This window comes from Streptosporangium sp. NPDC048886, from assembly GCF_055586905.1.
Genome location: NZ_JBVJHH010000015.1, coordinates 169,116 through 210,401 on the forward strand (window position 1 = coordinate 169,116; position 41,286 = coordinate 210,401).

The 41,286-nt window shown below is 71.5% G+C and carries 39 protein-coding genes and 1 pseudogene (1 of these 40 cut by a window edge); 26 read left to right on the forward strand and 14 right to left on the reverse strand.

Features of this window, described 5'->3' with window-relative positions; translation table 11 throughout:
• From ACZ6R6_RS20580 to ACZ6R6_RS20590, 3 genes are all read left to right on the forward strand, one after another.
• Positions 1-859, forward strand: the 3' portion of a protein-coding gene (locus ACZ6R6_RS20580; RefSeq protein WP_470095476.1) for an MDR family MFS transporter. The gene continues 605 nt to the left of window position 1, outside the view; the window shows 859 of its 1,464 coding nt (coding positions 606-1,464); its start codon lies beyond the left edge, outside the window; it ends in the stop codon at positions 857-859.
• A 41-nt stretch (positions 860-900) separates the two neighbouring features.
• Positions 901-1,878 carry a malate dehydrogenase gene (locus ACZ6R6_RS20585; protein ID WP_451931757.1) on the forward strand — a complete coding sequence of 326 codons (978 nt, stop codon included), beginning with the start codon at positions 901-903 and terminating at the stop codon, positions 1,876-1,878.
• 338 nt (positions 1,879-2,216) lie between these two features.
• Complete coding sequence (locus ACZ6R6_RS20590) at positions 2,217-3,035, forward strand: COG1361 family protein (RefSeq protein ID WP_470095478.1); 819 nt, start codon at positions 2,217-2,219, stop codon at positions 3,033-3,035.
• 105 nt (positions 3,036-3,140) lie between these two features.
• Here the strand turns inward: ACZ6R6_RS20590 and galE are convergent, their stop codons facing one another.
• Complete coding sequence (gene galE / locus ACZ6R6_RS20595; protein WP_470095480.1) at positions 3,141-4,100, reverse strand: UDP-glucose 4-epimerase GalE; 960 nt, start codon at positions 4,098-4,100, stop codon at positions 3,141-3,143.
• Between the two features lie 122 nt (positions 4,101-4,222).
• Here galE and ACZ6R6_RS20600 point away from each other — a divergent pair, with 122 nt between their 5' ends.
• From ACZ6R6_RS20600 to ACZ6R6_RS20610, 3 genes are all read left to right on the forward strand, one after another.
• Positions 4,223-5,650, forward strand: coding sequence for a hemolysin family protein (locus ACZ6R6_RS20600; protein ID WP_470095482.1), 1,428 nt, complete (start codon positions 4,223-4,225; stop codon positions 5,648-5,650).
• Between the two features lie 122 nt (positions 5,651-5,772).
• On the forward strand, positions 5,773-6,777 hold the full coding sequence (gene trpS, locus ACZ6R6_RS20605) for a tryptophan--tRNA ligase (RefSeq protein ID WP_306859322.1): 1,005 nt from the start codon (positions 5,773-5,775) through the stop codon (positions 6,775-6,777).
• Between the two features lie 107 nt (positions 6,778-6,884).
• Positions 6,885-7,817 carry a YihY/virulence factor BrkB family protein gene (locus tag ACZ6R6_RS20610; protein ID WP_470095484.1) on the forward strand — a complete coding sequence of 311 codons (933 nt, stop codon included), beginning with the start codon at positions 6,885-6,887 and terminating at the stop codon, positions 7,815-7,817.
• Between the two features lie 222 nt (positions 7,818-8,039).
• Here ACZ6R6_RS20610 and ACZ6R6_RS20615 read toward each other — a convergent pair whose 3' ends face one another.
• Complete coding sequence (locus ACZ6R6_RS20615; RefSeq protein WP_470095486.1) at positions 8,040-9,143, reverse strand: D-alanyl-D-alanine carboxypeptidase family protein; 1,104 nt, start codon at positions 9,141-9,143, stop codon at positions 8,040-8,042.
• Between the two features lie 94 nt (positions 9,144-9,237).
• Between ACZ6R6_RS20615 and ACZ6R6_RS20620 the strand changes: the two genes are divergently transcribed.
• A complete protein-coding gene (locus ACZ6R6_RS20620) occupies positions 9,238-9,456 on the forward strand; it encodes an SCO4848 family membrane protein (protein ID WP_470095488.1) in 219 nt (72 codons plus the stop codon).
• On the opposite strand, the gene ACZ6R6_RS20625 is transcribed toward ACZ6R6_RS20620, so the two are convergent.
• Positions 9,415-10,830, reverse strand: coding sequence for a peptide ligase PGM1-related protein (locus ACZ6R6_RS20625; protein ID WP_470095490.1), 1,416 nt, complete (start codon positions 10,828-10,830; stop codon positions 9,415-9,417). The genes ACZ6R6_RS20620 and ACZ6R6_RS20625 overlap by 42 nt on opposite strands.
• A 481-nt stretch (positions 10,831-11,311) precedes the next feature.
• On the opposite strand from ACZ6R6_RS20625, the gene ACZ6R6_RS20630 reads away from it, so the two are divergent.
• From ACZ6R6_RS20630 to ACZ6R6_RS20660, 7 genes are all read left to right on the forward strand, one after another.
• Positions 11,312-12,550, forward strand: coding sequence for a M20 family metallopeptidase (locus ACZ6R6_RS20630; RefSeq protein WP_470095492.1), 1,239 nt, complete (start codon positions 11,312-11,314; stop codon positions 12,548-12,550).
• Positions 12,551-13,644: 1,094 nt separating this feature from the next.
• Entirely contained in the window at positions 13,645-14,724 is a 1,080-nt protein-coding gene (locus tag ACZ6R6_RS20635; RefSeq protein WP_470095494.1) for a BMP family lipoprotein, read from the forward strand.
• Positions 14,725-14,826: 102 nt separating this feature from the next.
• Positions 14,827-16,350 carry an ABC transporter ATP-binding protein gene (locus tag ACZ6R6_RS20640; RefSeq protein WP_470095548.1) on the forward strand — a complete coding sequence of 508 codons (1,524 nt, stop codon included), beginning with the start codon at positions 14,827-14,829 and terminating at the stop codon, positions 16,348-16,350.
• Positions 16,351-16,423: 73 nt separating this feature from the next.
• Positions 16,424-17,575, forward strand: a complete 1,152-nt coding sequence (locus ACZ6R6_RS20645) for an ABC transporter permease (RefSeq protein WP_470095496.1) — start codon at positions 16,424-16,426, stop codon at positions 17,573-17,575.
• A complete protein-coding gene (locus ACZ6R6_RS20650; RefSeq protein WP_470095498.1) occupies positions 17,572-18,849 on the forward strand; it encodes an ABC transporter permease in 1,278 nt (425 codons plus the stop codon). Before ACZ6R6_RS20645 ends, ACZ6R6_RS20650 begins: the two co-directional genes overlap by 4 nt.
• Before the next feature lie 60 nt (positions 18,850-18,909).
• Positions 18,910-19,305 carry a cytidine deaminase gene (locus tag ACZ6R6_RS20655; RefSeq protein WP_470095500.1) on the forward strand — a complete coding sequence of 132 codons (396 nt, stop codon included), beginning with the start codon at positions 18,910-18,912 and terminating at the stop codon, positions 19,303-19,305.
• 2 nt (positions 19,306-19,307) lie between these two features.
• Positions 19,308-20,588 carry a thymidine phosphorylase gene (locus ACZ6R6_RS20660; RefSeq protein WP_470095502.1) on the forward strand — a complete coding sequence of 427 codons (1,281 nt, stop codon included), beginning with the start codon at positions 19,308-19,310 and terminating at the stop codon, positions 20,586-20,588.
• 217 nt (positions 20,589-20,805) lie between these two features.
• Here the strand turns inward: ACZ6R6_RS20660 and ACZ6R6_RS20665 are convergent, their stop codons facing one another.
• On the reverse strand, positions 20,806-21,225 hold the full coding sequence (locus ACZ6R6_RS20665) for a MarR family winged helix-turn-helix transcriptional regulator (RefSeq protein ID WP_470095504.1): 420 nt from the start codon (positions 21,223-21,225) through the stop codon (positions 20,806-20,808).
• Positions 21,226-21,312: 87 nt separating this feature from the next.
• Between ACZ6R6_RS20665 and ACZ6R6_RS20670 the strand changes: the two genes are divergently transcribed.
• The 6 genes from ACZ6R6_RS20670 (at position 21,313) to ACZ6R6_RS20695 (ending at position 26,639) form a co-directional block, all read left to right on the forward strand.
• Positions 21,313-22,734: an MFS transporter gene (locus ACZ6R6_RS20670; protein WP_470095506.1), complete on the forward strand. Its 1,422-nt coding sequence runs from the start codon at positions 21,313-21,315 to the stop codon at positions 22,732-22,734.
• Between the two features lie 225 nt (positions 22,735-22,959).
• Positions 22,960-23,580 carry an AMIN-like domain-containing (lipo)protein gene (locus ACZ6R6_RS20675; RefSeq protein WP_470095508.1) on the forward strand — a complete coding sequence of 207 codons (621 nt, stop codon included), beginning with the start codon at positions 22,960-22,962 and terminating at the stop codon, positions 23,578-23,580.
• An 80-nt stretch (positions 23,581-23,660) separates the two neighbouring features.
• The gene (locus tag ACZ6R6_RS20680) at positions 23,661-24,014 is read left to right on the forward strand and encodes a cupin domain-containing protein (RefSeq protein WP_306859296.1); all 354 of its coding nucleotides are present in this window, start codon (positions 23,661-23,663) and stop codon (positions 24,012-24,014) included.
• A gap of 177 nt (positions 24,015-24,191) precedes the next feature.
• Positions 24,192-25,271, forward strand: coding sequence for an adenosine deaminase (locus ACZ6R6_RS20685; RefSeq protein ID WP_470095510.1), 1,080 nt, complete (start codon positions 24,192-24,194; stop codon positions 25,269-25,271).
• Positions 25,272-25,299: 28 nt separating this feature from the next.
• Positions 25,300-25,965, forward strand: coding sequence for a PH domain-containing protein (locus ACZ6R6_RS20690; protein WP_470095512.1), 666 nt, complete (start codon positions 25,300-25,302; stop codon positions 25,963-25,965).
• A gap of 506 nt (positions 25,966-26,471) precedes the next feature.
• Positions 26,472-26,639 (forward strand): hypothetical protein, encoded by a 168-nt coding sequence (locus ACZ6R6_RS20695; protein ID WP_470095514.1) that lies wholly within the window; start codon positions 26,472-26,474, stop codon positions 26,637-26,639.
• A gap of 57 nt (positions 26,640-26,696) precedes the next feature.
• On the opposite strand, the gene ACZ6R6_RS20700 is transcribed toward ACZ6R6_RS20695, so the two are convergent.
• The 3 genes from ACZ6R6_RS20700 to ACZ6R6_RS20710 form a co-directional block, all read right to left on the reverse strand.
• Complete coding sequence (locus tag ACZ6R6_RS20700) at positions 26,697-28,340, reverse strand: phospho-sugar mutase (protein ID WP_470095516.1); 1,644 nt, start codon at positions 28,338-28,340, stop codon at positions 26,697-26,699.
• A gap of 88 nt (positions 28,341-28,428) precedes the next feature.
• A complete protein-coding gene (locus tag ACZ6R6_RS20705; protein ID WP_470095518.1) occupies positions 28,429-29,232 on the reverse strand; it encodes a purine-nucleoside phosphorylase in 804 nt (267 codons plus the stop codon).
• A gap of 192 nt (positions 29,233-29,424) precedes the next feature.
• On the reverse strand, positions 29,425-29,877 hold the full coding sequence (locus ACZ6R6_RS20710; RefSeq protein ID WP_470095520.1) for a gamma-glutamylcyclotransferase family protein: 453 nt from the start codon (positions 29,875-29,877) through the stop codon (positions 29,425-29,427).
• Between the two features lie 144 nt (positions 29,878-30,021).
• On the opposite strand from ACZ6R6_RS20710, the gene ACZ6R6_RS20715 reads away from it, so the two are divergent.
• Positions 30,022-31,416, forward strand: coding sequence for an NAD(P)H-quinone dehydrogenase (locus ACZ6R6_RS20715; protein WP_470095522.1), 1,395 nt, complete (start codon positions 30,022-30,024; stop codon positions 31,414-31,416).
• Here ACZ6R6_RS20715 and ACZ6R6_RS20720 read toward each other — a convergent pair.
• Positions 31,403-32,611: a pentapeptide repeat-containing protein gene (locus ACZ6R6_RS20720; protein ID WP_470095524.1), complete on the reverse strand. Its 1,209-nt coding sequence runs from the start codon at positions 32,609-32,611 to the stop codon at positions 31,403-31,405. The genes ACZ6R6_RS20715 and ACZ6R6_RS20720 overlap by 14 nt on opposite strands.
• Positions 32,612-32,651: 40 nt before the next feature.
• Complete coding sequence (locus tag ACZ6R6_RS20725; protein WP_470095526.1) at positions 32,652-33,068, reverse strand: hypothetical protein; 417 nt, start codon at positions 33,066-33,068, stop codon at positions 32,652-32,654.
• Between the two features lie 185 nt (positions 33,069-33,253).
• Between ACZ6R6_RS20725 and ACZ6R6_RS20730 the strand changes: the two are divergent.
• Positions 33,254-33,358 (forward strand): annotated as a pseudogene (locus ACZ6R6_RS20730) (zinc finger domain-containing protein); the annotation flags it as partial.
• A 51-nt stretch (positions 33,359-33,409) separates the two neighbouring features.
• On the opposite strand, the gene ACZ6R6_RS20735 reads toward ACZ6R6_RS20730, so the two are convergent.
• Positions 33,410-34,477 (reverse strand): alkene reductase, encoded by a 1,068-nt coding sequence (locus ACZ6R6_RS20735; protein WP_470095528.1) that lies wholly within the window; start codon positions 34,475-34,477, stop codon positions 33,410-33,412.
• 66 nt (positions 34,478-34,543) lie between these two features.
• On the opposite strand from ACZ6R6_RS20735, the gene ACZ6R6_RS20740 reads away from it, so the two are divergent.
• Positions 34,544-36,751 (forward strand): helix-turn-helix transcriptional regulator, encoded by a 2,208-nt coding sequence (locus tag ACZ6R6_RS20740; protein ID WP_470095530.1) that lies wholly within the window; start codon positions 34,544-34,546, stop codon positions 36,749-36,751.
• A 31-nt stretch (positions 36,752-36,782) separates the two neighbouring features.
• On the opposite strand, the gene ACZ6R6_RS20745 is transcribed toward ACZ6R6_RS20740, so the two are convergent.
• Positions 36,783-37,178 (reverse strand): Tn3 family transposase, encoded by a 396-nt coding sequence (locus tag ACZ6R6_RS20745; protein ID WP_470095532.1) that lies wholly within the window; start codon positions 37,176-37,178, stop codon positions 36,783-36,785.
• A 139-nt stretch (positions 37,179-37,317) separates the two neighbouring features.
• Here ACZ6R6_RS20745 and ACZ6R6_RS20750 point away from each other — a divergent pair, with 139 nt between their 5' ends.
• Together ACZ6R6_RS20750 and ACZ6R6_RS20755 are read left to right on the forward strand one after the other, a co-directional pair.
• Positions 37,318-37,764 (forward strand): Hsp20/alpha crystallin family protein, encoded by a 447-nt coding sequence (locus ACZ6R6_RS20750; protein WP_470095534.1) that lies wholly within the window; start codon positions 37,318-37,320, stop codon positions 37,762-37,764.
• 90 nt (positions 37,765-37,854) lie between these two features.
• On the forward strand, positions 37,855-38,166 hold the full coding sequence (locus ACZ6R6_RS20755; RefSeq protein WP_306859273.1) for a MerR family transcriptional regulator: 312 nt from the start codon (positions 37,855-37,857) through the stop codon (positions 38,164-38,166).
• 112 nt (positions 38,167-38,278) lie between these two features.
• Here ACZ6R6_RS20755 and ACZ6R6_RS20760 read toward each other — a convergent pair whose 3' ends face one another.
• Complete coding sequence (locus ACZ6R6_RS20760; RefSeq protein WP_470095536.1) at positions 38,279-38,605, reverse strand: hypothetical protein; 327 nt, start codon at positions 38,603-38,605, stop codon at positions 38,279-38,281.
• Positions 38,606-38,838: 233 nt separating this feature from the next.
• Between ACZ6R6_RS20760 and ACZ6R6_RS20765 the strand changes: the two genes are divergently transcribed.
• Positions 38,839-39,396: a substrate-binding domain-containing protein gene (locus tag ACZ6R6_RS20765; protein ID WP_470095538.1), complete on the forward strand. Its 558-nt coding sequence runs from the start codon at positions 38,839-38,841 to the stop codon at positions 39,394-39,396.
• 66 nt (positions 39,397-39,462) lie between these two features.
• On the opposite strand, the gene ACZ6R6_RS20770 is transcribed toward ACZ6R6_RS20765, so the two are convergent.
• Positions 39,463-40,821, reverse strand: coding sequence for a hypothetical protein (locus ACZ6R6_RS20770; protein WP_470095540.1), 1,359 nt, complete (start codon positions 40,819-40,821; stop codon positions 39,463-39,465).
• Between the two features lie 225 nt (positions 40,822-41,046).
• Positions 41,047-41,286, reverse strand: a 240-nt coding sequence (locus ACZ6R6_RS20775) for an acyl-CoA carboxylase biotin carboxyl carrier protein subunit (RefSeq protein ID WP_470095542.1), incomplete at its 5' end; no start/stop codon positions are given.

A 41,286-nucleotide genomic window follows, 5' to 3' on the forward strand; every position in this document is an offset into this window, starting at 1 on the left:
CGGCACCCGCCCCGACTACCTCGGCATCGCCGTCTTCAGCGGGGCGATCGGCGCGCTGCTCGTCGGCCTGACCGAGAAGGGCCTGGACGGCCACACCTGGACCAGCGGGCCCGTGCTGTGGCCCATCGTGGCCGCGGCCGTGCTGCTGGCGCTGTTCGTCCTCGTCGAGCGCGGGGCGGCGGAGCCGATCATCCCCCTGGAGCTGTTCCGCAACCGGACCTACACGCTGGCCAACGCGGTCTCCTTCTGCACCGCGTTCTGCCTCTACGCCGGGGTGGTGTTCCTGCCCCGCTACTTCCAGGAGGCCGTCGGGCTCAGCGCCACGGACTCGGGTCTGCGCATCTACCCGCTCATGCTCGGGATGGTGGCCGGCAGCGGGATCGCCGGGGCCCTGATGTCCAGGACCCAGCGCTACAAGCCGTGGCTGATCGCCGGGGCGCTGCTCATGGCGGTCGGGGCGCTGCTCTGCGCCGGGATCACGGTCGGGACCCCGGGCCTGGCCCTAGCCGGGTGGATGGCGCTGCTCGGCCTCGGCATGGGGCCGATGCTGTCCGGCCTGACCGTGGCGGTGCAATACTCGGTCCCGCCGCGGTTCACCGGCACCGCCAGCGCGAACCTGACCTTCTTCCGGCAGATCGGCGGCTCGGTCGCCCTGGCCCTCGCCGGTACCTTCTACGCCTCCGTCGTCGCGCAGGAGGCGCCCGTCCACGGGCTGCCGGCCGCCCATGCCGCCGCCACCGCGAGCGTCATCCCCTGGCTCGCCGTCGGCGGGGCGCTCGTCGCCCTCCTGGCGCTGATCGCGCTGCCGGGAGGCCGGATCAAGGCACTCGCCGCAGGACCGGCGACACTGGACGGGTAACATCCGAGCGTCACAGTTCATCCTTCGAGTGGGGGAAGGTCATGGCCCAGACTCCCGTAAAGGTCACCGTCACCGGCGCCGCCGGTCAGATCGGCTACGCGCTGCTGTTCCGCATCGCGTCGGGCCAGTTGCTGGGCGCCGACGTCCCGGTCAAGCTGAGCCTGCTGGAGATCCCGCAGGCGGTCAAGGCCGCCGAGGGCACCGCGATGGAGCTCGACGACTGCGCGTTCCCGCTGCTGAGCGGTATCGAGGTCACCGACGACGCCGGCAAGGCGTTCGACGGCGCCAACGTCGCGCTGCTGGTGGGCGCCCGCCCGCGCACGGCCGGCATGGAGCGCGGCGATCTGCTCCAGGCCAACGGCGGCATCTTCGGCCCGCAGGGCAAGGCCATCAACGACAACGCGGCCGACGACATCCGCGTCCTGGTCGTGGGCAACCCGGCCAACACCAACGCGCTGATCGCCCAGCAGCACGCCCCGGACGTCCCGGCGGAGCGCTTCACCGCGATGACCCGCCTGGACCACAACCGCGCGCTCTCCCAGCTCGCCGCCAAGCTCCAGGTCCCGGTCACCGAGATCAAGAAGATGACCATCTGGGGCAACCACTCCGCCACCCAGTACCCCGACCTGTTCCACGCCGAGGTCGGTGGCAAGATCGCCGCCGAGCAGGTGGACGAGGCCTGGCTGCGCGACACCTTCATCCCGACCGTCGCCAAGCGCGGCGCCGCGATCATCGAGGCCCGGGGCGCGTCCTCGGCCGCCTCCGCCGCCAACGCCGCGATCGACCACGTCTTCGACTGGGTCAACGGCGCCGAGTGGACCTCCGCCGCGATCCCCTCCGACGGCTCGTACGGCGTGCCCGAGGGCCTCATCTCCTCCTTCCCCGTCGTCTCGCGCGGCGGCAAGTGGGAGATCATCCAGGGTCTGGAGATCGACGCCTTCTCCCGCGAGCGCATCGACGCCTCAGTGCGTGAGCTCGAAGAGGAGCGCGCCGCCGTCCGCGAGCTCGGTCTCATCTGATCCCGGCCTCGTGTGAGCCCGGCCCCGGCTGAGCTCGATCCTGTCCGAGCCCGGCCCCGGCCGGGCTCACGACGGCTCCTCCGCGTTCAAGGGAAGGGGCCCCGGTCCGCCGGGGCCCCTTCCGTGTCTCCGGGGCCCGGTCCATGAGACTCGACGTCCCCGAGATCCCGCCTCCCCGCGGGCTGGAGTCCCCGCCGTCCTGTCTCCCGTGGGTCAGCGTCCCGGTGGCCGGGGCGCCCGCCGTGGCGGAGCGCGCGGCGATTTGGCGGCGTGTCGAACATGCCGTCCGGCGGCCCCCCGGCGTTAAATGATCATTGAGGGTCGGGGGATCGGTGTTCATGGCGCATGGTGCGGCGCGGGTCGTCGTTGGAATAGTCAGTCTTGCTCTCGTCGGAGTGCCCGGAGCGGTGCTGGCCGAGCCGGGGAGAAACAGTCCGGGCGGAGCCGATCTGTCCGTACGGCTGGAGAACTCGCCGAGGATCGCGCAGCCGGGGCAGCCGCTCCTCTACCGGGCGGAGGTGCGCAACATCGGGCCCGAGGACGCGGTGCTGCCCCTGCTCACCGTCCGGGTGCCCGAGGGGGTGGAGATCCTCCGCGTCGACGTCGCCGAGTGCCGTCCGGGCGTGACGGCCAACGAGGTGGTCTGCGCCTCCCCGCAGGACGTCATGGCCGGCGGCAGTGGCGGGGTGACGATCAGCGGCCTGGTCCGCCCGGGCGCGCGCGGCCCGCTGGAGGCGACCGCGACGCTCTCCTCGGAGATCGTGGACGGCAACGAGGAGAACAACTCCGCCCGGACGCTGACCCCGGTGGACGAGGGGGCCGACCTGGCGGTCCGGCTGTCGCGCAAGGCGCGGGCCGGCCGGCTGGTCATGATGGGCGCGGTCGTCCGCAACCGGGGGCCCCGGGTCGTCCGCGACGCCGCGCTCTTCTTCCACACCAGGAGCGCGCGTTTCCTGTCGGCGCGGGGTGCGCGGTGCCGGTCGTTCCCCGGGCTCGTCGGCTGCAGGCTGGGCGCGGTCGGCTCCGGTAAGCGGGTCAGTCTCCGGCTGGCCTTCCGCGCCCAGCGGCGCGCGCTGCGGGCCAAGGCGACCGTCTACTCCACTCACGTGGGCGACCGCCGCCCCGCCAACAACATGGCCCGCATCAACCTGCGCTAAGCCCTGTCCCCGGCCCTCCCGCCTGTCGCGGCCCCAGGTCTCCCGCCTGACGGGCCTACCCGGGCGGCGCCCGGCCGTGGACGGCCGGGCGCCCGCCGCGGTCGGTCAGCGGGGCAGCGCGGCCCAGGCGTCGGCGACGATGTCACGGACGGACGGGTGCTCCGGCTTCCACCCGAGTTCGCGCTGGATCCGCTCCGAGGAGGCCACCAGCACCGCGGGGTCCCCGGCCCGGCGCTCGCGCACGACCGCCGGGATCTCGTGCCCGGTGACCTCGCGGCAGACCGACAGGACCTCCTGCACCGAGAAGCCCGTGCCGCTGCCCAGGTTGTAGATCTTGTGCTCGCCCGCCGAGCAGGCCTCAAGCGCCAGCAGATGGGCCCGGGCCAGGTCGCCCACGTGGATGTAGTCGCGGACGCATGTCCCGTCGGGAGTGGGGTAGTCCGTGCCGAACACGCTGACCGACTCGCGCAGGCCGAGCGCGACGGCGAGGACGTTAGGGATCAGGTGGGTCTCCACGGAGTGCCGTTCGCGGTAGACCCGGCCGTCGCCGCCGGTGTGGGCGCCGCCCACGTTGAAGTAGCGCAGGCTCACCGCGGCCAGGCCGTACAGCCCGGCGAAGGTGGTCAGCGCGGTGTCGACGGCGAGCTTGGACGCGCCGTAGGGGTTGGTCGGCCGGGTGGGGTCGGTCTCCGCGATCGGGGAGCGCTCCGGCTCGCCGTAGGTGGCGGCGGTGGAGGAGAACACGATCCTGCCGACCCCGGCGGTCCGCATGGCGTCGAGCAGGGCCAAGGTGCCGCCGAGGTTGTGCGCCCAGTAAAGGCCGGGCTTCTCCACCGACTCGCCGACCAGGGACTTCGCCGCGAAGTGGAGCACGCCGTCCATCCCGGGCAGCACGTCCGCGGCCTCGGTGATCGACCCCTCCACGAAGCGCGCGCCCGGCGGCACCGCGTCGGCGTGGCCGGTGGACAGGTCGTCCAGCACGGTGACCTGGTGGCCCGCCTCGACGAGTTGCGCCGAGACGACGCTGCCTATGTATCCGGCGCCTCCGGTGACCAGCAGCTTCACAGAGCCTCCTGTTTGATGGTGTCTGAATGTGTTTATTTTTGTAAGGCTACTGCCAGCATATGCTGGCTCATCAAATATCGGCCACAGTCGGAACGGGCGACGGCCATGACGGAGACAGTCTCGTGAACAGCGTCCTGGCGAACATCGCCTTGGTCATGCTTTTCGTATTGATCGGGGGGTTCTTCGCCGCCGCCGAGATGGCCATGGTCTCCCTCAGGGAGAGTCAGGTCCGCAGGATCGGCACCCGGGGCCGCAGGGGAGCGCGGGCGGCCAAGCTCGCCCGTGACCCCAACCGCTTCCTGTCGGCGGTGCAGATCGGCGTCACCGTGGCGACCATGCTGTCGGCGGCGTTCGGCGCCGACACCCTCGCCCAGGACCTGATCCCGGTCGTGGACGGATGGGGTGTGCCCGACGCCGTCGCGGCCCCTCTCTCCCTGGTGCTGGTGACGCTGGCCATCTCCTACCTCTCGCTGGTGCTGGGCGAGCTCGCGCCCAAGCGGATCGCCCGGCAGCGCGCCGAGGGGATCTCGCTGCTGGTCGCGCCGTTCCTGGACCGGATGGCCGCGCTGTCGCGGCCGGTCATCTGGGCCCTGTCCAAGTCCACCGACGGCGTGGTCAAGCTGCTCGGCGGCAATCCCGAGGCCGACCGCGAGGAGATCTCCACCGAGGAGCTGCGCGACATGGTGGTCGGCCACCACGAGCTCGCCGCGGACGAGCGGAACCTGATCGCGGAGGTCTTCGCCGCGGGCAAGCGGCAGCTCCGCGAGGTGATGCTGCCGCGCACCGAGGTGGAGTTCATGGCGGCCGACACCCCGCTGGCCGAGGCCGCCGTCCTGGCCGCCGCCATGCCGCATTCCCGCTTCCCGATCTACCGCGACTCCTACGACGACATCGTGGGCTTCATCCACATCAGGGACCTGCTCGACCCGGTGCTGACCGGGTCCATCGAGCCGATCAGCGAGCTGGTGCCGATCCGCCCGGTCAAGCTGGTCCCCACCAGCAAACGGGTGCTGCCCACGCTGTCGGAGATGCGCGGCGAGGGGCACCACCTGGCGATCGTGGTCGACGAGTACGGCGGCACCGCCGGCATCGTCACCCTTGAGGACCTGGTCGAGGAGCTCATCGGCGACATCCGCGACGAGCACGACGTCGAGGACGAGCAGGTCGTGCTGCCCGCTGGAGAGGTGGAGCTCGACGGGCTGGCCAACCTCGACGAGGTCGCGACCGAGACCGGGATCCGGCTGGCCGACGGCCCCTACGAGACCCTGGGCGGGTTCGTCATGGCGGCCCTGGGGCATCTGCCGACGCTGGGGGAGCGAGTGGAGATCCCGGGTTTCGAGATGTCGGTCACGGACATGGACGGCCGCCGGGTCTCCCGGGTCCGCATCAAGCGCCGCACCCCTCCGCCGGAGGCGCCCGCCGCTCCCGGCCCGGACACGCCCGCCCCTCCCGGCCCTGGGACGCCCGCCCCTCCCGGTCCGGGGCCGTCCAGCGCCCCCGATTCCGGGTCGTCGGCCGCCCCCGGCCCGGGGACCCCCACCGCTCCCTGAGACCCCGGGGACGCCCACCGCTCCTGAGAGTGGGGCCCGTCGGCCGCCTCCGCACCGGAGACGCCGGCTGCTTTCGAGTCGGAGTCACCGATCACTCCCGACACCTGACACAATTACGTGCTATGGCCAGTCCCCGTGTCCTCTCCGGAATCCAGCCCACTGCCGACTCCTTCCACCTGGGCAACTACCTCGGTGCCGTGCGGCAGTACGTCGCGATGCAGGACGGCTATGACGCGTTCTACTGCGTCGTCGACCTGCACGCGATCACGGTGGACTACCAGCCCGAGACGCTGCGCAGGCGTTCCAGGGTCGCCGCCGCCCAGCTGTTCGCCGCCGGCCTGGACCCGGAGCGCTCCACGGTCTTCGTGCAGAGCCACGTCCGCGAGCACAGCGAGCTGGCCTGGGTGCTGATCTGCCTCACCGGCATGGGCGAGGCCGGCCGGATGACCCAGTTCAAGGACAAGTCGGCGAAGACCGGTGAGAGCTCGGCCAGCGTCGGCCTGTTCACCTACCCGATCCTGCAGGCCGCCGACATCTTGCTCTACCAGGCCGACCAGGTCCCGGTCGGGGCCGACCAGAAGCAGCACCTGGAGCTCACCCGCGACCTCGCGCAGCGCTTCAACCACCGCTTCGGCGAGACCTTCACGCTGCCCAAGCCGCACATCGTCGAAGGCGTCGAGAAGATCACCGACCTGCAGGACCCCACGGCCAAGATGTCCAAGTCGTCGTCCTCGCCCGGCGGCATCCTGGACCTGCTGGAGCAGCCGGGGCCGCTCCGCAAGAAGATCATGCGCGCGGTCACCGACACGGGCTCCGAGGTCCTCGCCGACGACGAGAACAAGCCCGGCATCACCAACCTCCTGCGCATCCAGTCCGCGCTGACCGGCACGCCGATCCCCGAGCTGGAGGCCCGTTACGCCGGGCAGGGCTACGGCACCTTCAAGAAGGACGTGGCCGAGGCCGTCGTGGAGACCTTCACGCCGATCCGGGAGCGGACCGAGAAGCTGCTGGCCGACGAGGCCGAGCTCGACAAGATGCTCGCCGCCGGCGCCGCGCGGGCCCGCGCCGTGGCCGCCGAGACCATGACCAGGGTCCGCGACCGGGCGGGATTCCTGCCCACCCGCTGACCCGCTGACAGCTCGATCCCCCGACACCCAGCGGCCCGCCGGGCGACCGCCCGCGGGAGGTGCCCGGCCCCGCGCACGGCGGGGCGGTAATTGGGTAGGTGACGCGGGTGACGAGCGTGCAGGAACGGATCGAAGTGTTCCGTGAGTGGGGCCGGTCGAGGATCGGCTCCACCCGGATCCGGTGGCCCTGGTTCGATCATCTGATCAGGACCGTGCAGCGATACCAGATCCAGTCCGGTGACCGGCTGGCCGGGGCGGTGACCTACTTCGCGTTCCTGTCGTTCTTCCCGATCATCGCGCTGGCCTTCGCGGTCTTCGGCTACTTCCTGTCCGTCCGGCCGGACGCCGTCAGGACCCTCCAGCGGGCCATCGACCAGTATCTCCCCGGCCTCGCCGACCAGCTCCCGATCCAGCAGATCGCCGACTCGCGGGCCAGCGCCGGGATCATCGGCCTGCTCGGCCTGCTCTACGCCGGGCTCGGCGCCGTCGACGCCCTGCGCGGCGCGCTCCGCGAGGTCTCCATGACCGCCGAGGCGCCGCTCAACTACTTCCTGGCCAAGCTCCGCGACCTGGCCGCCCTGGTCCTGGTCGGCGTCACGATGATCGCCTCGGTGCTGGTCGGCGGCTTCGCCACCCAGGCCGGCGGGACCGTGGCCGGATGGCTGGGCCTGTCGCAGTCGGTGATCGGCAGCAATTCGATCGGGCTCGTCGGCCTGGTGGTCAGCGTCCTGGCGGACACCGTGCTGTTCGTGATCATCCTGCGCTGGATGGGCCGGTCGAGGCAGCCGCTCCGGGTCGTGCTGCGGGGTGCGTTGCTGGGCGCGCTCGGCTTCGGCATCCTCAAGCAGCTCGCCGCGTTGATCCTGGCCAGGACGTTGAACAACCCCATCTACGGGGTGTTCGCGGTGATGGTCGGGCTGTTGGTCTGGATCAACCTGTCGGTCCGGGTGATCCTCTACGCGGCCGCCTGGACGGAGACCTCCTCGCTCGGCCCGCCCCCCGAGCCCACCCCGATCCCCGCCGCGGGCGTCCCTCTCTAACCTTTAGCCGCTCCAGCGGACCCGACCGCCCCTTTTGTGGCCGTAAGCCTGTCCGTGCTCATAAGGGACATTTGGCGGCCCGGTGGGCCCGTCCGCGGCCCCTCACCCGTCTACGGCCCCTCACCCGGCCGGGTTCCTCACCCGGCCGGATCCTCAATCCGGCCGGGCCCCTCACCCGGCCGTGCCGCTTGGACGTGCCGCCTGGACGTGCCGGGCCCGCGCCTAGCGGGACCGCCTGCGCATGCCGTACACCAGCCAGATCCCGCCGCCGAGCAGGCCCGCGCCGAGCACGTAGAGGCCCACCGGGATGGCCGCGGGGGAGCCGTCCCCGGAGGCCGGGGCGGCTCCTGTGCTGCCGGGGCGGGGCGCCGGTGACGGCGGCGTCGCGGGCGGGGTGGTCGGGCCGGTCGGCATGGGGGCGGCCGCGGGGAGCGGGTCCACCAGCCGGCCGACCGGGGTGATCTTTCCGCGGGTGGCGAAGCCCCAGTCGAGCAGGTCGGCGACCTCGTCCCAGAAGTAACCGTCGTGCCGCATGATCGACACGATGACGGTGTGCCCGTTCCGTTTGGCCGCGCCGACGAAGCTGCCCATGGCCTTGGACGTCCAGCCGTTCTTGACGCCGATCATGCCCTTGTAGCGCCAGAGCAGCTTGTTGTGGTTGCCGATCTCGTAGTAGCCCTTGGGCGCGGGAAACTTATCGGTCTTCGTGCTGATATAGCGCCGGAAGTCGGCATTGGCCAGTCCGGCCCGCGCGATCAGCGCCAGGTCGTAGGCCGAGCTGCTCTGGCCGGGCTTGTCCAGCCCGCTCGGCGTCTTGGCCACCGTGTCGAGGGCCTGCAGCCGCTTGGCCTCGGCGTTCATGTCCTTCAGCGTCTCGGCCAGGCCGCCGTTGGCCTCGGCCAGCGCCATCGCGCAGTCGTTGCCCGAGACCAGCATCAACGCCTTGAAGAGGTCCTCGACGGTGTAGATCGGTTTGGAGACCAGGCCGACGGCGCTGCCCTCCTCGTTCACGGCGCGGTTGCTCGGCCTGACCTTCCGGCTCTTGTCGAGCTTCGGGATGAGGGTGAGCGCGGTCAGGGCCTTGAGCGTGCTCGCCGGCAGGTATCGCCCGTGCGGATCCTTGGCGGCGAGGACCTCCCCGGTGTCGGCGTCGGCGATCACGTAGGCCTTCGCGGCCGTCTTCGGCGGCGCCTTCACCCCTGTGGGGGCGATGATGCCCCGCTCGCCGAGCTCGTTCCCGCCGACGGGCGCTTTCTCGGCATATGCGGGAACGCCCAGGAAGGCGGTCGCCGCGAGCAGCACCCCGACGGGCGCGACGTGTTTCATCCCCATAGTGATCTCAGGGTAGCTTCGTGCCGATTCACATGCCGTGCCCCACACGCTGACCAGGGGACACATCAGGTAACGGAATACTGATGTCATGCAAATGTCGCGAAAGATCGCCGTATTCCTGCTCGCCGTCGCCGCTTTCATGGTCTTCGAGTGGATCAATCTCGGCTTCAACCTCGCGGGCGGACACCCGACGGCCTTCTACGTGGTCCACGGCATCCTGATCGCCGTGAACATCGTCCTGGCGATCGTGCTCGGCGTGATCGGCCTACGCGGACTGGCGAAGCGCCCGCAGGGTCCTTCGGTGTAGCTCGGCGGCCTCCTCGGCCGAGTCGCCGATGCTGGTGAAACCGAGTTTGCCGAACTCCGGGACCGCGCCGAGCAGGTGCAGCACGTTGCCCGTGCGGGTCTCGCGGTCGAAGCCGAGGCCCTTGTCGTGGACCAGCTTGACGACCTCCGCGGGGGTGCGGCCCCGCAGGCAGGGGGCGGTGCAGTTGTCGGTGGCCACGTAGCACTTGGGCTGGTCGCCGTACATGAGCGTGCCGGTGCCGGGATCGTAGGCGGCGCCGGTGGTGAGCAGCGCGGCGCCGAACGGGTGCGTGGTGCCGCCGATGCGCAGGTTGACCTCGCACAGCAGGGCCCGGTAGCCGGCGTCGGTCTTGACGGCGAAGAAGTCCATGCCGAACAGGCCGACCACGCCCCGTCCGGCGAGGACGCGGGCGATCCGCTCGGCGCACTCGCCCACCTGGGCACGGTAGTCCGGATGGGCGGGGAAGGCGCAGCCCTGGTAGACGTCGCCGTTCGGGCCGCCGAGGAGCTGCTCGTGCGTGGCGACCACGTCGTAGGCGCCGCCGGGGGTGATCCTGGCCAGGGCGCTGGGGGAGCGCAGCGGCCGGCCCTCGACGAACTCCTCGATCACCGCGCCCCGTTCGGCGATCTTCTCGGCGAACGTCGTCCAGGTCTCACCCGCCGCCGAGAAGCTCGTGTGACAGGCGGTGAGCGGCCGCTCGTCCTTGATCACGATGGCGTTGCCCAGCCCGGAGTAGCTGTTGTTGAGCTTGACCATCAACTTCGTCGTGGGGCTCAGCGCGCGGGCGGCGTGCTCCACCTCGGTCAGCGACCGCAGGTCGGCGAAGCCCCGCGCCATCGGCACCTCCGCCTCCTCGCCGACCATGCGCCCGCCGCTCTTGGAGCCCAGGTGGGCCAGCGAGGTGGCCGGGCCGTAGATCGGCAGGCCGAGGACCTCGGCGAGCCGTTCCTCGTGCTCGCTGACCACGAACGGCACCATCCAGGCGTCCGCCGTGCCGCCGAGCGCCGCCCGGATCCGCCCGACGACGTCCGGACGGCGTAGCACCGACACGGTGAGCGGCTGCGTGCGCGGATCATCCAAACTGATCATTTGCAGGCGGGTGCGGGCCTCGTCGGGGTCGTCGAGGAAGCTCAGGTAGTAGTCCACGATCGCGGTGTCCACCGGCGCCGAGGACAGGTAGACGACTCCGACGCCCGGCTGCCTGAGGGTGAGCAGGAGAAACAGCAGCCGCTCCTCGTAGCAGAGGGCGCCGGTGATCCTGCGCAGCTCGTCCTGGGGGAGTGAGAGTGACGGGATGACCACCAGGGTCCCCTCGTTCGGTTCGAAGATGCTTAACCCGGCGTGCTTCTTTCCGAACGGGATTTTAGTGATCATATGCGGAGTGAAGCACGCATTCTTCCGGTTTGCATCACTCTCTCGGGTTCGATGACTGGCACCTGAGGTGACGTAAATTGCCAGGTCGTCAATGTTTCAACGGAGCCACGGACGGTCACCTCGGGGGCCGCACCACCCGGTACGGCTACCGCCCCTAGCCAATCCGGGTCATCGGCTCTGGTCCGGGTGGGTCACGAGGCACAGGAGTAGTGGATGGGACGGCAAAACATTTGGTCTAGATGTCGGCGGGCGGCCACGGAGGAGAGATAAAGTCGATGTCATCGTCAGCGCGCCGGTGGTCTCACCCTGGTCCGCCGCTCCCGCGCCGGCGATCCGTCAGTCGCGCCGGCACGGCCCACGGCACCCACTCCGGCCCACCGGTGCGACGATCAATTTTCGGGCTGTCTCATGGATCGCGTGATTCTGGGCAGTGGCACGGTGCGTCGAGATCAGGCTGCTGGCGCGGATGGGATGGTGACCAATGCGGGGGCGTAATTTTCGGGGAGAACTCGACACGTTCCTCGCCGGGCATGAGCAGGACCTGATCGGCTTCCGCCGCGACCTGCACATGCATCCCGAGCTCGCGTTCGCCGAATACCGCACGACGCAGCGCGTCGCCGACCGCCTGACCGCGGCCGGTCTCATGCCCTCGGTCCTGCCGCGCGGCACCGGTCTGATCTGCGAGGTCGGCAGCGGCGACGGGCCGACCGTGGCGCTGCGGGCCGACATCGACGCGCTGCCCGTGCCGGACGAGAAGGACGTGCCCTACAGCTCCACCGTCCCCGGCGTGTGCCACGCCTGCGGCCACGACGTGCACACCACGATCCTGCTCGGCACCGCGCTCTTCCTCGCCCAGCAGGCGGAGGCCGGGCTGCTGCCCGGCCGGGTCCGGCTGATCTTCCAGCCCGCCGAGGAGCTTCCCGGCGGGGCGCTGGAGGTCATGGCCTCGGGCGGGATCAGCGGTGTCGACCGGATCTTCGGCCTGCACTGCGACCCCCGGGTGGAGGTCGGCAAGGTCGGCCTCAAGGCCGGGCCGATCACCTCCGCCTGCGACAAGGTCACGATCCGGGTGAGCGGCCCCGGCGGGCACACCGCCCGGCCGCACCTCACCGCCGACCTGGTCTTCGCCCTCGCCAAGATCCTCACGGAGCTGCCCGCCGGACTGTCGCGCCGGGTCGACCCGCGCTCGTCGCTGAGCCTCGTCTGGGGCCGGGTCGAGGCGGGCTCGGTGGCCAACGCGATCCCGGACGACGGAGTCGCCGAGGGCACCGTGCGCTGCCTGGACGAGGACGCCTGGCACGCGGCCCCGGAGCTGATCAAGGGGCTGCTCGACTCGGTCGCGGGCGCCTACGGGGTCGAGGCCCGGATGGACTACGCCCGCGGTGTGCCGCCCGTCGTCAACGACAAGGTCAGCGTGCAGATGCTGACCGAGGCCGCGATGGGCGTGCTCGGGGAGGGCTCCGCCGTGCCGACGCAGCAGAGCCTGGGCGGCGAGGACTTCGGCTGGTATCTGGAGTCCGTCCCGGGGGCATACGCCCGGCTGGGCACCCGCAAGCCGGGCTCGGACCACCTGGCCGACATCCACCAGGGCACCTTCGACGTGGACGAGACGTGCATCGGCACCGGCGTGCGGTTCCTGGCGGCGACCGCGCTGACCGCGCTCTGGGAGGGGCGGCGCCCCACCTCGGCCGAACCGGTCGCGGGCATCGCGATGTCCTGAAGGGCCGGGGGCCGTCCGGCTCCCCCCGGAGGGCGGGGAGCCGGACGGCACGGCGGCCGGGGGACCAGCCGTCAAGGATCGGAGTCCGGCGAATGTCGTCGCCGATAATCGTGGACGTCGTCCGCGGCCCTGCCCGGCCGCTCCATTTCACTCGACGTCGACTTCACTCGACGTCGACGGCCGGACCCGATCCGGACCCGATCCGGGCTGACGGATGTCGCCGGCGCGGGATGCGTCACGTTGTTCTCCGCGTTTTCCGCGCACCGCCGGACGGGCTCACCGAACGGAATTCGCCGGCGCCTTCGCAAATGCTCTGATGCTTGCATTGTGGTGGTCGGGTCGGTGAGGGGCGGACGCACCCGGGACCTGCTCCGCTGACGGCCGGGCGGGCGCCCTGGCCACCGGCTGTCAGCTCACGTGGCACGGTTCCCCCTGATGGAGGCGGGTTCCGGCTGATCTTCCGAGGCGCGCCGCATCGCGCCGCGGTCGCCTCGGCCCTCCGATCCGGGGTGGGCCGAGCTCCGGCCGGGCGGCGACCGGGCGGAGGTTTCGCTCCTTCCCCGGCCGCGGACGCGAATGTTCCCCGGCCACGGACGTCAATGCGCGCCATGGCGTAACCGGCGGTCAATTCGGCGGGCGCCGGGTGTTTCCTCCAGGAGGCACGGCCGACGGGAGGCGGCAGATGTCTTCCATGGTTTGATCAGACGCCCAAGGCGGTCGCGGTCGCTTTTCTCCACCGGGTCTGATTTTCTCTACCGGGTCCGCTTTCTTTTCTCCGCCGGATCCGCGTCCTGCGACGCTGAGCTCTCTGCGGTCGCGGTCATCACTCTTTCCGGCCACGGCCGCCGACGGGTCGGCGCGGGCAGGGCCGCAGAGAAGATCGTTCGTGATCGGCCGCCATATCGTGACGCCGGACGGTGCTACCGGCGGGTAGGATCGGCCGCCTTCCTGTGTCACAAGGCGGCGTGAGCTGCATAACGGACCTATTTCGGACCCGTGCGCTGGTTTGGTCAACCCTGGTCGACCAACTATCTTCCGTGCAGGGTTGCCGTGCGTCTCTTCGCGCGTGCACTGAGACGCGAAGGGGGTCCATCTTGCTTCAGAACCGATTCGGCAAGCTGGCAGCTACCGTACTGACGGGCAGCATGCTCATGGGGGCTGCCGCGTGTGGTGGAGGCGACGGCTCGACCACGTCGGCCAAGCCGAGCGACGGGGGCGCCAGCTCGGCTCCGGCCGCGACGGGTGCGAAGGTCGGTCTCGCCTATGACATCGGCGGCCGTGGCGACCAGTCGTTCAACGACGCCGCCGCCGCCGGTCTGGACAAGGCCAAGACCGAGCTCGGCCTGGCCGAGGCCAAGGAGATCGAGGCCAGCAACGGCGAGACCGAGGCGGCCAAGGAGGAGCGGCTGCGCCTGCTCGCCTCCGGCGGCTTCAACCCGATCGTCGCGATCGGCTTCGCCTACTCCGGCCCGGTGAAGAAGGTCGCCGCCGAGTTCCCGGACGTCAAGTTCGCGATCGTCGACGACGCCGCCGCGACGGGTCCCAACATCTCCAACCTCCTGTTCGCCGAGCACGAGGGCTCCTTCATCATCGGCGCCGCCGCGGCGCTGAAGTCGAAGAAGAACCACGTGGGCTTCGTCGGCGGCGTCCAGGTGCCGCTGATCCAGAAGTTCGAGGCCGGCTTCGCCGCGGGCGCCAAGGCGGTCAAGTCCGACGTCAAGGTCGACGTCAAATACCTGACCCAGCCGCCGGACTTCGCCGGCTTCAACGACCCGGCCAAGGGCAAGACGGCGGCCGAGGGCATGTTCGACGCGGGCGCCGACGTGGTCTACCACGCCGCGGGCGGTTCCGGCAGCGGCGTGTTCGAGGCGGCCAAGGCCGCCAAGGGCCTGGCCATCGGCGTCGACTCCGACCAGGCCAAGACCGCGGCCGCCGAGCTGCAGGGCGTCATCATGACCTCCATGATCAAGAAGGTCGACGTCGCCGTCTTCGACTTCCTGAAGAGCTTCAGCGGCGGCACGGTGAAGAGCGGCACCACGATCTACGACCTCAAGGCCGGCGGCGTCGACTACTCCACCACCGGTGGCCAGGTCGACGACATCAAGACCAAGCTCGACGAGTACAAGCAGAAGATCATTTCCGGCGAGATCACCGTGCCGGAGAAGACCTCCTGACCTGGTAGTAATGAAGGGCCCGGCGGATGATTCCCCGGGCCCTTCGGTCAGTCTCAACCATCCCGTTCCGCAAACAGGGCCACCCGTGCGGAGGAGGCCGTCATCAGCACCCCGACCCCGGCCGTCGAACTCGCGGGGATCACAAAACGATTCCCCGGCGTCGTGGCCAACCGCGACATCTCCCTATCTGTGCAGCAGGGCCACGTGCATGCCGTCGTCGGAGAGAACGGCGCGGGCAAGTCCACCCTCATGAAGATCTTGTACGGCATGCAGCGCCCCGACGAGGGCGAGATCCGCGTCAACGGGACGGTCACGAGCTTCCGTTCCCCGGCCGACGCGATCGCGGTGGGCGTCGGCATGGTCCACCAGCACTTCATGCTGGCCGACAACCTGACCGTGCTGGAGAACGTGATCCTCGGCAACGAGCCCCGCACCGGTGGGGTCGCGATCGACTTCCGCGCCGCCCGCACGAAGATCAGGAAGATCTCCGACTCCTACGGCCTCGGCATCGACCCCGACGTCATGGTGGAGGACCTGGGCGTCGGCGCCCGGCAGCGGGTGGAGATCCTCAAGGTCCTCTACCGCGGCGCCCGGATCCTCATCCTGGACGAGCCGACCGCCGTGCTCGTGCCGCAGGAGGTGGACGAGCTCTTCGACAACCTGCGTGAGCTGGTCCGCGAGGGCCTCACGATCATCTTCATCTCGCACAAGCTGGACGAGGTGCTCTCGGTCGCCGACGCCATCACCGTCATCCGGCGCGGCACCACCGTCGCCAGCGTGTCGCCCAAGGGCGTGACCGCCAGGCAGCTGGCCGAGCTCATGGTCGGCAGCGAGCTGCCCAGCCCGGAGACCCGTGACTCCACCGTCACCGACGTGGTCGCGCTCTCGGTACGCAACCTGAGCGTCCACTCGGCCGAGGAGCGCTGTCTCATCGACGAGGTCAGCTTCGACATCCGCAAGGGCGAGGTGCTCGGCATCGCCGGCGTCGAGGGCAACGGCCAGGCCGAGCTCGTCGAGGCCATCATGGGCATGCGCGCCGCGGAGGGGGAGATCCGCCTCAGCGAGGAGGACATCTCCGCCTGGCCGACGCTGCGCCGCCGCGAGGCCGGCATCGGTTACATCCCCGAGGACCGGCACCGGCACGGCCTGCTTCTGGAGGCCCCGCTCTGGGAGAACCGGATCCTCGGTCACCAGACACGGCGCCCCAACGTCCGGGGCCCCTGGATCGACCGCGGCGGCGCCCGCAAGGACACCCAGCGCATCGTCGAGGAGTACGACGTCCGCACCCCGGGCATCGACGTGGACGCCGCCGCCCTGTCCGGCGGCAACCAGCAGAAGCTGATCGTCGGCCGGGAGATGAGCGGCGACCCGGTGTTCCTGATCGCCTCCCACCCGACGCGCGGTGTGGACGTCGGCGCCCAGGCCGCGATCTGGGACCACCTGCGGGCCGCGCGCGCCGCGGGCCTGGCCGTGCTGCTGATCTCGGCGGACCTGGACGAGCTCATCGGCCTGTCGGACACGCTGAAGGTGATCCTGCGCGGCCGCATCGTCGCGGACGTGGATCCGCGGACGGTGACGCCCGAGCAGCTCGGGTCGGCCATGACCGGTGCTGGAGAGGCGGCATGAACATCCACGCAGCGCACCGAACGAGTGCGTTCCCCGAGGCGCGGCGCCCCCGCACGGCAGCCGGGGGGGTCGCATGAGCCCCGCGGAGTCGAGCTTCGCCGACCGGCTGCTCGGCCGGGTCCGGCTCGGCGGCCTGCTCTCGCTCGCCGCGCCGATCCTCGCCATCGTGTTCGCCGGCCTGATCACCTCGATCGTCCTGCTGGTCACCGGTGACCCGCCCCTGGAGACGCTGGGCGTCATGGTCGACTACGGCGTGCAGCCGCGCTCGATCGTGCTGACCCTGAACTCCGCGACGACCTACTACCTGTCGGCGCTGGCGGTGGCGATCGGGTTCCGGATGAACCTGTTCAACATCGGCGTCGACGGCCAATACCGCCTGGCGGCGCTGGTCGCGGCGGCCGTGGGCGGCGCGGTGGCGCTGCCCGCCCCGCTGCACGTCGCCCTCATCATCTTCGTCGCCATGGTGGTCGGCGCGGGCTGGGCGTCGATCGCCGGCCTGCTGCGGGTCAGGCGGGGCGTCAGCGAGGTCATCTCCACGATCATGCTGAACGCCATCGCCACCGCGCTCGGCGCCTGGCTGCTCAACAAGGACCGTCTCGCGGTCGAGGTGTCGGGCAGCAACAACATCGGTACCAAGCCGATCGCCCCGTCCGGTCAGGTGCCCGGCCTGGAGATCATCCCCGGCACCCAGAGCAAGGTGTTCGGCCTGATCATCCTGGCGATCGTCATGGGAATCCTCTATCACGTGCTGCTCAACCGCACCCGCTTCGGCTTCGACCTGCGCGCCACCGGCCGCTCGGAGTCGGCCGCGGTGGCCAGCGGCGTCAACGTCAAGAAGATGATCCTGCTGGCGATGATCCTGTCCGGTGCGGTGGCCGGCCTGGTCGGTATGCCCCAGCTGCTCGGCGCGTCCTACAGCTACAGCCTGGACTTCCCCACGGGGCTCGGTTTCACCGGTATCGCGATCGCGCTGCTCGGCCGGAACAACCCCGTCGGCATCGCCTTCGGCGCGCTGCTGTGGGCCTTCCTCGACACCTCGTCGAGCATCCTGCAGCTGCACGAGATCTCCCCGGAGATCGTCACCATCATGCAGGGCACGATCGTGCTCTCGGTCATCATCGCCTACGAGCTGGTCCACCGTTACCAGATCACCGCCGGCCAGCGCCGGGTGAGCAAGGAACTGGCGAGTGGCACCCCGGCCCAGGCTGAAGGAGCGTCGGCATGAGCGGAGGCGCCGTGACCCTGGCGGAGGCTCCGCTGGAGGAGCCGAAGAAGCCCGTCAAGTTCAGACTCACCTGGCAGGTTCTCCTGCTCGCCTTCGGCGGGCTGGTCGTCCTGCTGTCGTTCACCCGCGCCGTCACCGGTGCTGTCGACCTCACCTCTGCGGGGGCGATCAACGCGGCCGTCGCGCTGGCCGTGCCGATCGGCCTGGCCGGCCTCGGCGGTCTGTGGTCCGAGCGGGCCGGCGTGGTCAACATCGGTCTCGAAGGCATGATGATCCTGGGCACCTGGGCCGGCGCCTGGGGGGCGATCCACTTCGCCAACCCCTGGGCCGGCGTCGTCGCCGGCGCGATCGGCGGAGCCATCGGCGGCCTGCTGCACGCGATCGCCACCGTGACGTTCGGGGTCGACCACATCATCTCCGGCGTCGCGATCAACATCCTGGGCCTGGGCGTCACCCAGTTCCTGTCCAAGGTGACGTTCGCCGAGATGCCGGGCGGCGGCGACTCCCAGTCGCCCCCCGTGCCCAAGCCGGGCACCGTGAGCCTGCCGTGGGTCGGCGACCCGCTGGCCACGCTGGAGACCAAGCAGTGGTTCCTGCTGTCCGACGTCGCGGGCATCCTGCGGGGCCTGACCACCAACGTCTCGCTGTTCACCCTCCTGTCGATCCTGCTGGTCCCGCTGACGTTCTACGTGCTGTGGCGCACGGCGTTCGGCCTGCGGCTGCGCTCCTGCGGCGAGCGGCCGGTGGCGGCGGAGTCGCTGGGCGTCAACGTCTACCTCTACAAGTACGTCGCGGTGGTCGTCTCCGGCGCCCTGGCGGGTCTCGGCGGCGCGTTCCTGTCGCTGGTGGCCGCCAGCGCCTACCGCGAGGGGCAGACCGGCGGCCGCGGCTTCATCGGCCTCGCCGCCATGATCTTCGGTAACTGGCGTCCGGGCGGCCTGGCGGCCGGCGCGACGCTGTTCGGCTACACCGACGCGCTCCAGCTGCGCCGCGGCGGCGAGTCGGTGCACGCGCTGCTGCTGGTGGTGGCCATCCTGATCGCCGGCGTGGCGGTCTACCAGCTCGTCCGGCAGAACCGCGCCAGGGCGGCCCTGATCACCGGGGTCGCGGCGATCGCGGTGTTCGTCGTGTTCGCCGTGACCGACACCATCCCGCCCCAGTTCACCTCGGTCACCCCGCACATCACCACGCTGCTGGTGCTGTCGCTGGCGGCCCAGCGGCTGCGGCCGCCCGCCGCGGACGGCGTGCCGTACCGCAGGGGGCAGGCGAAGTGACCACATCGGGCAAGACGAAGGGCGCGTCGTCCGCGACGCGCCCGTGAGCGGAACGAGCAGATGAACATCGACTGGGCCGCCCTGCGGGCGGAGGCCGTGCGGGCCATGGCGAACGCCTACGCCCCCTATTCCAAGTTCCCGGTGGGCGCCGCGGCGCTGGTGGACGACGGACGGATCGTGTCCGGCTGCAACGTGGAGAACGCCTCCTACGGCGTCGGGCTGTGCGCGGAGTGCGGGCTGGTGTCGGCGCTCCAGGCCACCGGCGGCGGCCGGCTGACCGCCTTCACCTGCGTGGACGGGCACGAGGAGCTGCTCATGCCGTGCGGGCGGTGCCGTCAGCTGCTGTACGAGTTCGGCGGCGACGCGCTGCTGGTGGAGACCGTGGACGGGCCCAAGCCGATGGCGGAGATCCTGCCGTACGCCTTCGGGCCCGATGACCTGAGCCGGGGGGCCTGAGCATGGACGCGATCGACGTCATCGTCACCAAGCGGGACGGCCGGGAGCTGTCGGCCGGGCAGATCGACTGGGTGATCGACGCCTACACCAGGGGGGCCGTCGCCGACGAGCAGATGTCCGCCCTCGCGATGGCGATCCTGCTCAACGGCATGACCCGGCGGGAGATCGCCGAGTGGACCCAGGCCATGATCCGGTCCGGGGCCCGGATGGACTGGTCGGCGCTGCCCGGCCGGACCACCGACAAGCACTCCACCGGCGGCGTCGGCGACAAGATCACGTTGCCGCTGGCCCCGCTGGTCGCCGCGTGCGGCGGCTACGTGCCCCAGCTGTCCGGCCGGGGGCTCGGCCACACCGGCGGCACCCTCGACAAGCTGGAGTCGATCCCGGGCTGGCAGGCGTCCCTGTCCAACGAGGGGATGCTCGACGTGCTGGGCAAGGCCGGCGCGGTCATCTGCGCGGCCGGCGACGGGCTGGCCCCGGCCGACAAGAAGCTCTACGCGCTGCGCGACGTCACCGGCACCGTCGAGTCGATCCCGCTGATCGCCTCCTCGATCATGTCGAAGAAGATCGCGGAGGGCACCGGGGCGCTGGTGCTGGATGTCAAGGTCGGCTCCGGCGCCTTCATGAAGACCGTCGACCAGGCCCGTGAGCTGGCCACGACCATGGTCGAGCTGGGCACCGACGCCGGGGTCAACACCGTCGCGCTGCTGACCGCCATGGACCGGCCGCTGGGGCGGGCCGTGGGCAACGCCCTGGAGGTCACCGAGTCGGTCGAGGTGCTCGCCGGCGGCGGGCCGGCCGACGTGGTCGAGCTGACGGTGCGGCTGGCGCGGGAGATGCTGCAGGCCGCCGGCCTGTCCGGGGGCAAGGACCCGGAGCAGGCGCTGAAGGACGGTTCGGCGATGGACGTCTGGCGCCGGATGATCAGTGCCCAGGGCGGCGACCCGGACGCCCTGCTGCCCAGGGCCGCCGAGACGCTGGAGGTCACCGCGCCCTCGTCCGGCGTGCTGACCAGGCTCGACGCGTACGGCGTGGGCCTGGCCGCCTGGCGGCTCGGCGCGGGCCGGGAGCGCAAGGAGGACCCGGTGTCCTTCGGCGCGGGCATCATGCTGCACGCCAGGCCGGGTGACCTGGTCCGTCAGGGGCAGCCGCTGATGACCCTGCACGCCGACGAGACGTCCCGCTTCGAGCGGGCGCTCGCCGCGCTGGAGGGCGCCTACACGGTCGGCGAGACCGCCGACCCCGGCCTGCTCCCGCTGGTCATCGACCGCATCACCGCCTGAGCGTCGCCCCACGCCCGTCCGCCGCTCCCCCTCCGGCCCGGCCCGGAGGGGGCGGGCGCCGTCCGATGGTCCGGCCCGGGCCGGTCGGGGCCGGGCTCCCTGGCGTGGGTCCGACTTGGACCGGCTGGGTGTCCGGTGCGGGGCCGGCCTGGACCGGCTGCGCGCCGTCTGGTGCTCCGGCCCGGGCCGTCCGGGTCGCACGGACCGGCCGGGCCGCTCAGGCCCGTGTCTCGGCGGGCCTGGAGCACGAGGGCCGGTCCGGCCGGCCGGAGGTGAAGATGTCCGTCAGCACGGCGCGGTGGGTGGGCAGCGCCGCCGCATGACGGGCGCGGCCCTCGTCGGTGATGAGGACGAAGACGCCCCGCCGATCGGCCTCGCACATCCCCCGGTGCACCAGCCCTGACTTCTCCAGGCGGGCGATCAGCCGCGAGCACGCGCTCTGGCTCAGGTGGACCGCGTCGGCCACCTCCTGGACCCGGTATTTCTCCTGGCCGCCCTCGACCATCCGCTCCAGGACCTCGAACTCGCTCATGCCGAGCTGGTGTCTCTCGGAGAGCTCGCGTTCCAGTGCGCAGGCGGTCGCGGCGTGCTTGGCCAGCATCTCTCGCCACGCGCGGACCGCGTACTCCTCGCTCATGCCGCGGATCTTATCATGCACAGGCATTAAGTGCACGTGAATTAAATTCGGTTGCATTAGATGCATCTGCATGTATTGTTGCCCACCATGAATCCCTCCCACGACGGGCGCTGGGACGCGCGCCTCTGGGCCGCGCTCACAGTGCTCTGCGCTGTTGTCTTCCTCGACGCACTCGACGTCTCGATGGTGGGCGTCGCCCTGCCGTCCATCCAGGCCGACCTCGGCCTGTCCACCTCCTCCCTGCAGTGGGTGGTCAGTGGCTACGTGCTCGGATACGGCGGTCTGCTCCTGCTCGGGGGCCGCACCGCCGACCTGCTCGGGCGGCGCAGGGTCTTCCTGGCCGCACTGGCGGTCTTCGCCGTGGCCTCTCTGCTCGGCGGCCTGGTCAGCGACGGCACGCTGCTGATCGCCGCCCGCTTCATCAAGGGGATCAGCGCCGCGTTCACCGCTCCCGCCGCGCTGTCCATCATCACCACCACCTTCGCCGAGGGCCCGGCCCGCAACAGGGCCCTCAGCATCTTCACCGCCTCCGGCGCCAGCGGCTTCTCCCTGGGCCTGGTCATCTCGGGATTCCTGACCGAGCTCGGTTGGCGCTGGACCTTCCTCATGCCGGTCCCCGTCGCGATCATCGCGCTGGCCGCGGCCCTGCGGTTCCTGCCCAAGCACCACGAGGAGAGGGCCGAGGGCGGCTACGACCTCATCGGCGCGGTGACCATCACCGCCTCGATGCTGCTGCTGGTGTTCGCCGTGGTCGAGGCCCCCGAAGTGGGCTGGGGCTCGGTCCGCACGATCGCCACCCTGGTGGCCGCCGCGGTCCTGCTGGCGGTGTTCGTGCTGGCCGAGCAGCGGGTCAAGCACCCGCTGGTACGGCTCGGCATCCTGCGCTCGGGCCCGATCGTCCGGGCCAACCTCGGCCTGGTGATCCTGTTCGGCTCCTACGTCGGCTTCCAGTTCGTGGCCATGCAGTACTTCCAGAACTTCCTGCACTGGTCGGCCCTGGAGACCGCCCTGGCGTTCCTGCCCGCCGGGCTGCTGGTGGCCGTGACGTCCACCAAGATGGGCGGCCTGGCCGACCGGTTCGGCACCGCCCGGCTGATCGTGATCGGCTCGGCCGCGCTGGCCGCCGGCTACGCCTTCTTCCTGCGGGTGGACGGCGACCCCAGCCTGGCCACGCTCATCATCCCCGGCATGGTCCTGCTGGGCATCGCCTTCGCCCTGTCCTTCCCGTCGCTGAACATCCAGGCCACCAACGGCGTCGCGGACGACGAGCAGGGACTGGCCTCCGGCCTGCTCAACACCTCGGGACAGGTCGGCGGCGCGGTCGTGCTGGCCATCGTGACGGCGGTGCTCACCTCCAACACGAGCGCCGACCCGCTCGACGGCTTCCACGCCGCGATCACGGTCTCCGGGATCCTCGGGCTGGTCGGCCTGGTGATCGCCCTCACCGGCCTGCGCCGCCCCCGTACGGCCGTCGCCGTCGAGGACGAGAAGGTGCTGGAGACGGTCTGACGACACTCGCGTGCCGTACGGGGGGACACGGGCCCCGCGCGGCACGACGGCCGGCCGCCGCGGGGATCCGGGTCCCGCGGCGGCCTCGTCGTGTGCCGCCCTCCCGGCTCCCGGCCGGATCCTGGCTCCTGCCCCGGCACGCTGCAGCGATCCGGATCCGGTCGATCTCGGCCATCGGGTGAACCACTCCCGGGTGCGGGGCATCTAACGACCCAGGAGGCCATCATGAAGCGCACCCACCTCGTCCTCGCCCTTGTCCCGCTCGTCCTGTCCGCCGCCGGATGCGGTGGCTCCGTCGCGTCGGAGGATCTCTCCTCCGGATCCTCGGCCGCCCCCGCGTCCTCGGCCGCGCCGACCCCGCCCACGTCGTCGCCGGGATCCCCGTCCTCCGCCCCGGGGCGGGCGGAGCCGAAGCCTCCGACGAGCACCAAGGAGGTCGAGGTCAAGCGGGCCGTCGACGGGACGCCGACCGTCACCGGCGTGCGCTTCGCCGGGCACGGCGGATTCGACCGCGTGGTGATCGACCTGAAGGGGGCCGTGCCGGGATACAGCGTGCGGTGGGTCCCCGAGCTCGTCCAGGACGGGTCCGGCGAGCCGATCGACGTCAAGGGCGGCGCCTACCTCCAGGTGTCGATGAGCCCGGCCAGCGCGCACAACCGCTCGGGCAGCCCGAGCTGGGCAGGCGGGCCGATCTTCCAGGCCGGGCTGGGCAACGTGCGGCAGGTGGCCAAGACCGGTGACTTCGAGGCCGTGGTGGGGGTGGGCATCGTCCTGGACCACCGGGCGGCCTTCCGGGTGACGGAGCACAAGAACCCGAGCCGGCTGGTCGTCGACGTCGCCCACTGAGCCCGAGTGCGCTGAACCCGAGGGCACTGAGTCCGAGCGCATGAGCCCGAGCCCGCCGAGACCGATGACAGACTGGTCCGATGGTACGCAAAATCGACAGCGCGACGCGGATCCCGGTCCCGGGCGGCAAGACGATCGACGAATACGTCGGCAGGGTCAACAGCGGTGACAGCGGCATCTCGATCGCGCACATGAGGGCCCCCGCCGGGTGGGACGAGCCGGCCCAGACGCCGGAGTTCGGCGAATACACGCTGGTGCTCAAGGGCACGGTGGTCGTGGAGCACGCGGAGGGCACGACCGAGGTCAACGCCGGGCAGGCGTTCGTGAGCGAGCCGGGCGAGAAGATCCGCTACAGCTGCGGCCCCGAGGGCGCCGAATACGTCGCCGTCTGCCTGCCCGCTTTCTCCCCCGAGTCCGTCAACCGCGAGGAGTGACGCGCGGCGGCCGCTCGGTCCGCGCCGCGGTCGCGGGCGGCCCTCCTCCGCCGCGGCGGCCGTGGGCGCCGGGCGGGGCGGCGCCGGGCGCCCCGCGGCCGGCTCACGGTCACGCACGACCGTGACAGCGCCGGCCGTACACCCGGTGATACGGCGGCCCGACGGTAAGGTGATGAGATGAGTCAGCTACCCGCTCTTGAGGAGATCCGCCGGGCCCCCAAGGTGTTGCTCCACGATCACCTCGACGGTGGCCTGCGGCCTGGGACCATCGTCGAACTGGCCCGCGAGACGGGCTACGACAGACTTCCCTCGACCGACGTCGACGGCCTGCGGGCCTGGTTCCGGGAGGCGTCCGACTCCGGCTCGCTGGAGCGCTATCTCGAGACCTTCGAGCACACGGTCGGCGTCATGCAGACACGGGAGTCGCTCGTCCGGGTCGCCGCCGAGTGCGCCGAGGACCTGGCCGGCGACGGCGTGGTCTACGCCGAAGTGCGTTACGCGCCCGAACAGCACACCTCCGCGGGCCTCAGCCTCGAAGAGGTGATCGAGGCCGTGCAGGAGGGTTTCCGGGCCGGTTCGCAGGGGCGCGGCATCCGGGTGGGCACGCTGCTCACCGCGATGCGCCACCAGGCCAGGTCCATGGAGATCGCCGAGCTCGCGGTCCGCTACCGCGACGTCGGCGTGGTGGGCTTCGACATCGCCGGCGCCGAGGCGGGCTACCCTCCCACCCGGCACCTCGACGCCTTCGAATACCTCCAGCGCGAGAACGCCCACTTCACCATCCACGCCGGCGAGGCGTTCGGCCTGCCGTCGATCTGGCAGGCGATCCAGTGGTGCGGCGCCGACCGGCTCGGCCACGGGGTCCGGATCATCGACGACATCACGGTGACCGGCGACGGCGAGGCCAAGCTCGGCCGGCTGGCGGCCTACGTCCGCGACAAGCGGATCCCGCTGGAGATGTGCCCGACCTCCAATCTGCAGACCGGCGCCGCGACCTCCATCGCCGAGCACCCGATCGGCCTGCTCCGCCGGCTGAACTTCCGGGTCACGGTCAACACCGACAACCGGCTGATGAGCGGCACCTCCGTCTCCGAGGAGTTCGCCAAGCTGGCCGAGGCGTTCGGCTACGGCTGGGACGACCTGCAGTGGTTCACGATCAACGCCATGAAGTCGGCGTTCCTGCCGTTCGACGAGCGGCTGGCCCTCATCAACGGCGTCATCAAGCCCGGATTCGCGCGGCTCAAGTGGCAGGCGTGAGCGGGCCGGCACGAGTGGAGCGAACTCGATGAAGCAGGTGTTCCGGTCGAGGGCCGCGCTGATCCTCGGCTGGATCTGGATGGCGTTCGCCGCGGGCAACGCGGTGGACCTGACCGTCCGCTACAGCGGGCCGTCCTCGCTGGTCGCCGCCGCGGTGCTGGGGGTGCTGACCGCGCTGGTCTTCATCACCTGCCTGCGCCCGGCGGTCGTCCTGGCCGAGGACGGCGTGCTGGTCCGCAACCCGCTCAGGAACACCTTCGTGCCGTGGGAGGGGGTGGAGGAGGTCACGGTCTCCCACGCGATCAAGATCACATCCGGCGACGGGAGCGTCCGCTGCTGGACGCCGCAGACCTCGGCCCGCGAGCGGGCGGCGGCCGTACGGCGCGGCAACCCCGCCGGCGCCGGTGGCCGCTACCGGACCGAGCCGGCGCGCTCGAAGGGGGAGCAGGCCGCGGCCGAGGCACTGGCGGGCAAGACCCACGCCGACTGGGTGGCCGAGCAGATCACCGAGCGCGCCGGGACCGCCAGGCGGGCGACCGCCGGATCCGCCGGGCGGCAGGCCGCGGAGGCCGGCGGTGCCGCCGGATCCGCCGAGCCGGCGGCCGGGCCGATGAAGGTCACCTGGGCTCCGAGCGCCCTGGGCGCCCTGCTGGCCGCGGTCGCCCTGGTGGTCGTGGCCGCCGTCGTCTCCTGACCGGGCCGGCGGGACGCTACCGTCGCCTCACCGGACCGGCCTGACGGTCACCTGCCTCCGGGGCCCACGGCGCGGAGGCGACGTGGTGACCTGTCCGGCCCGCCGTTCCCGCGGCGGCCGGGAGGCGGACCGGATCCGCCGATGGTCACCGAGCGCCGCTCCGCCGCCGGGCGTCCCCGGCCGTCCGCCAACATTTGCGTGATCGTTGACATGTCACTCGGATGCCGGGCTTGAGCTCCCGCGTCCGCACCCAGCCCCGCGGGCGAGACGGAATGCCCGGCTACCGGGGCGGTCCGGCGCTGCCGCGCTGAACGCCGGACGCCGTCGGGTCGGCACCCGCCGCGAGGGCCCGAGCCGTCCATGAGCGGCCGCGGTGTGCTCCATCAGTGGTCAGATGTGTAGTTTGGGGCGGATTGTGGGAAGATCGCGTCCGCCCGACGGACCGCACGGTTCCGTCGAAACGGAGAGTTTGACGGAGCCGCACGGTTACGTCGAAAGGGAGAATCGTGAATCGCAGGACCCTCGACCTTGCCGTTCCCATGGTCTTCGCCGCCGCGATGGTGCTGGCCGCCGTCTTCGGCGCCGGAGGGACGGCTGTCCGGGCGGTGGCTCTGGTGGGCGGCATGGCGGTGGCGATCTACTACGCCGCGCTCCGCAAGAACATCAAGCAGTGACGCGCCCGACGGTGCGCTGCGGCCGTCCCCGCCGGGGCTCCGGCGGGGACTAGGGGACTACAGGCCGAGGACGCCGGAGAGGCCGGCCTTCAGCGCGTCGAGGTCCCGTACGGCCTGCGCGCGGGCGTCGGCGACCTCCCCCGTGACGGGGACGACGACCTCCAGATAGCACTTGAGCTTGGGCTCGGTGCCCGACGGGCGGACGACGACACGGGCGCCGCCGGACAGGCGGTAGCGCAGGCCGTCGGTGGGCGGCAGGCCCGCGGAGCCCTCGCTCAGGTCGTCGGCCGACTCGACCGCGCGGCCCCCGAGCTCGGCCGGCGGGGTGGCGCGCAGGCGGGCCATCGCGTCGGTGATCAGTGACAGGTCCGCCACCCGGACCGAGAGCTGTGCGGTGGCGTGCAGGCCGTGCCGGCGCGCCTGGTCGTCGAGGAGGTCGAGCAGGGTGCGGCCGTCGAGCTTGGCCCGGGCGGCCAGGCCGGCGACGGTCAGCGCCGCGCCGATGCCGTCCTTGTCGTGGACGGGCAGGCCCGAGCCGGAGCCGACGCTGTATCCCAGGGCCTCCTCGTAGCCGAAGACCAGCCCGTCTCCGGCCTTCATGATCCACTTGAAGCCGGTGAGGGTCTCGGCGTAGCGCACGCCGTACGCGGAGGCGATCTTGCCGAGCAGGGAGGAGGAGACGATGGTGGTGGCCACCAGGCGCCCGGCGCCGGAGGTCTGCCTGATCACGTGCTCGCCGAGGAGGGCGCCCACCTCGTCGCCGGTCAGCATCCGGTAGCCGCCGTCCGGCAGGGGCACGCCCACCGCGCAGCGGTCCGCGTCGGGGTCGTTGGCCAGCACGAGGTCCGCGCCGGTGCTCCGGGCGAGCTCCAGCGCGAGGTCCATCGCACCCGGCTCCTCCGGGTTGGGGAAGGCGACGGTGGGGAAGTCCGGATCGGGGGCGGCCTGTGCCTCGACGGTCGCGGGGACGTCGAAGCCCGCGGCCCGGAAGGCCCCGGCCAGCGTGGTGCCGCCCACGCCGTGCAGCGGTGTGTAGGCCACCCGCAGGTCACGGGCGTCGCCGAGCGGGAGCGCGGTCACCGCCTCCAGGTAGGCGGCCACGACGTCGTCGCCCAGCGTGGCCCAGGCGGGGTCGGCGGGGGAGCCGAGGGGCAGGGCGGAGACCGGGCCGACGGCGTCGATGGCGGCGGAGATCTCCGAGTCGACCGGCGGCACGATCTGGGAGCCGTCGCCCCAGTAGACCTTGTAGCCGTTGTCCCGGGGCGGGTTGTGGCTGGCGGTGACGGTCACGCCCGCGTCGGCGCCGAGGTGGCGGACGGCGAAGGCCAGCACCGGGGTGGGCAGCGGCCGGGGCAGGACCGAGGCGCGCAGCCCGGCGCCGGTGAGCACGGCGGCGGTGTCGTGGGCGAAGACGTCGGAGTTGTGCCGGGCGTCGTAGCCGATCACGACGTGCCGCCCGGGGCCGAGGACCCGGGCGAGGCCGGCGGCGGCGCGCATGACGGTGACCCGGTTCATCCGGTTGGGGCCCGCGCCCAGCTCGCCGCGGAGCCCGGCGGTGCCGAACTCCAGCTTGGTCCCGAACCGCTCGCGCAACGCGCCCGCGTCGCCGCCCTCCAGCAGCGCGGTGAGCTCGGCCCGGGTCTCCGGGTCCGGGTCCTGGGCCAGCCAGGACTGCGCAAGCCGTACGAGATCGCTGCTCATCGTCACCTCATGCTCCGGGCGGTCGCCCGCCCGCCCATCGGCCGGTCACCGGCCGCCGCCACGGCCCGCCGGGCCGCGCGGTTGTCCCCTACAGCTTGTCGACGACCTTGGACAGCAGGCCGCCCATGCGCGCGGCGGTGGCGCGGCCGACCTCCAGCACTTCCTCGTGGTTCAGCGGCTCGCCCACCAGCCCGGCGCCCGGGTTGGTGACCAGGGAGATGCCGAGCACGTCGGCGCCGCCCTCGCGGGCCGCGACGGCCTCCAGCACGGTGGACATGCCGACCATGTCGCCGCCGAGGATCCGGCACATGCGGACCTCGGCCGGCGTCTCGTAGGTCGGGCCGCGGAAGGCCACGTAGACGCCCTCGGCCATCGACGGCTCGATCTCGCGGACCAGGTCGCGCAGTCGCCGGGAGTAGACCTCGGTGAGGTCGACGAAGGTGGCCCCGGTGATCGGGTTGGCGCCGGTCAGGTTGATGTGGTCGCTGATCAGCACCGCCTCGCCGACCTCCTGGGTCTCCGGGCGCAGGCCGCCGGCGGCGTTGGTCAGCACGACCGTGCCGACGCCGGCCTTGATCGCGGTCCGCACCCCGTGCACGACCGGGTCCACGCCGCGTCCCTCGTAGAGGTGGGTGCGGCCCAGGAAGATCAGTGCGGTCTTGCCCGACCCGGTCCGCACCGCGCGGATCCTGCCCGCGTGGCCGGCCACGGCGGGCGGTGCGAAACCGGGCAGGTCGGTCACCGGGATCTCGGCGATCGTCTCGCCGATCGCGTCGGCGGCCGGCACCCAGCCCGAACCCATCACGAGCGCGACGTCGAACGACTCGACTCCCACAGCGCTCTTCAGCGCGGTCGCGGCTCCGGCGGCGAGTGCATAAGGGTCATTGCTCACGTTGCAGAGCGTACTCGCCGTTCTTCCCGGATCGGGCCGCACGACATCCCGGCCGGGCACGGGGGAGCGTGCCGGGCCCGGCACGGACGCCGCGCGCGGGCCGGGCGGGGCGGGACGCGCGGGCCGGGAGAGGGCGCGCGGGAGCCGGGCGGGGCGCCGGGGCACCCGCGCCGGCGGGACCGGCGGCCTCCGTCAGCTCCCGAGGGACTTGCAGGGACGGCTGCGCAGGTCCTTGACGTAGTCGTCGGGGGCGCCGGCGTGCTCGGCCGCCTCGGCGAGGATGCCGAGGTAGCGCGCGGAGGGCAGGCCGCCCTCGTAGCCGTCGAGCACGTAGAACCAGGCGACGACCTCGCCCTCCAGGGTCTGCACGCGGAGCCTGACCTTGTGGTAGAGGCCGCGGGCCGCGCCCTCCCACTGGTCGAGGGAGGTCTCGTCCCATTCGGGCACGTCATAGAGGACGACGAAGACCTGCTCGTCGGGATCCTCGACGATGGAGGCGAGCGCCCCCTCCCAGCCGAGGTCGTTCCCGCCGAACGTCAGGCGCCAGCCCTGAAGCCAGCCCGACCCCCGCATGGGAGAGTGCGGGGCCCGCTGGGCCATCTGCTTCGGGTCCATGTTGCTGCCGTAGGCGGCGTAGACAGGCACGGCATCAAACATTAATCGAAGATCGGCCAGACGCCCGCTCCGCCTCGGCGTCCCGTCGATTTCTTCTGTGCCCGCAGGGGTTCACGCGGTTTCGGAGGGGGACCCAATGGATGGTTGGTCCAGGGATGCGGGAGAATGGGGTACGTGACGAGGATCGTGATCATCGGTGGCGGGCCTGGCGGATACGAGGCGGCGCTGGTGGCCGCGCAACTTGGCGCACAGGTGACCGTGGTCGAACAGGACGGTCCCGGCGGAGCCTGCGTGCTGACGGACTGCGTGCCGTCCAAGACGCTGATCGCCACCTCCGTGCGCAAGCAGGCGCTGCTCGACGCCAGCATGCTCGGCGTGCACTTCACCGGCGGTCCCGACGGCGACGTCGGCGGCGTCATCGCCGACATGCCGCTGGTGAACAAGCGGGTGAAGGAGCTGGCCCAGGCGCAGTCCGCCGACATCGCCGCGCGGCTGGCCGCCGAGGGGGTCGAGGTGGTCCGGGGCGCCGGGCGGCTGGTCGACCCGCAGGTGGTCAGGGCCGGTGACCGGACGATCCGGGCCGACGTGGTCATCGTGGCGACCGGCGCGACCCCGCGCATCCTGCCCAGCTCCGAGCCGGACGGGGAGCGCATCCTCACCTGGCGTCAGATGTACGACCTGGAGGAGCTGCCCGAGCACCTCATCGTGGTCGGCTCCGGCGTCACCGGCGCGGAGTTCGCGGGCGCCTACCGCTCCCTGGGCTCGGAGGTCACGCTCGTGTCCTCGCGCGACCGGATGATGCCCAACGAGGACGCCGACGCCGCCGAGGTCCTCGAAGAGGTCTACCGCCGCCGTGGGATGAACGTCATGGGCCGCTCCCGGGCCGAGTCGGTCAAGCGCACCGCCGACGGCGTGGTCGTCACGCTGGAGGACGGCAGGACCGCCGAGGGCACCCACTGCCTGATGACGGTCGGCATGATCCCCAACACCGCCGGGATCGGCCTCCAGGAGGCCGGGGTCACCCTCGACCGGGGCGGCTTCATCCAGGTGGACAAGGTCTCGCGCACCTCCGCGCCCGGCGTCTACGCGGCCGGTGACTGCACCGGCGTGCTGATGCTCGCCTCGGTCGCCGCCATGCAGGGCCGGATCGCGGTCTGGCACGCGCTCGGCGAGGCCGTGCAGCCGCTCCGCCTGGCCACCGTGGCCTCCAACATCTTCACCGACCCCGAGATCGCCGCCGTGGGCGTCGCCCAGAAGGCGATCGAGGCCGGCGAGATCGAGGCCAACGTGGTCAAGCTGCCGCTGGCCACCAACGCCCGCGCCAAGATGCAGGGCTTCAACGACGGCTTCGTGAAGCTGTTCTGCCGCCCGCACACCGGCATCATCCTCGGCGGCGTCGTGGTCGCCCCCGGTGCGTCCGAGCTGATCCTGGCGGTCTCGGTGGCCGTCCAGCAGCGGCTCACCGTGGACCAGCTCGCCCACACCTTCGCGGTCTATCCCGCGCTGTCGGGCTCCATCACCGAGGCGGCCCGCCGCCTGATGCAGCCGACGACCCCTAGCGGGATCTGACCCGGAGCCGTCCCAGGGCGTTCCTGCCGTCCTGTACGGCGGCCGCCACGGAGTGCAGCTCCTCCTCCCGCCGGGCCACGCCCAGCGCCCTCTTGGCCGCCTCGTAGGCGTCCAGCGCGTGCCGCCAGTCCTGCTCGCCGCTGACCGCGCCGCGCCCGCTGACCTGGAACTCGTAGTCGAGCTGGTCGATCTCCTCGCCCAGCCGGGTGACGTCCTCCTCGGCGCCGCGCAGCAGGAGCGCGAGCCGGGCGCCGCGCCTGCTCCGCCGCTGGGCGCTGACCCCCCAGATCACCACCGTGACGGCCAGGCCGAGGGCGCTGATCACCACCATGACGAGCCCGACGGACGGGACGCCCCCGGCCCGCCCGGTGTCCGGCGTCGCGGCCGTGTCGTCCTGAGCGCTCTCGTCCTGGGCGCCGTCGGTGTCGGGGGAGATCGGGCCGACCGGCAGGCTGATGCCCGTCGGGGTGCCCCTGGCGCCGGTCAGGTCCGCGTCGTCGGCCTGGATGAAGGATGCCCCCTCCACCAGCGCGCCGGTGAAGTCGGCCCCGTCCAGCTCGGCCTGGACGAACACGGCCTCGCTCACGTCGGCGTCCTTGAACGTCGCGTTACGCAGGTTGGCCTGGCTCATCTTGGCCTCGTGGAGCTTGGCCCGGGTGAAGTCGGCCTTGCGTGCCTTGATCTGGCCCGGGGTGCTCTCGTTGAGGTCGGCGTCGATCAGCTTGGCGTTGGTGAAGTCGACCTGGGTCAGCTCGGCCCGGGTCAGCGCCACCCCGGTCAGGTCGGCGTGCGGGAACTCCGCCTGCCCGGCCTCGGCGTCGACCATGATCGCGCCGCGCAGGTCGGCGTGGTCGGCGTGCATCTGGCCGAGGTCGGCCTCGGTGAGATCGGCGCCGCGCAGGTCGGCGTATTTCAGCGTGGCCTGGGTGAGATCGGCCTGCTTGAGGACGGCGCCGCGCAGGATCGCCCCGGTCAGGTCCTTCTGGGTGAGGTCCACGCCGTTCAGCTTGGCCTTGGTCAGGTCCGCGCAGCGCAGGCTGTAGGGGAGCGAGGCGCCTTTGGTGAAATCCCTGCCGCGCAGGTTGGGGCCCTGGCCGGGCCTGCAGGGCCCGGCCTCCGCCTGGGCCGGGGAGATCAGGGTCCCTGACAGCGCGAAGATCGCGACAGTGAGTGCCAGAGGAACGGAACGACGCACGAGAGCCTCCTCGGAAAGCAGTCCCGATCGTGTCAGTGGATCATTGCACCCCGCTAGACATCCGCTTGCACCTTATGCACAGCGTAACCGCCTGGTGACAGGCGCGGTTCGGCGGTGTCCCGCCGGCCGCCGTGGTCGATCGCGAACAGCCGGTCGCCCCGCCGTACGAGCTCCACGGGGGCGGGCTCCAGGCCCAGCAGGCGGGCTCAGGCGTCGTCGGCGAGCCGGGTGGACGCGACAGGCTCAGCCTGGTGATCTCCCCGGGCCGTTTGGCGACCATCCGGGGCCCGGTGTAGGTCACCACCGCCTGCTCCGTCAGCAGCGAGGGTTTCCCGCCGGTCCAGTGCCGGGCGAGGTCCGCGCCGAACGCGGTCTCGGCCGGCGGATCGGCGGCCGGGTAGTGGTCGACGCCGACCAGGTCCACCTCCCCGACCCGGCGCCGCTGGTCGACCGGCACCCGACTGCAATGACGGATTGTGATTTCAGGGGTCGCCTGGGTCCGTTCCATAAGTGGTCGCATGTGAACAGTCGCCGGGGCCAAGGGCGCCCTGGGGGTTTGCTGTCGCATAGATCGGTGCAAAACGCTGGGCGACTGAAACGCGCCCATGAAACGACCTCGGGGTGAGCGACGACTTCACGCGCGTGGAGACCCACGCCTGTCCCATGTCCGCCTGCGCCGCCCCGGCCGGCTCTCCATGTCGCACCGGCCGGGGCAAGGTGGCCATCCAGTACTACACCGCCCGGACCCGCTGGGGATCGTCCAGCTCATCGCCCACGGCTCTGGCACGCTCGGTCACGTCAGCCTGCCAGGGGCGGGTAGTCGGTGTAGCCGTGGTGGTCGCCGCCGTAGAAGGTCTGCGGGTCCGGCTCGTTGTATGGGCCGCGGGCCCGGATCCTGGCGGGCAGGTCGGGGTTGGCCAGCCAGAGCCCGCCGAGGGCGACGACGTCGGCCACGGGCAGCGCGGCCTCGGCCTCCTCGGCGGAGGCGAACATCCCGGCGACGGGCGATTTGCCGGTGTGCGGGTTGAGTACGAGCGTGCCCGGCCATGCCGCCCGCAACTGCTCGGTCAGGGAACGGTCGCCGATCTCCAGCAGGTGGACGTAGGCCAGGTCGGGGCGCAGGGCGCGGAGCAGCGCGGTGTACAGCCCCGCCGGGTCGCTCTCCTCGATGCCGTTGTAGGGGTTCCCCGGCGAAAGGCGGATACCGGTCCGTTCGGGGCCGATGGCCTCGGCCACCGCCTGGGCGACGTCGAGGGCGAAGCGGGCAGGCTCGCCGTACTCATCGTCACGCAGGTTGACGTTGTCGGACAGAAACTGGTGGATCAGGTACCCGTTGGCGGCGTGCAACTCGATCCCGTCAAATCCGGCGGCCATCGCGTTGCGCGCGGCGGACGCGAAGTCGGCGATCGTCTCAGCGATCTCCTCCAAGGTCAGCGCGTGCGGCGTGGGATGGTCGAGCTGCTCCCCGGCGTGGCCGACCATCTGGCCGCCGGACGGCACGGCGGAGGGCGCCACGGGCAGTCGCCCGTCGGGATAGAGGCTGGGGTGGGCCATCCGGCCGCTGTGCCAGAGCTGGGCGAAGATGCGTCCGCCTCGCTCGTGCACGGCATCGGTCACCTTCCGCCATGACTCCACCTGCTCGTCGCTGTGCAGTCCGGGGGTGTTGATCGACCCCTGGCCGACGACCGACGGCTGAATGCCCTCGGTGATGATCAGACCTGCGCTCGCCCGCTGGGCGTAGTACTCCACCATCAGGTCCGAGGCCAGGCCGTCATAGGAGCGGCTGCGGGTCATGGGCGACATGGCCAGCCGGTTGGGCAGGTCGAGCTTGCCCACGGTCACGCTGTCGAAAAGGCTCTTCGTCATGGCGCCGACGCTAGAGACAGGACCACTGGGGCCGATTCCGTAGCACCACTGGATAGCGTTACCGGTGTGCATGATCTGCAAAGGGCGGAGATATCAGCCGCCACAGCACGTACGGCCAACGGCACCAGCACCGCCCTCGTCGTGCATGGTGAGGCCGGCATCGGCAAGACCACGCTGGTGGAGGGCGTCCCGGCAACGCTGCGTGTCGCCGGCATCGAGGCCGAGGCGGACTTGCCGTACGCGGCCATGGACCGACTGCTGCGCCCCTTGGCCGCGCGGGTCGAGACGCTCCCGGCCGCACAGGCTCAGGCACTGCGCGGACTCGTGACCCGCCCTGAACAGAACCCGTACATGGTCGGCCTCTCCCTTCTCGTGCTGCTGTCGGACCTGGCACCCGCGACGGTCGTGATTGACGATGCGCACTGGCTTGACCGGCAGACGTCCGAGGCGCTGCTGTTCACCGCCAGACGGCTGGACACCGATGGCGTCGCGATGATCTTCATGGCGGAGGACGGGTTCTCCGCGCCGGGTCTGCGCTCACTCACCCTGGAGCGGTTGCCGGACGCGGCTGGTCTGCTCGACGGCATCGAGCTGAATCCTCAGGTGCGGGCCAGGATCGTTCGGGAGGCGGCAGGGAACCCGCTGGCGCTGCTGGAGTTCGCCCGCGCGCTCACCTCCGAGCAGCGCCTTGGCCAGGTCATGCCCGTGTCCGTGTTGCCTACGGGCAACGCCGTGCTGGCCCGGTTCGGGCACCGCATAGCCACGTCCGTGGCCTACGAGAGCCGTCCGCTCCTGACCCTGGCGGCCGCCGAGCCAGACGGCGACCTGGCGACCGTCATGGCGGCCGCGACGGCGCTCGGCCTGGCCGAGCGCGACCTGGCCGCGGCGGAGGGAGTACTGCGCGTGAGCGGGATGCGGCTCGCCTTTCGCCATCCCCTGGAGCGCAGCGCCGCCTACTACCTGGTCCCGCTGACCGACCGGCTGCGCGTCCACCGCGCGCTGGCCGAGGCGACGGCCGATCCGATCCGCCGCCTCGGCCACCTCGCCGCGGCCACCCTCACCCCCGACGAACAGATCGCGGCCGAACTGGAAGATCTCGCCCGACGCTCCGATCCGGCACTTGCGGCCTGCGTGCTCGACCACGCGGCGCAGCTCAGCCCGGTCCCGGCCGAGCGCACCCGGCGCAGCAGCGAGGCGGCCAGGAATCTGCTGCACACCGACGACCACGAGCGCGCACTGTCCCGCCTGGCCCGGCACGCCGGCGTCCACGACGCCCTGCTCGCCGGGGACGACCAGGCCGCCCTGGCCCTGGCGGCCAAGCAGATCGCCCACCTACGCAAGCGTGGCACGCCGGGCGAGCTGCCCGAGCTCCTGGGCCTGCTCGCGCGGGCCCAGGTCGCGGCCGGCCAGTACGGCGAGGCCCGGGCGTCCCTTGCGGAGGCCGCGCAGATCGCCGGTGCCGTGGGCGGGGAAGAACCGTCCACCGAGCCGCTGGCAGAGATCGCCGCCATCCAGGGTGACGCGACCGGTCTGCCGGGGCTGCTGGCGCTGGGCCAAGGCCGCTACGAGGAGGCGCTTCGGCATCTCCAGGTCGCCTGGCGGAAACGGCCGACGGCCATGACGGTCGCGGCTGATCTGGTGGAAGCCGCCGTCCGTGCGGGCAGGCCGGAACTCGCCGCCGAACCGCTGGATCGGCTCACCGCCTGGGCTCGATCCGGTGGCCAGGCCTGGGCTCAAGCCGTCGCGCTGCGTACACGCGCCTTGGTCGCTTCCGAGGAAGAGGCAGGCGAACTGCTGGCGCGAGCCGTCCACCTGCACGAGGGAGCGGGCCGCCCCTTCGAGCGAGCACGGACCGCGCTGCTGTTCGGCCAGTGGCTGCGCAGAGCGCGACGCAAGGCCGAGTCCAGGCACCCGCTGCGATTGGCCACCGAGCTGTTCGAACGCCTCGGCGCCAGGCCCTGGGCGGACCGTGCCCGCGGTGAGCTGAGCGCGTCAGGCGCGGCGTCCGCGACCGCTGCGCCACCCGGCAAGGATCCGCTCGACGGCCTGACCCCGCAGGAACGCCGGATCATCCAACTGGCCGCTGCGGGCGTCAGCAACCGCGAGATCGCCGCGCAGCTCTTCCTCAGCCCCCGCACGGTGGAATACCACCTCTACCGCGCCTACCCCAAGCTCGGCGTGAGCTCCCGCCACGACCTCCACAAGGCCCTGGCCGCTGTCACCTCGCGGTCGAATGGACCCCGATCTTCGGAGGGCTCGCCGACCCCGTGGTAGTGCCGATACGGCCGTGGACCGACCCCGTGCGTTACGGGGCGCTGGGCCGCCCGAGCGGAACGCCGTCCAGCTCCAGGTGGCGACTCATGTCGAGCTCGAAGCGGCCATACAGGTTCAGATGGGACCAGAACAGGGCGGTCAGCCCGCGCCGGTCGGCCGGGCTCAGCCGTTTTCGCCAGGCCGGATCGCGCAGCACGATCTGGATCAGGTGCGTGTCGAGGTAGGTGATGGCGGCGGCGATGAGGTGCAGCGCCAGCGTGGAGACCTCAACGTTCTCGCGATCGTCGCCGGTCAGGTCGCCGGCGTCGACGGGACCAAGATCCGCGGCGACGCGGTCGGCGCCTCGGCCGGCGAGTGGATCGCCTTCGAGGACGTGGATCCCGGCCGGGTGCGGCCCGCGCCCCGTCCGGTGCGGCGCGGGCCGCACCGGCCACCCCAGGGGGCCGACGCGGATTTCCGCTGAAGGTACTTGCGCTCACTGCTGTCGGTAACTTATAACTTCAGTAAGAGCTTTTCGAGAAGGCAGGCTTGAGGATACCTGCCTGGTCCAATGGAGGTGGTTACCGATGCTGCTGACGTCGATCGACCCGTTCGTCCAGGAGTTCGACCGTCAGTTCGACCGGCTCGCGCGGCAGGCTCTCGGCTGGGGCGAGAGCGACACGCGCGGGGCCATGCCGCTGGACGGCGTCCGCCGCAAGGATGACGTTCTGCTCAAGTTCGACCTGCCCGGCATCGACCCCGACTCCATCGAGGTGACCGTCGACCGCGGCGTGCTCTCCGTGAGCGCCCGCCGCGAGGAGGAGCACGGGCAGGACGACCGGCTGTTCGTGCGCGAGCGTCCGATGGGCACCTTCACCCGCCGGGTCTACCTCTCCGAGCACCTCGACAGCGAGAAGGTCGACGCCGCCTACTCCAACGGCGTCCTGGCCGTGCGCATCCCGGTGATCGAGAGGGCGAAGCCTCGCAAGGTCGAGATCCACAAGACCGACGAGGTCAAGTCGATCAAGGCCTGAACGCCCATGATCTGAACAGCGAACCTCGACAGGGTGGGCGCCGGGTCCCGGCGCCCACCCTGCGGCGTTCACGCCACCGCGGAAAGAGTGATGATGGTCAGGCTCCCCTTCGACGACGAACACGCCCCGCTCTACTCGGTCGGCCAGGTGGCCGACATGCTCCACGTCGAACAGGCCTTCCTGCGCCGTCTCGACGAGCACGACGTGGTACGGCCCGCCCGCTCCAGCGGCGGCCAGCGCCGCTACACCCGTCACGAGATCGGGGACCTCCAGAACGCCATCCAGCTCGTCGGCGAGGGCATGACTCTCGCCGCCGTCCGCCGCATCTTCGAGCTGCAGCACCAGGTCAGGGAGCTCCAGGAGGAGCTGGCCAGGGAGCGGGCCGCCCGCCGGGAGGGCTAAGGCCGGGTGGCGCTCCAGACTTGTCCTGGCCGCCCTCTTGCCGCCATTCTTGGTGGTGCCGGTGCCGGCGGGTGAGGTCAGGTCACCCGCCGGCCCGGTGTCTACGGAGTCCTCAAGCACGGCCGTTGTCCCGCAGGACCTTCAGGTGGAAGTCCCGGGCCCCGTCGCCGCCGTCCCGCCGCCACTCGGTGACGATCTGCTCGGCGTCGCCGACCGGGCGCCGGCCGCGCATGATGTCGGTGAACTTGTCCTCGGTGGGGATCTGCAGACCGGAGTACTTCGACGGCCGCCGGATCCGGATCCCGTCGAAGGGGGTCTTCTCGATGTACTGGAAGGTGGCGTGCTGCCACTCGACGTCGGCCTTGACCGCGTCGGGGTAGACCCGGTCCACGTCGGCAGGGGACAGGTCCGGGGTGGAATTAGTTCGTCTGCTGGCCAAACAAGTCAGTCCAGGGTGACCCCGGCCACAAGGGACCGCCGACCGCCGACCGCCGATCGCCGATCGCGGGCCGGCGGCCGGTTGCCACAGATCGGTGAACGATGGGGCATGATGGGGCCGGCCTGGCCGCGCGGGAACGGGACTGACCTTGATCGCATCTACGACGGACCCGCAGCCGGCGGACTTCGCCGACGTCCGGGCCACCAACCTCGCCGTCGTGCTGAGGTTCGTGCGTGAACACGCGCCCTGCTCGCGGGCGGACATCGCGGCCTCCATTCGCCCGGGCCGGCGCGCTCTGCGTGGAGCGCCTGGCCGGACGCGGGCACCGGGAGGTCGCGCTGCTCGGCGCCCCCTCGGTGGTCTACGACCGGGGCACCGGCTTCGCCCGCCGCACCAGGGAGGGGTTCACCGAGGCCGTGGCCGAGCACGGCCTGACCGGGGTGGCCCTGCCGTGCGAGGACACCTTCGACCAGGTGTCGGCCGCGGTGGGCGAGCTGCTGGAGACACGGCCCGGCCTGTCCGGGCTGGTCGTGCACAACGAGGCCGCGGTCGACCACGTGCTCGGCGCGCTGCGCCAGTACGGCAGGCGGGTGCCCGGGGAGATCGCGGTGGTGGCGATCTGCCCCGACGACATCGCCGAGCGCTCCGGCCCGGCGCTCACCTCGGTGCTGATCCCGGCCGAGGAGGTCGGCCGCCAGGCGGTGCGGCTGCTGATGGACAAGCTCGCGGGCCGCGCCGTACCCGACGGCACGCTGCTGGAGCCCCGGCTGACCGTCCGTGACAGCACCTGAACGGCTCCTGACATGATGACGGGCGCGCCCCCTGGGGGACGCGCCCGTCTCGGCTGTCAGCGGTGACTACCAGTCGCCGCCGCCGAAGTCACCACCGCCGAAGTCGCCGCCGCCGCCGAAGTCACCCCAGCCGCCGCCGCCGAAGTCGCCGCCGCCGCCGCCGAAGTCACCTCCGCTCTCGGCCGCGCCGTCCGCGTAGCCGGCGCCGTAGCCGCCCATGCCCCAGCCGCCGCCCATCATGCTGCCGAGCATGGTGCCGACGAGCATGCCGGTCATGACGTCGCCGAAGCCGCCGTAGTAGCCGTAGGCGTAGGGCTGGTAGGCCGGGCCCGCGTCGTAGTAGGGGCGGCGCTGGCCGTTGACCATGACCTCGCGCGTCTGCGGCTCGAAGCCGCGCTCGATCGCCTCCGCGTCGCCCGCGCAGGCGGGCACGTCGCGCACCGCGCCGCCGGGGGGCGCCCAGCGGACGTCACGGACCGAGGGGCCGTGCTGCGGGTTGAAGAAGCAGGGCGAGCGCCGCTCGGGGAGCGGCTGGTGGTTGACGCGGGCCTTCACGCAGGCGAGGGCGTAGCGGCCCTCCTCCAGCGCGGTGGTCACGCCGCGCAGCTCGTCGGGGCGCTTGACCGCCGTGAGCTCCACCTTGGCCCGCTCGTAGGAGTCGAGCGCGCGCTGCCAGTCCTGCTGGTGCGCGGCGCCGTCGCCGAGCAGCTTGACGTCGGTGTCGAGGTCGGTGATCTCCTCACCGAACTTGGTGACGTCCTCGTCGACGGTCTGCTTGACCGCGGCCAGCTCGGCGGCCTCGCGGGCCTCGCGCTGCTGCTTCTTCTTGCGGGAGTAGAAGAAGATGCCCGCGCCGCCGGCCAGGGCCAGCACCAGGATGCCGACCAGCACGCCCGCGCTGGAGCCGCCGCCGGAGGAGGAGCCGGAGCTGGAGCCGACGCCCGCGCCGGTGGCCGCGTCGTCCGCCAGCTTGACGAAGTTGATCACGTTGTCCGTCGGGCTGGCGGTGGTCTTGGCCCGGCCCAGGAGCTCGTCGACGTCGACACCCTTGATGTTGGAGGTGCCGAACGGGGTCTTGCCGCTCATCAGCAGGACGGTGGACTTGCCGCCGATGTCCTTGCGGACCGAGGTCAGCATGGTCCTGGCCTGCGACTGGCTGGTGATCGAGCCCTGCGGCAGCAGCGCCACGTAGACCGAGGAGGTCTGCTCGGCGGCGCTGCTGATGGCGTCGGCGGCGTTGGCCGGCACTTCCGCGGCGGGGTCGATGTAGGTGTGATCTCCGTCCTTCAACCCTGCGGAGACCGTGCTGGGGTCGGGCGCCGCGGCGTTGGCCGCCGGCGCGATCATGAAGATGGCCAGCAGTCCGGCGAATAGCGCGACGATCGCGACACCGAGACGACCTGGCGCGGATTTAGTGGTGATCACGGCAGAAAGCCTCCTTCGCCCTGAAAGACGAATGAGTGGACGTCAGAGTTCCCTACCGCTTGACCGTATCCCCTCCCGGGCCACGTGTCGCAACGAGATCGTCATCAGGCCGGTCGTGGTGCGCCCGCACACCTGCTGTACGTGCTGTCAACAGCGGTTGTTCACCCCGGGCGGAACGTCTGTGGATCTTCCGATCAGCGTGGAGGGGCCGTTGGGGTGGGGTGGTCAGGTGTCCTTGATGTCGCAGAGGGCGGCGCCGGCGGTGACGCTGTCGCCCACCCCGGCCCGTAGCCCGGTCACGGTGCCCGCCTTGTGCGCGGTCAGCGGCTGTTCCATCTTCATCGCCTCCAGCACCACGATCACGTCCCCCGCGGCCACCACGTCGCCGTCGGCGGCCACGACCTTCACGATCGTGCCCTGCATCGGGCTGATCAGGCCGTCGCCGCCGGCGGCGGCCTTGCGGCC

What these genes read in the sequence shown, in the direction of transcription:
- ACZ6R6_RS20585 (WP_451931757.1), top strand. Translation starts at nt 901, where the DNA reads ATGGCCCAGACTCCCGTAAAGGTCACCGTCACCGGCGCCGCCGGTCAG.
- ACZ6R6_RS20590 (WP_470095478.1), top strand. Translation starts at nt 2,217, where the DNA reads ATGGCGCATGGTGCGGCGCGGGTCGTCGTTGGAATAGTCAGTCTTGCT.
- trpS (WP_306859322.1), top strand. Translation starts at nt 5,773, where the DNA reads ATGGCCAGTCCCCGTGTCCTCTCCGGAATCCAGCCCACTGCCGACTCC.
- ACZ6R6_RS20615 (WP_470095486.1), bottom strand. Translation starts at nt 9,143, where the DNA reads ATGAAACACGTCGCGCCCGTCGGGGTGCTGCTCGCGGCGACCGCCTTC.
- ACZ6R6_RS20620 (WP_470095488.1), top strand. Translation starts at nt 9,238, where the DNA reads ATGCAAATGTCGCGAAAGATCGCCGTATTCCTGCTCGCCGTCGCCGCT.
- ACZ6R6_RS20625 (WP_470095490.1), bottom strand. Translation starts at nt 10,830, where the DNA reads ATGATCACTAAAATCCCGTTCGGAAAGAAGCACGCCGGGTTAAGCATC.
- ACZ6R6_RS20630 (WP_470095492.1), top strand. Translation starts at nt 11,312, where the DNA reads ATGCGGGGGCGTAATTTTCGGGGAGAACTCGACACGTTCCTCGCCGGG.
- ACZ6R6_RS20645 (WP_470095496.1), top strand. Translation starts at nt 16,424, where the DNA reads ATGAGCCCCGCGGAGTCGAGCTTCGCCGACCGGCTGCTCGGCCGGGTC.
- ACZ6R6_RS20650 (WP_470095498.1), top strand. Translation starts at nt 17,572, where the DNA reads ATGAGCGGAGGCGCCGTGACCCTGGCGGAGGCTCCGCTGGAGGAGCCG.
- ACZ6R6_RS20655 (WP_470095500.1), top strand. Translation starts at nt 18,910, where the DNA reads ATGAACATCGACTGGGCCGCCCTGCGGGCGGAGGCCGTGCGGGCCATG.
- ACZ6R6_RS20660 (WP_470095502.1), top strand. Translation starts at nt 19,308, where the DNA reads ATGGACGCGATCGACGTCATCGTCACCAAGCGGGACGGCCGGGAGCTG.
- ACZ6R6_RS20665 (WP_470095504.1), bottom strand. Translation starts at nt 21,225, where the DNA reads ATGAGCGAGGAGTACGCGGTCCGCGCGTGGCGAGAGATGCTGGCCAAG.
- ACZ6R6_RS20670 (WP_470095506.1), top strand. Translation starts at nt 21,313, where the DNA reads ATGAATCCCTCCCACGACGGGCGCTGGGACGCGCGCCTCTGGGCCGCG.
- ACZ6R6_RS20675 (WP_470095508.1), top strand. Translation starts at nt 22,960, where the DNA reads ATGAAGCGCACCCACCTCGTCCTCGCCCTTGTCCCGCTCGTCCTGTCC.
- ACZ6R6_RS20680 (WP_306859296.1), top strand. Translation starts at nt 23,661, where the DNA reads ATGGTACGCAAAATCGACAGCGCGACGCGGATCCCGGTCCCGGGCGGC.
- ACZ6R6_RS20685 (WP_470095510.1), top strand. Translation starts at nt 24,192, where the DNA reads ATGAGTCAGCTACCCGCTCTTGAGGAGATCCGCCGGGCCCCCAAGGTG.
- ACZ6R6_RS20690 (WP_470095512.1), top strand. Translation starts at nt 25,300, where the DNA reads ATGAAGCAGGTGTTCCGGTCGAGGGCCGCGCTGATCCTCGGCTGGATC.
- ACZ6R6_RS20700 (WP_470095516.1), bottom strand. Translation starts at nt 28,340, where the DNA reads ATGAGCAGCGATCTCGTACGGCTTGCGCAGTCCTGGCTGGCCCAGGAC.
- ACZ6R6_RS20735 (WP_470095528.1), bottom strand. Translation starts at nt 34,477, where the DNA reads ATGACGAAGAGCCTTTTCGACAGCGTGACCGTGGGCAAGCTCGACCTG.
- ACZ6R6_RS20750 (WP_470095534.1), top strand. Translation starts at nt 37,318, where the DNA reads ATGCTGCTGACGTCGATCGACCCGTTCGTCCAGGAGTTCGACCGTCAG.
- ACZ6R6_RS20755 (WP_306859273.1), top strand. Translation starts at nt 37,855, where the DNA reads ATGATGGTCAGGCTCCCCTTCGACGACGAACACGCCCCGCTCTACTCG.